54 protein-coding genes (2 of these 54 only partly in view) are annotated in these 56,554 nt (G+C 71.1%); 28 read left to right on the top strand and 26 right to left on the bottom strand.

The annotated features are described in order from the left end of the window. Window positions 1–210, top strand: partial view of a MarR family winged helix-turn-helix transcriptional regulator gene (locus DEJ19_RS13440; protein ID WP_110865233.1) — the 3' end only. It extends 243 nt beyond the left edge of the window; only the last 210 of its 453 coding nucleotides appear in the window; the start codon falls outside the window, past its left edge; its stop codon occupies window positions 208–210. Here DEJ19_RS13440 and DEJ19_RS13445 read toward each other — a convergent pair. Then, window positions 198–767, bottom strand: a complete 570-nt coding sequence (locus tag DEJ19_RS13445) for a uridine kinase family protein (RefSeq protein ID WP_111234032.1) — start codon at window positions 765–767, stop codon at window positions 198–200. The genes DEJ19_RS13440 and DEJ19_RS13445 overlap by 13 nt on opposite strands. A gap of 53 nt (window positions 768–820) precedes the next feature. On the opposite strand from DEJ19_RS13445, the gene DEJ19_RS13450 reads away from it, so the two are divergent. Then, complete coding sequence (locus DEJ19_RS13450) at window positions 821–1,276, top strand: GNAT family N-acetyltransferase (protein ID WP_111234033.1); 456 nt, start codon at window positions 821–823, stop codon at window positions 1,274–1,276. Here the strand turns inward: DEJ19_RS13450 and DEJ19_RS13455 are convergent. Continuing rightward, window positions 1,230–1,805 carry a TetR family transcriptional regulator gene (locus DEJ19_RS13455; protein WP_110865236.1) on the bottom strand — a complete coding sequence of 192 codons (576 nt, stop codon included), beginning with the start codon at window positions 1,803–1,805 and terminating at the stop codon, window positions 1,230–1,232. The genes DEJ19_RS13450 and DEJ19_RS13455 overlap by 47 nt on opposite strands. Window positions 1,806–1,901: 96 nt before the next feature. On the opposite strand from DEJ19_RS13455, the gene DEJ19_RS13460 reads away from it, so the two are divergent. After that, window positions 1,902–2,954 carry a zinc-binding alcohol dehydrogenase family protein gene (locus DEJ19_RS13460; RefSeq protein ID WP_111234056.1) on the top strand — a complete coding sequence of 351 codons (1,053 nt, stop codon included), beginning with the start codon at window positions 1,902–1,904 and terminating at the stop codon, window positions 2,952–2,954. Window positions 2,955–2,972: 18 nt separating this feature from the next. Beyond that, entirely contained in the window at window positions 2,973–3,782 is an 810-nt protein-coding gene (locus DEJ19_RS13465) for a hypothetical protein (protein ID WP_146250717.1), read from the top strand. Here the strand turns inward: DEJ19_RS13465 and DEJ19_RS13470 are convergent. From DEJ19_RS13470 to DEJ19_RS13500, 7 genes are all read right to left on the bottom strand, one after another. Next, window positions 3,775–4,245: a GNAT family N-acetyltransferase gene (locus DEJ19_RS13470; protein WP_111234035.1), complete on the bottom strand. Its 471-nt coding sequence runs from the start codon at window positions 4,243–4,245 to the stop codon at window positions 3,775–3,777. The genes DEJ19_RS13465 and DEJ19_RS13470 overlap by 8 nt on opposite strands. A 27-nt stretch (window positions 4,246–4,272) precedes the next feature. Next, a complete protein-coding gene (gene sufU / locus DEJ19_RS13475) occupies window positions 4,273–4,722 on the bottom strand; it encodes a Fe-S cluster assembly sulfur transfer protein SufU (RefSeq protein ID WP_111234036.1) in 450 nt (149 codons plus the stop codon). Further along, on the bottom strand, window positions 4,719–6,011 hold the full coding sequence (locus DEJ19_RS13480) for an aminotransferase class V-fold PLP-dependent enzyme (protein ID WP_111234037.1): 1,293 nt from the start codon (window positions 6,009–6,011) through the stop codon (window positions 4,719–4,721). The genes sufU and DEJ19_RS13480 overlap by 4 nt, the downstream gene beginning before the upstream one ends. A gap of 135 nt (window positions 6,012–6,146) precedes the next feature. After that, window positions 6,147–6,359, bottom strand: coding sequence for an Rv0909 family putative TA system antitoxin (locus DEJ19_RS13485; RefSeq protein WP_071247674.1), 213 nt, complete (start codon window positions 6,357–6,359; stop codon window positions 6,147–6,149). 95 nt (window positions 6,360–6,454) lie between these two features. Further along, window positions 6,455–7,738 (bottom strand): chloride channel protein, encoded by a 1,284-nt coding sequence (locus DEJ19_RS13490; RefSeq protein ID WP_071405054.1) that lies wholly within the window; start codon window positions 7,736–7,738, stop codon window positions 6,455–6,457. 100 nt (window positions 7,739–7,838) lie between these two features. Continuing rightward, a complete protein-coding gene (locus DEJ19_RS13495) occupies window positions 7,839–9,950 on the bottom strand; it encodes an alpha-galactosidase (protein ID WP_111234038.1) in 2,112 nt (703 codons plus the stop codon). 125 nt (window positions 9,951–10,075) lie between these two features. Continuing rightward, the gene (locus DEJ19_RS13500; protein ID WP_111234039.1) at window positions 10,076–11,059 is read right to left on the bottom strand and encodes a magnesium and cobalt transport protein CorA; all 984 of its coding nucleotides are present in this window, start codon (window positions 11,057–11,059) and stop codon (window positions 10,076–10,078) included. 153 nt (window positions 11,060–11,212) lie between these two features. Here DEJ19_RS13500 and DEJ19_RS13505 point away from each other — a divergent pair, with 153 nt between their 5' ends. After that, on the top strand, window positions 11,213–12,022 hold the full coding sequence (locus DEJ19_RS13505) for a TspO-related membrane protein (RefSeq protein ID WP_027466234.1): 810 nt from the start codon (window positions 11,213–11,215) through the stop codon (window positions 12,020–12,022). A 166-nt stretch (window positions 12,023–12,188) separates the two neighbouring features. On the opposite strand, the gene ald is transcribed toward DEJ19_RS13505, so the two are convergent. The 3 genes from ald to DEJ19_RS13520 all read right to left on the bottom strand — a co-directional run bounded on the left by ald (window position 12,189) and on the right by DEJ19_RS13520 (window position 15,401). Further along, window positions 12,189–13,289 (bottom strand): alanine dehydrogenase, encoded by a 1,101-nt coding sequence (gene ald / locus DEJ19_RS13510; protein ID WP_111104948.1) that lies wholly within the window; start codon window positions 13,287–13,289, stop codon window positions 12,189–12,191. A gap of 141 nt (window positions 13,290–13,430) precedes the next feature. Further along, a complete protein-coding gene (locus DEJ19_RS13515; protein WP_111234040.1) occupies window positions 13,431–14,390 on the bottom strand; it encodes an AraC family transcriptional regulator in 960 nt (319 codons plus the stop codon). 48 nt (window positions 14,391–14,438) lie between these two features. After that, window positions 14,439–15,401 (bottom strand): sugar-binding transcriptional regulator, encoded by a 963-nt coding sequence (locus tag DEJ19_RS13520; RefSeq protein WP_027466231.1) that lies wholly within the window; start codon window positions 15,399–15,401, stop codon window positions 14,439–14,441. A gap of 192 nt (window positions 15,402–15,593) precedes the next feature. Between DEJ19_RS13520 and DEJ19_RS13525 the strand changes: the two genes are divergently transcribed. Then, window positions 15,594–17,327, top strand: coding sequence for a glycerol-3-phosphate dehydrogenase/oxidase (locus DEJ19_RS13525; RefSeq protein WP_111234041.1), 1,734 nt, complete (start codon window positions 15,594–15,596; stop codon window positions 17,325–17,327). Between the two features lie 112 nt (window positions 17,328–17,439). Here DEJ19_RS13525 and DEJ19_RS13530 read toward each other — a convergent pair whose 3' ends face one another. Both DEJ19_RS13530 and ykgO read right to left on the bottom strand, forming a co-directional pair. Beyond that, window positions 17,440–18,096, bottom strand: coding sequence for a histidine phosphatase family protein (locus tag DEJ19_RS13530; RefSeq protein WP_042538188.1), 657 nt, complete (start codon window positions 18,094–18,096; stop codon window positions 17,440–17,442). Between the two features lie 28 nt (window positions 18,097–18,124). Beyond that, complete coding sequence (gene ykgO, locus DEJ19_RS13535; RefSeq protein WP_017888460.1) at window positions 18,125–18,247, bottom strand: type B 50S ribosomal protein L36; 123 nt, start codon at window positions 18,245–18,247, stop codon at window positions 18,125–18,127. A gap of 45 nt (window positions 18,248–18,292) precedes the next feature. On the opposite strand from ykgO, the gene DEJ19_RS13540 reads away from it, so the two are divergent. Beyond that, complete coding sequence (locus DEJ19_RS13540) at window positions 18,293–19,321, top strand: GTP-binding protein (RefSeq protein WP_111234042.1); 1,029 nt, start codon at window positions 18,293–18,295, stop codon at window positions 19,319–19,321. Window positions 19,322–19,551: 230 nt separating this feature from the next. Here the strand turns inward: DEJ19_RS13540 and DEJ19_RS13545 are convergent, their stop codons facing one another. Further along, on the bottom strand, window positions 19,552–21,084 hold the full coding sequence (locus DEJ19_RS13545; protein ID WP_111234043.1) for an MFS transporter: 1,533 nt from the start codon (window positions 21,082–21,084) through the stop codon (window positions 19,552–19,554). A gap of 191 nt (window positions 21,085–21,275) precedes the next feature. Here DEJ19_RS13545 and DEJ19_RS13550 point away from each other — a divergent pair, with 191 nt between their 5' ends. Then, window positions 21,276–21,800 carry a DinB family protein gene (locus tag DEJ19_RS13550; protein ID WP_111234044.1) on the top strand — a complete coding sequence of 175 codons (525 nt, stop codon included), beginning with the start codon at window positions 21,276–21,278 and terminating at the stop codon, window positions 21,798–21,800. A 208-nt stretch (window positions 21,801–22,008) separates the two neighbouring features. Here DEJ19_RS13550 and DEJ19_RS13555 read toward each other — a convergent pair whose 3' ends face one another. After that, entirely contained in the window at window positions 22,009–22,971 is a 963-nt protein-coding gene (locus tag DEJ19_RS13555) for a sugar-binding transcriptional regulator (protein ID WP_071405045.1), read from the bottom strand. Between the two features lie 115 nt (window positions 22,972–23,086). Between DEJ19_RS13555 and DEJ19_RS13560 the strand changes: the two genes are divergently transcribed. The 4 genes from DEJ19_RS13560 to DEJ19_RS13575 all read left to right on the top strand — a co-directional run bounded on the left by DEJ19_RS13560 (window position 23,087) and on the right by DEJ19_RS13575 (window position 26,589). Beyond that, entirely contained in the window at window positions 23,087–23,569 is a 483-nt protein-coding gene (locus DEJ19_RS13560; protein ID WP_111057823.1) for a ribose-5-phosphate isomerase, read from the top strand. An 80-nt stretch (window positions 23,570–23,649) separates the two neighbouring features. Beyond that, on the top strand, window positions 23,650–24,726 hold the full coding sequence (locus DEJ19_RS13565; protein ID WP_146250718.1) for a LolA family protein: 1,077 nt from the start codon (window positions 23,650–23,652) through the stop codon (window positions 24,724–24,726). Between the two features lie 38 nt (window positions 24,727–24,764). After that, complete coding sequence (locus DEJ19_RS13570; RefSeq protein ID WP_111101409.1) at window positions 24,765–25,742, top strand: ABC transporter ATP-binding protein; 978 nt, start codon at window positions 24,765–24,767, stop codon at window positions 25,740–25,742. After that, window positions 25,729–26,589, top strand: a complete 861-nt coding sequence (locus DEJ19_RS13575) for an ABC transporter permease (protein ID WP_027466217.1) — start codon at window positions 25,729–25,731, stop codon at window positions 26,587–26,589. Before DEJ19_RS13570 ends, DEJ19_RS13575 begins: the two co-directional genes overlap by 14 nt. Before the next feature lie 61 nt (window positions 26,590–26,650). Here the strand turns inward: DEJ19_RS13575 and DEJ19_RS13580 are convergent, their stop codons facing one another. From DEJ19_RS13580 to DEJ19_RS13595, 4 genes are all read right to left on the bottom strand, one after another. Next, complete coding sequence (locus DEJ19_RS13580; RefSeq protein WP_111234046.1) at window positions 26,651–27,712, bottom strand: NADP-dependent oxidoreductase; 1,062 nt, start codon at window positions 27,710–27,712, stop codon at window positions 26,651–26,653. A gap of 176 nt (window positions 27,713–27,888) precedes the next feature. Then, window positions 27,889–28,821, bottom strand: coding sequence for a metallophosphoesterase (locus DEJ19_RS13585; RefSeq protein WP_111234047.1), 933 nt, complete (start codon window positions 28,819–28,821; stop codon window positions 27,889–27,891). Between the two features lie 25 nt (window positions 28,822–28,846). Further along, a complete protein-coding gene (locus DEJ19_RS13590; RefSeq protein ID WP_071405041.1) occupies window positions 28,847–29,188 on the bottom strand; it encodes an L-rhamnose mutarotase in 342 nt (113 codons plus the stop codon). Next, window positions 29,185–30,540, bottom strand: a complete 1,356-nt coding sequence (locus DEJ19_RS13595) for an MFS transporter (protein ID WP_220035342.1) — start codon at window positions 30,538–30,540, stop codon at window positions 29,185–29,187. The genes DEJ19_RS13590 and DEJ19_RS13595 overlap by 4 nt, the downstream gene beginning before the upstream one ends. A gap of 433 nt (window positions 30,541–30,973) precedes the next feature. Here DEJ19_RS13595 and DEJ19_RS13600 point away from each other — a divergent pair, with 433 nt between their 5' ends. The 11 genes from DEJ19_RS13600 (at window position 30,974) to DEJ19_RS13650 (ending at window position 47,041) form a co-directional block, all read left to right on the top strand. Continuing rightward, the gene (locus DEJ19_RS13600) at window positions 30,974–31,984 is read left to right on the top strand and encodes a LacI family DNA-binding transcriptional regulator (RefSeq protein ID WP_111029965.1); all 1,011 of its coding nucleotides are present in this window, start codon (window positions 30,974–30,976) and stop codon (window positions 31,982–31,984) included. Between the two features lie 43 nt (window positions 31,985–32,027). Beyond that, complete coding sequence (locus DEJ19_RS13605) at window positions 32,028–33,131, top strand: LacI family DNA-binding transcriptional regulator (protein WP_111234048.1); 1,104 nt, start codon at window positions 32,028–32,030, stop codon at window positions 33,129–33,131. Window positions 33,132–33,701: 570 nt separating this feature from the next. Next, window positions 33,702–35,021, top strand: a complete 1,320-nt coding sequence (locus DEJ19_RS13610; protein ID WP_111234049.1) for an ABC transporter substrate-binding protein — start codon at window positions 33,702–33,704, stop codon at window positions 35,019–35,021. Window positions 35,022–35,026: 5 nt separating this feature from the next. Beyond that, window positions 35,027–35,959 carry a carbohydrate ABC transporter permease gene (locus DEJ19_RS13615; protein ID WP_258370860.1) on the top strand — a complete coding sequence of 311 codons (933 nt, stop codon included), beginning with the start codon at window positions 35,027–35,029 and terminating at the stop codon, window positions 35,957–35,959. Between the two features lie 101 nt (window positions 35,960–36,060). Continuing rightward, a complete protein-coding gene (locus DEJ19_RS13620) occupies window positions 36,061–36,867 on the top strand; it encodes a carbohydrate ABC transporter permease (protein ID WP_071405118.1) in 807 nt (268 codons plus the stop codon). Between the two features lie 119 nt (window positions 36,868–36,986). Beyond that, window positions 36,987–39,305, top strand: a complete 2,319-nt coding sequence (locus DEJ19_RS13625; RefSeq protein WP_111234051.1) for a family 78 glycoside hydrolase catalytic domain — start codon at window positions 36,987–36,989, stop codon at window positions 39,303–39,305. Window positions 39,306–39,700: 395 nt separating this feature from the next. Next, window positions 39,701–40,873 carry an L-rhamnose isomerase gene (gene rhaI / locus DEJ19_RS13630; protein WP_111234052.1) on the top strand — a complete coding sequence of 391 codons (1,173 nt, stop codon included), beginning with the start codon at window positions 39,701–39,703 and terminating at the stop codon, window positions 40,871–40,873. 4 nt (window positions 40,874–40,877) lie between these two features. Then, window positions 40,878–42,962 (top strand): bifunctional aldolase/short-chain dehydrogenase, encoded by a 2,085-nt coding sequence (locus DEJ19_RS13635; RefSeq protein ID WP_111234053.1) that lies wholly within the window; start codon window positions 40,878–40,880, stop codon window positions 42,960–42,962. Window positions 42,963–42,995: 33 nt separating this feature from the next. After that, complete coding sequence (locus tag DEJ19_RS13640) at window positions 42,996–44,483, top strand: rhamnulokinase (protein ID WP_111234054.1); 1,488 nt, start codon at window positions 42,996–42,998, stop codon at window positions 44,481–44,483. Beyond that, a complete protein-coding gene (locus DEJ19_RS13645; protein WP_181441617.1) occupies window positions 44,480–45,805 on the top strand; it encodes an alpha-hydroxy acid oxidase in 1,326 nt (441 codons plus the stop codon). The genes DEJ19_RS13640 and DEJ19_RS13645 overlap by 4 nt, the downstream gene beginning before the upstream one ends. Window positions 45,806–46,096: 291 nt before the next feature. Continuing rightward, entirely contained in the window at window positions 46,097–47,041 is a 945-nt protein-coding gene (locus DEJ19_RS13650) for a family 16 glycosylhydrolase (RefSeq protein WP_258377493.1), read from the top strand. Between the two features lie 99 nt (window positions 47,042–47,140). Here the strand turns inward: DEJ19_RS13650 and DEJ19_RS13655 are convergent, their stop codons facing one another. The 3 genes from DEJ19_RS13655 to DEJ19_RS13665 form a co-directional block, all read right to left on the bottom strand. Beyond that, complete coding sequence (locus DEJ19_RS13655) at window positions 47,141–47,947, bottom strand: isocitrate lyase/PEP mutase family protein (RefSeq protein ID WP_111234224.1); 807 nt, start codon at window positions 47,945–47,947, stop codon at window positions 47,141–47,143. 64 nt (window positions 47,948–48,011) lie between these two features. Beyond that, entirely contained in the window at window positions 48,012–48,821 is an 810-nt protein-coding gene (locus DEJ19_RS13660; protein WP_111234223.1) for a hypothetical protein, read from the bottom strand. A gap of 11 nt (window positions 48,822–48,832) precedes the next feature. Beyond that, window positions 48,833–49,195: a hypothetical protein gene (locus tag DEJ19_RS13665; protein ID WP_111022117.1), complete on the bottom strand. Its 363-nt coding sequence runs from the start codon at window positions 49,193–49,195 to the stop codon at window positions 48,833–48,835. Between the two features lie 195 nt (window positions 49,196–49,390). Here DEJ19_RS13665 and DEJ19_RS13670 point away from each other — a divergent pair, with 195 nt between their 5' ends. Further along, a complete protein-coding gene (locus DEJ19_RS13670) occupies window positions 49,391–50,932 on the top strand; it encodes an MFS transporter (protein WP_349775272.1) in 1,542 nt (513 codons plus the stop codon). After that, the gene (locus DEJ19_RS13675; protein ID WP_111234222.1) at window positions 50,925–51,905 is read left to right on the top strand and encodes an alpha/beta hydrolase; all 981 of its coding nucleotides are present in this window, start codon (window positions 50,925–50,927) and stop codon (window positions 51,903–51,905) included. Before DEJ19_RS13670 ends, DEJ19_RS13675 begins: the two co-directional genes overlap by 8 nt. Before the next feature lie 59 nt (window positions 51,906–51,964). Here DEJ19_RS13675 and DEJ19_RS13680 read toward each other — a convergent pair whose 3' ends face one another. Together DEJ19_RS13680 and DEJ19_RS13685 are read right to left on the bottom strand one after the other, a co-directional pair. Beyond that, window positions 51,965–52,456, bottom strand: a complete 492-nt coding sequence (locus DEJ19_RS13680; RefSeq protein ID WP_146250731.1) for a hypothetical protein — start codon at window positions 52,454–52,456, stop codon at window positions 51,965–51,967. Between the two features lie 306 nt (window positions 52,457–52,762). Further along, a complete protein-coding gene (locus DEJ19_RS13685) occupies window positions 52,763–53,281 on the bottom strand; it encodes a hypothetical protein (RefSeq protein WP_111234220.1) in 519 nt (172 codons plus the stop codon). A gap of 170 nt (window positions 53,282–53,451) precedes the next feature. Between DEJ19_RS13685 and DEJ19_RS13690 the strand changes: the two genes are divergently transcribed. From DEJ19_RS13690 to DEJ19_RS13700, 3 genes are read left to right on the top strand one after another with little or no spacing between them, the layout of a single operon-like run. Further along, window positions 53,452–54,057, top strand: coding sequence for a TetR/AcrR family transcriptional regulator (locus DEJ19_RS13690; protein WP_110865268.1), 606 nt, complete (start codon window positions 53,452–53,454; stop codon window positions 54,055–54,057). A gap of 38 nt (window positions 54,058–54,095) precedes the next feature. After that, window positions 54,096–55,661 (top strand): FAD-dependent monooxygenase, encoded by a 1,566-nt coding sequence (locus DEJ19_RS13695; RefSeq protein ID WP_111234219.1) that lies wholly within the window; start codon window positions 54,096–54,098, stop codon window positions 55,659–55,661. Window positions 55,662–55,664: 3 nt separating this feature from the next. After that, window positions 55,665–56,021 carry a hypothetical protein gene (locus DEJ19_RS13700; protein ID WP_111234218.1) on the top strand — a complete coding sequence of 119 codons (357 nt, stop codon included), beginning with the start codon at window positions 55,665–55,667 and terminating at the stop codon, window positions 56,019–56,021. 134 nt (window positions 56,022–56,155) lie between these two features. Here DEJ19_RS13700 and DEJ19_RS13705 read toward each other — a convergent pair whose 3' ends face one another. Continuing rightward, window positions 56,156–56,554, bottom strand: partial view of a TetR/AcrR family transcriptional regulator gene (locus tag DEJ19_RS13705; RefSeq protein WP_111234217.1) — the 3' portion only. It continues 195 nt past the right edge of the window; the window shows 399 of its 594 coding nt (coding positions 196–594); its start codon lies off the right edge, out of view — the gene reads right to left on this strand; its stop codon occupies window positions 56,156–56,158.

Consider the following 56,554-nt stretch of genomic DNA (forward strand, 5'->3'; position numbering starts at 1 on the left):
GGCTTCGTCACCCGTGCCACCGAACCGTCGGTCGGCAAGGCACTCCCCACGCAGCTGACCGACAGCGGGCGGCGGAGTCTGGCGCAGGCGAGTGCGGCGATCCGTGGGGTCGAGCAGCGGATGCTCGCCGATCTGACCGCAGACCAGCAGACCGAGGCCCGTCAGATCCTGCGGAGCATGGTGACGTCGCTACGGCGTCAGGGCGCGTAGCGCACCGAGGCGGCGTCCTTCGGTGCATACCGTTCCTCGAAGTCACGCTCGTTGGGGACCCACACGTCCCGCCAGAGCGCATCGTGCCTGCGCCCGAGCGCGCGATCACGAGCCGTGCCCCGACACACCGCCGTGTCGAGGTCGACGTCACACCAGATGCTGACGTCGAGGTGCGGGAGCGCGTCGGGGTGGAAGAGTCCGATCAGGTCGACGACCAGGACGTCCGTCCGCGGCAGCGGCTCGGCCGGGCCGAGGGCTCGCACCGACCAGTCGAACCGCTGGAACGTGCTCGCACGACCGGCTCGGTGCGGTTCGAGCACCGACGACACCAGACGGGGACGATCGACGCCGTCCCAGTCGGCCGACCGCTGATGGGACCGAACGGGGTCGAGGAAGTCGTCGCCGCGGATGCGGACCGCGCCGGGGAGCCCCTCGACGAGGGTGCGCGTCAGCGTCGACTTGCCGGATCCGCAGTAGCCGGAGACACCGACGACGATCGGTGCACGGGCCGAGGCGCGGCGGGACGAGACAAGGTCGATGACGCCGTCGCGGTCCATCGGGCAAGCGTACGAGGTCGATGACGGTGCACCGGAGTTCGTAGGCTGAGCGGATGGACGTCGCACTGCGGGACAGCACCACCAAGGACCTCGAGTGGCTCGTCGAGCTCCGGGCCGTGGTGCTGCGCGACGACCTGACACGCCTCGGGGTGTTCGACGAGACGCGCGTCCGACAGCGCCTCCGCGACGCGTTCCAGCCGGAGCTGACCCGCATCGTCGTGGTCGACGACCGCGACGTCGGGTCGATCACCGTGCGGGTCGAGGACGACGTCCGCTGGGTCGAGCACTTCTACCTCGCGCCCGACGTCCAGGGGCGTGGAGTCGGTTCGACCGTGCTGCGCGCCGTCCTCGACGAGCCCCACGACGGCCCGACGCGGCTCAACGTGCTGGTGGGCAGCCCGGCTCGTCGACTCTACGAACGACACGGCTTCGTGCTCGACACCAACGACGGCGTCGACGTGTTCATGACGCTGCGGGCCGCCGATCGAGCACCCCACGGAGTGCGCTGAGCTGCTCGTCGACCACGTCGGCCATCCGGCGCTCGGCCGGTCCGGTGAGCCAGGCCTCGAGGGCCAGGTGGAACAGCATCACGGTCGTCTCGGCGATCACCGCCGCCTCGGACGGATCGAGCCCGCGGTGGACGAAGGCCTCGCGCACCGCGTCTGTCAGGTCGGCGCGCTTCCGGGCGTCGCGCTCCCGGAGCGACGACTCGGACAGCACCAGCCGCCGCACCGAGCCGACCTCGCCGTGCCGCCCCTCGAACCGCTCGTCGGCGACGGTGCGGAGGCCGTGCACGACAATGTCGAGCGGGTCGATCCCGGCCGGTGCACCCTCGATGGCGGCCCGGGCGAGGTCGGGGATCTCGTCACCGGCGAAGATCACCTCGCGCTTGTCGGCGAAGTACCGGAAGAAGGTGCGGGTCGTCAGGCTGGCCCGTGCGGTGATCTGCGGCACGGTCGTCGCCTGGTAGCCCTGCTCGGCGAAGAGCTCGAACGCCGCACGCTCGAGTCGCCCTCGGGCATCCGGAGACCAACGCATGTGTCCACAGTAGTGGTGATGACACAGCGTGTCATGGTTGACTGGGCGATGACACGTCGTGTCATGATTCACTTCGAGCAAGAGATTCGGGACACCATGTCGCCATCCGGCAACGCAGCACTCTGGACCACGTCGACCGGGCGGTTCGCCGTCGGGCCCGCACCGGTCCCGCAGCCCGGCCCCGGCGAACTCGTCGTCCGCGCCGAGGCGGTCGCCGTCAACCCGGTCGACGCCGTCGGCGGGCTCTTCCGGCACCTGGTGTTCCCGAAGCTGCGGTTCCCCGCGGTCCTCGGGTCGGACGTCGCCGGCACGGTCGTCGCGATCGGCCCGGACGTCGAGCGCTTCCGCGTGGGCGACCGGGTCGTCGGGCACGCCGCGGGGCAGGAACAGCACCGGAACAGTGCTGCCGAAGGGGCCTTCCAGCACCTGGTCCTGCTGCTCGACCGTGTGACGACCCCGGTTCCGGATACCCTGCCCGCCGAGCAGGCGGCGGTCCTGCCACTCGCCGTCTCGACCGCCGCGGCAGGTCTCTTCGAGCCGGATCAGCTCGCGCTGTCGCTCCCGACGGCCGACACGTCCGAGCGCCCCGGGGTCGTTCTGGTGTGGGGCGCGTCCACGAGCGTCGGCGCCAACGCCGTCCGGCTCGCCCGGGCCGCCGGCTACGCCGTGATCGGCACCGCATCGCCGAAGAACCACGGGTTCGTGCAGGACCTCGGGGCCGAGGCCGTGTTCGACTACCGCGACGACGGTGCCGAACGCCGCATCCTCGAGGCACTCGCCGACCGGGAGCTCGCCGGCACCCTCGCCTTCGGCCAGGGCTCGCTGACCCGCACGCTCCCGATCGTCCGGGCAGCCACCGGCTCCGGTCGACTCGCGTCGGCGTACCCGACACCGGTGACGACGATCCGGGCGCGGCTCGAGCGCCGACACGGGGTCCACGTCACCGCGATCTGGGGCGGCCGCCCGACGGAGTCCGAGGTCGGCCCCGCGATCTACCGCGATTTCCTGCCCGAGGCGCTCCGCACCGGGCGGTACCGTGCCACCCCGACCGCGTCCGTCGTCGGATCGGGACTCGCCGCGATCCCGGATGCCCTCGCCGAGCTCCGCGCCGGTGTCTCCGCCCGGAAGCTCGTCGTCACGCTTCCCTGAGCAGGTAGCGTCAGCGACGTGACCGATGCCCACGAGCAAGACGAGACGTTCGAGATCATGATGTCGGGCGGTGGCACACCACGGGGACACCTGCAGGACCCGAGCGCCGTCACGCTGCACCTGGACCCGCGGCTCCTCGGCGACACCGCCAGGGGCAAGGAGATGTTCGCCCGGGCCATCGAGCAGCAGCACACCGCACTCTCCGACTACGCCACCGCCATCGCGGCCGCCGACGGTGACGTGACCGCTCCGGCGGTGCAGGACGCCGCGACCGCACTGCACCAGGCGCTCCAGTTCCTGCCGATCGCCCACACCGTGTACACGGGCGTCGGCTTCCCCACCGCCCGCGTCGGGGACGACCCCCGCCCGCCCGCGCTGCGACCGGAACGCGGCGAGCGCGGCCTCGGCGTCCACCCGGACATGCTCACCGCGATCCACGGGGACACCTCGCAGCGGTGGGAACTCGCGGGCGAAGAGGACCTCCCCCTCGCCGTCGAGATCACACTGGCGACCGATCGGGACGAGAACGTGCGGTCCGCCTTCCTCATGATGACGAGGTCACGAACCGTCGTCCTGCTCATGGAACAACGCGAGACCGACCCGGGCGTCCTCGACCAGCTCGCCCAGCAGAGCTACGCGAGCCCCGAACGAAAGCTCCCGCTGCGGTTCATGCACCTCGCACCGCGTGAGCTCGACGGGCTCTACGAGCTCCTGGGTCTCGACGACCAGGCCATCGCGCGCGCGGAGGCCCGCTGGGAACAGGCGCAGGATCGGAACGAGCGCATCAGCGTCGGTGACGCGCTGCGCGAAGTCGGCGTCATCAGCTGATCCGCTTGGCGTACCAGCGGTCCGAGTACGGATCGTCGTTGAACGGCGCCACCCGGACGAAGCCGAGCCGCTCGTAGAGCGCACAGGCCTCGGCGAGCTCAGCGCGGGTGTCCAGCCGCAGCGATGTGATCCCGCGTCCCCTGCAGACGTCCTCGACGTGGCGCAGGAGCGCCGAACCGACGCCTCGGCCGCGGTGCTCCGGCAGCGTGAACACCTTCGTCAGCTCGCCGACGGCACCGACGAAGCGCACGCCGGCGCAGGCGACAGCGGCTTCCCCGTCACTCGCGACGACGAACACCCCGGAGTCCCCCTGCAGGTCGTCGTACGGCTCCTCGTCGAGCGCCCGGTCGACCTCGGCCGTCGTCGCCGCCCGCCCGTACCACCGCGACGCGACCTCCGTCAGGTAGGCCCGCACGATCGCGTCGGCCCGGCCCGCGCCGGGTCGCTCCGTCTCGATGATCATCGCGCCCCTTGCGTGGCCGCAGCCGGCTCAGCGGGAAGCGGTCGCCTCGCGCGCGGCTGCTTCCGCCGCGACCCAGGCGAGCATGCCGCACTTGACGCGCATGACGAACTTGGAGACGCCGTGGAAGGCGACGAGGTCCTCGAGGACGTCCTCGTCGGGCTCACCCACACCGCGCGAGCGCATCATGTTGCGGAACTCCTCGGTCAGTGCGAGGAACTCGGGCACCGTGCGGCCGACGGCCATGTCGGTGAGGACCGATGCCGAGGCCATCGAGATCGAGCAGCCGTCACCCTGCCAGGCGAGCCCGGCGATGCGGTCGGTGCCGGGTTCGAGCCGCAGGCTGACCGTGATCTCGTCGCCGCACGTGGGGTTCCGCTCGAAGTGCGAGGCATCCGCGTCGGGCATCGCACCGTCGCCGTGCCGCGCCTTCGCGTGGTCGAGGATGACCTGCTGGTACAGGCTGTCGAGGGCGTTCACGCGGTGGCTCCGAAGTAGTCGCGGACCTCGGCGACGGCTGCGAGGAACCGGTCGACGTCGTGCTCGGTCGTGTACACGTACGTGCTGGCACGGCTCGTCGCGACGAGTCCGAGGCGGCGGTGCAGGGGCTGGGCGCAGTGGTGGCCGGAACGCACGGCGATGCCCTGCGCATCGAGGTACTGCGAGACGTCGTGGGCATGCACGCCGTCGACGTCGAAGGACACCAGGCCGGAGCGCGGGACGCCGGGGGGCGGACCGACCAGGCGGATGCCGGGGACTGCTGCCAGACCGTCGAGCATCCGGCGGGCGAGGTGCTCCTCGTGAGCACGGACGCGTTCCATGCCGATGCCCTGCAGGTAGCGGACGGCCTCGGCGAGGGCGACCGCCTGGGACACGGGCTGCGTGCCGGCCTCGAACCGCTCGGGTGCCGGCATGAACTCGGAGCCCTCCATCGTCACGGTGGTGATCATCGAGCCACCGGTGCGGAACGGCGGCAGGGCGTCGAGCAGCTCCGCACGGCCCCAGAGCACGCCGATGCCGTTCGGGCCGAGCATCTTGTGCCCGGAGAACGCGGCGAAGTCGACCCCGAGCTGCTGCACGTCGAGGGGACGGTGCGGCGCGGACTGGCAGGCGTCGAGCACCACGAGGGCACCGCGGGCATGGGCGAGGCCGACGACCTGCTCGACGGGGGCGATCATCCCGGTGACGTTCGAGACGTGCGAGAACGCGACGACCTTCGTGCGGTCGGTGATCAGCGCCGCGGCGTCGTCGGCGGTCCAGGTGCCGTCGTCGGCGACCGGGATCCAGCGCAGGGTGGCACCGGTCAGCGCGGCGAGCTCCTGCCACGGCACGAGGTTGGCGTGGTGTTCGGCCTCGGTCACGAGGATCTCGTCACCGGCGCCCAGGCGGAAGCGCTCTGCGTCGACACCACCGCGGCCACGGCTGGCGTTGGCCATGCCGTAGGCGACGAGGTTGAGGGCGTCGGTGGCGTTCGCGGTCCAGACGACCTCGGTCGGGGCGGCGGCACCGATGAAGCCGGCGACGGTGGCGCGGGCGTCCTCGTAGGCGTCGGTGCTGAGCGCCGCGAGCGTGTGGGCCCCGCGGTGGACGGCGGCGTTGTCGTGTTCGAGGAACCGGCGCTCGGCGTCGAGGACCTGGCGCGGGCGCTCAGCCGTCGCCCCGGAGTCCAGGTACGCCAACGGCTGCCCGTTCACGTCCTGCGCGAGGATCGGGAAGTCCCGCTTGATCGCCTCGACCTCGGTCTCGGTGAGCGGCTGGTTCGGCGCCACGACTGTCACGTCTCGTCCTCCTGGTGCTGCTGTCCGGAGCAACCCGTCCATGGTGTCCGTTGTTCCCGACCACGTCCAGTCGGCACGGCGACGGCCCAGGACCACGCCGGGTCCTGGGCCGTCGCACGTGGTTCGCTACTCGTTGCCGATCTTCTTGTCCGCTGCGTCGCGGGCACCGTCGATCTTGTCGTCGTACTTGCCGCCCGTGGCCTTCTTGACCGCGTCGGCCACACCGCCGAGCACCTTGTCGCTGACGCCCTCGGCCTTCTCGCTCTGCAGGGCGTCCTGGACCTTGCCGTCCTTCAGGAACTCCTGGGCCTTCTTCGTGATGTCGTCGAACCCCGCCATCGGTTGCTCCTCGTCTCGGTGCGGAGCCCGTCGCTCCGTCCTGGCGCCGACAGTAGGCCGCCGGGTAGTCGTCCGTACCGGAACGCTCGGGGTCTTCACACCATCTGGGCGCTGCGACGGCGCGCGAGCACGTACCCGACGGCGACCGCGCCGGACACCGCGAGCAACGAGGGCACGAGGATGTCGGTGCCCTGCTGGGTGAACTCGACGACGAGCACCAGGGCGGTGAACGGCGCCCGCATGGTGGTGGCGAGGAAGGCCGCTGCACCGACGAAGGCGAAGGCCGCCAGGCTCGGGCCGTCGGCCGGCCACAGCAACAGCCACGCACCGCCCAGCCCGCCACCGATCGCGGAACCGATCGCGATCGAGGGGGTCAGCGTGCCACCGACCGCACCCGCTCCGATGGTCGCAGAGGTGGTCACGGTCCGCAGGACCCCGAGCAACAGCAGCAGGACGATCGGTGAGAGGCCGGCGAACGAGGCGTCGTCGAGCGTGGTGTTCATCGCGACGAGGCCGAGCGCCCGCCCGTTGCCGAGGATCTCCGGGAACGGGATCGCGATGAGCCCCACCATCGCGAAGACCACCGGCAGCACGACGAGCAGGTGCCAGCCCTTCGGCGCGATGCCCTGCAGCCGGTTGGTCAGCTTGACGAACCCGACCCCGGCGAGTCCCAGCACGGGTCCCACGACGATCGCCCAGACGAGCAGCGACGGCGACAGGTGCATCGCGGGCACGTGGTAGAGCACCTCGTCCGGGATCACGAGCCGGGCGGTGATGGCGGCGACCGCACTCGTGGCGAAGGCGGGCAGGGCGGTCGCGAAGCTGATCTCCCCGAGCAGGACCTCGACCGCGAACAGCGCACCACCGAGGGGTACGTCGTACACGGCGGCGAGGCCGGCCGCAGCACCGCAGGCGACGAGGATCTTCGTCTCGCGCGCGGTCAGCCCCGCACGACGGGTGACGAGTTGGGCGAGCCAGGCCCCGACCTCGCGCGGAGCGACCTCTTTGCCGATGGACGCGCCGAGCCCCACGGCCAGGATCTGGATGCCGGCGTTCGCGAGCGTCGCCAGGGCCGGCATCCGCTTGCCGTCGACGGCCGCGGTGACCGAGACGATCGAGCGCCCCCACCGACGGAGCGCCCACCAGGCGAACCCGGTCAGGACGCCGGCCGCGGTGAGCGCGAGGAACCGGTTCAGGCCCGACGATGCGTCGGCGGCCTCGAGGTGCCCGCCGAACCCGTACCCGAAGGCGACGAACTGGATGAGCTGGAGCGCGAGCCAGACCGCGATGCCGGCGATGCCGCCGGAGACGCCCACCAGGGCGGTGACGACGGCGAGCTTGAGGGCCCAGACCGGGGTCGCGTGTCCGGAGTGCGGCATGACCGGAAGCCTAACGGGCTGGACGCACCCGATGACGGACCGCGACGGGCCGGCCGGACGCGGGACGGGCCTCCAGGCCGGGCACCCCGACCACCCGTCGTCAGACGGCCGTCACCCGGAACGGCACCACGCAGTCGGCCGGCATGAGCGGTGGCTGCAGGCCGACGGTGCCGAGCACCCGGCCGCTGAACACGCGCGGGCCGGACCACCAGTCCGGTCGCACCAGGTCGTGGCCGTCGCCGATGACCACCGGGTCGACGCGGTACGCCGTGTCGGGGTCGAGGTCGCGGAAGGTGACGCGGCCGGTGCCGGAGACCTCGGAGCGGCCGATGCCGGCGAGGAAGAAGACGGCCTGCTGCCGATCCGGCGCGACCGTGCCGTACACGAGCCGTGCGTCGTCGACCTCGTCCGAGCGCACCAGGTCGCCGCCGTGCAGGAGCGGGCGGAGCTCCCGGTACAGCGCGATCCACTCGGTCAGTGCAGCGGACTCGTCGGCGGTCGCGCCGGCCAGGTCCCACTCGATGCCGAGGTGGCCGACCAGGGCGGTGCCCGCACGGAAGGCGAGGTCGTGGACGCGACCGGTCGTGTGGTTCCGGCCGCTCGCGATGTGCGACCCGAGCAGCTCCGGCGGCAGGAGCTGCTGCGTCCACCGGTGCATCTGCTGGCGCTCGAGCGGGTCGATGTCGTCGGACACCCACACCCGCGCGGTGTGCTCGATGACGCCGAGGTCGACCCGACCGCCACCCGACGAGCACGACTCGATCTCCAGCGACGGGAAGCGCTCGCCGAGCGTCGCCATCAACCGGTACGCGGCGAGGGTCTGCTCGTGGACCGCTGCGCCACCGCCCGGGAACCCCGCCTCGACGAGGTCGCGGTTGTGGTCCCACTTCACGGCGTCGACCGCGTACTCGCCGATGATCGCCGTCATCCGTTCGAGCACGTGGTCGAAGGCCTCGGGGATCGCCAGGTTCAGCACCTGCTGGTCGCGGGAACGCGCGGGCAGCCGACCGTCGGCCTGCAGGATCCACTCCGGGTGGGCGCGGGCGAGGTCGCTGTCCTCGTTCACCATCTCGGGTTCGAACCACAGGCCGAACTCCATGCCGAGCGCACGGACGCGGTCGACCAGGGGGCCGAGTCCGTCCGGCCAGACGCCCTCGTCGACGTACCAGTCACCGAGGCCGGCGTGGTCGTCGCGGCGGCCACGGAACCAGCCGTCGTCGAGCACGTAGCGTTCAACGCCGAGGGCCGCGGCACGCTCGGCGAGGTCGACGAGACGGGCCAGGTCGTGGTCGAAGTACACGGCCTCCCACACGTTGATCGTCATCGGGCGGGGCGTCGTCGGGTGCTGCGGGCGGCTGCGGAGCCAGCGGTGGAACCGTCGGGCCTGGTCGTCGAGGCCGTCCCCGTGGGCGAAGTACACCCACGGCCCCTCGTACGTGGCGCCGGTGCCGAGCCGGACCTCGCCGGGCAGCAGGAGTTCGCCGCCGCCGATGACCTGGCGGCCCGTGGCGAGCCGTTCGGCGTGGTGCCGGTGGTTGCCGCTCCAGGCGGTGTGGACGCCCCAGACCTGACCGTGGGCGAAGCCGAACCCCGGCTCCCCCACCGTCAGCACGGTCGCTGCGTCGGTGCCGGTGCGGCCCTTCCGGCCCTCGCGCTGGTGGGTCCCCACGACGAGTTCGCGGCGCTGCGGGGTCCGCTCCTTGCCCCAGCGGCCGGCGAAGTCCAGGATCTCGCGGGCCCCCGACGGGATCGGCATCGCGAGCGTCAGGTCGTCGACGGTGTAGACGCCGTCGGCGGTGTTCGTCACGCCCGCGCGGGCCCGCACGAGCCCGGAGCCGAGCATCTCGATGGCGACCCGGACGGTGAGCCCGGCGACGGTGTCCTCGGCGTCGGCGGTGACCGCGGAGTCGGTGACCGCGAGCGACGTCACCGTGAACGCCGGCGACCAGTCGGCGCCGTCACGGTGCCCGGCGAGCCCCGGACGACCGCTCCAGCCCCGGTGTGGCTCGGGCAGCACCGACAGGCGCACCGGATCGTCCATCTCGTTCGGTGCGACGGGCGCGACGTCGGCGTCGGCGAGGGCCGTCAGCGCGTCGGTATCGAGCGGCCCGAGTGCCGCTCCCCAGTGCACGACGGCGGGGAGCGCGTCGTCGCGGCAGTCCAGGACGAGCGAGACGCCACCGGCGGTCAGGTGGACGAGTTCGTGCGGCATGCGGGCTCCAGTCGGCGTCGTTGCACGTCAGAGCTTTCCGGTCCGGGGCCGTCCGCTGCAAATCCTGCTGCGGCGCGGCTCCGGTTGCGGCTCAGCCCAGGCTGCGGCGCGGCTCCGGTTGCGGCTCAGAACCAGCGCTTGACCTTGAACACCACGTACAGGATCGCGGCGAACAGGACCATCGCGACGATCGACAGCGGGTACCCCCACGTCCAGCCGAGTTCGGGCATGTGCGTGAAGTTCATCCCGTAGATCGCGGCGATGAGCGTCGGTGCGAACAGGATCGCCGCCCAGCCGGAGATCTTCTTCGTGTCGTCGTTCTGCTTCTGTGCCGCCAGGGTCGAGTCGACGGTCAGGGCGTTCTGCAGCAGCTGCCGGAACGTGTCGAGGCGCTCCACCACCCGGATCGCGTGGTCGAGGACGTCGCGAAACCGCCGCTGCATCTCGATCGGCAGGTGGTACTTCTCGGCGCCGCGGTGCAGGTTCTCGATCATGTAGACGAGGGGACGCGCCGCTCGCTGGAAGTCGACGACCTCGCCGAACAGCTCGTACACGCGGCGGGACACCCCGGCCTCGCCCGAGAACAGCTGGTCCTCGATCTGGTTGATGTCCTCTTCGAGTCCGTCGATCACCGGCACGTAGCCGTCGACGATGGAGTCCATCAGCGCCCAGAGCTGCGCCTGCGGGCCGACGGTCACCAGCCCCGGCTTGCCGCTCAACCGCTGCAGCGCCCGGGGAACGGTCTGCCTGCCGCGGGGGTCGGCCTTCACGACGGCGAGGAAGAAGGTCTCACCGACGAAGGCGTACACCTCGCCGAACGCCACCTCTTCCTGCTGGTCGTTGTACAGCGCCGGCTTGAGCACCACGAACAACGTCGAGCCGTAGCGCTCGAGCTTCGGTCGCTGGTGCCCCTCGGCGGAGTCCTCGACGGCGAGTTCGTGCAGACCGAGGGCGACCGCGACGTCGCCGAGTTCCTCGGCGTCAGGCTGGTGCAGGACGATGCACGCGCTGGCGCCCTGCTCGTCGAGCATCCGGAAGCTGTCGTCGAGGGATGGACTCGCGATCGGTGCGATCCGGTCGATGTAGACGGTGTTCAGTTCGACGCTCACGCGCCCACCGTACGCAGGGTGGCCGGTCTCCGGCCTGGAGGCCCGTGGCGGCCCCGCCACACGCCCCGCGTCCTGCCTGAACGTGCGCTGCACGACCGCCGCCACCGGCCGCCTACGGTGCAGGTCATCAGCATGCTGACGAAAGGGACTGTCATGAAGAGGATCTGGAAGCGCATCGCGGTGGCCGTGAGCGCGGTCGTCGCCGTCATCGGCGCGTACGTCGGGTCGGGCGCTGCCGGCGGCACGCCCATCCAGGACGCCGCCGGTGGCGCCCTGTCGGCGTCCTCGACCGCGATCGCACCGGACGGCCCGGCCTTCTCGATCTGGAGTGTCGTCTACGCCGGGCTCATCGGCTACGCGGTGCTGCAGCTCTTCCGCACCGCGAACGACGAACGGCACGAGCGACTGGTGGTTCCGGCGGTGCTCTCCCTGCTGCTCAACGCCGCGTGGATCCTGTCCGTGCAGTTCGGGTTCCTGTGGGCGAGCGAGCCGATCATCGTCGCCTTGCTCGTCGTGCTGATCTGGACGTTCACGATCCTGCGCCGGACCCCGTCCCGCGGCGTCGTCGAGGCGATCCTGACCGACGGCACGTTCGGGCTGTACCTGGGGTGGGTCTGCGTCGCGACGGCCGCGAACACCGCTGCGGTGCTGACGGCGGCGGGCTTCCGGGGCTTCGGACTCGGGCAGGACCCGTGGGGCGTGGTCGTCGCCGCGGTGGCCGGGCTCGTCGGGGTCCTCATCGCGCTGTGGGGCCGGGGACGCCTGGCACCCATGGCCTCGGTCGCGTGGGGTCTGGCGTGGGTCGCCGTGGCCCGGTTCGAGGGACCGCTCGTCTCCGTGCCGACGGCGGTCGCGGCCGTGGTGGCTGCGGCGGCCGTGGTCGTCGTGACCGTGGTGGTGCGTGCCCGCGCCGGCTGGGTCGGCGGGCGTGCCGGTCGGGCGGCGGCTCCGGTCGCGGCCTGACGCGGATCTGCCTGCACGTCAGGCCCGCGAAAGCGACAGTTCCCGCGGCCTCGCACCCGTCCGGGCCGCGAAAGCGACAGTTCCCCGCCGATGTTCGGCGGGGAACTGTCGCTTTCGCGAAGTGGGCGGCCGGACAGCCCGACGCCCCCGGCCTCAGCGCGAGAGATCAGCGCGCGGACGCCACCAGGCCGTGGGCGGCGGCGACCGCGGCGTTCGTGACGCGGCCGTCGTGCACGTTCAGGCCGCCGGCGAGTGCGGGGTCGGCCTCGAGCGCGGCCTCCCAGCCACGGTCGGCGATCGCGACGGCGTACGGCAGCGTGGCGTTCGTCAGCGAGATCGTGCTCGTGCGCGGAACGGCACCGGGCATGTTCGCCACGCAGTAGTACACGGTGTCGTGCACCGCGAACGTGGGGTCGTCGTGGGTGGTCGGGTGGGAGCCCTCGAAGCAGCCGCCCTGGTCGATCGCGATGTCGACCAGCACCGAGCCCGGCCGCATGTCGGCGACCATCGCGTCGGTGACGAGCTTCGGCGCGGACGCCCCGGGGATGAGCACGGAGCCGATCACCAGGTCGGCGTCGCGCAGGGCCTCGGCGATGGCGTGCGCCGACGAGCGCAGGGTCGTGACGCGGCCGTCGAACCGGGCGTCCAGTGCCCGGAGCCGCGGCAGGCTGATGTCGAACACGGTGACGTCGGCGCCCATGCCGAGCGCCATCGTCGCGGCGTGCTCCCCCGCGACACCACCGCCGATGACGACCACGCGGCCCTTCGGCGTGCCGGGGACCCCGCCGAGCAGCAGCCCGCGCCCGCCGTTCGTGCGCATCAGGTGGAACGCGCCGACCTGGGCGGACAGTCGCCCGGCGACCTCGGACATCGGCGACAGCAGGGGCAGCGAGCGGTCCGGCAGCTGCACGGTCTCGTAGGCGATCGCCGTCGCGCCCGAGTCGATGAGGGCATCGGTCAGCGGTCGGTCGGCGGCGAGGTGCAGGTAGGTGAAGAGCACCTGGCCCGGCCGGATCATCGGGTACTCCGACGCGACCGGCTCCTTCACCTTGAGGATCAGCTCGGCGCGCTCCCACACCTCGGCCGCGGTGTCGACGATCGTGGCGCCGGCGGTGCGGTACTCGTCGTCGGTGAAGGCCGAACCGGACCCGGCCCCGGCCTGCACCAGCACCTGGTGGCCGTGCGACCCGAGCTCGGCGACACCGGCGGGCGTGGCCGCGACGCGGTACTCGTTGTTCTTGATCTCGGTGGGGACGCCGATGCGCATGCTGACTCCTTCGTGGGCGGTGCGTTCGTCCCGTCCATTGAGCACCGGATTCGCCAACAGCAGCGCTGAGCCGAACATCCGGACAGCGGCAGCGCGATCCGTGTCACGAGATTCGGCGGAACCGTTCGCAGCAGCAGTGTGTCAGCGCCCGCGCAGCGACTCGCTCGGCAGTTCCCCGAAACGGCTGCGGTAGGTCGCCGAGAAGCGTCCGAGGTGCCCGAAGCCCCAGGTCCGCGCGATCTCGGCCACGGTCGTCTCGTCCAGGCCACTGCCGACCAGGTCGGTCCGGGCGCCGTCGAGTCGCACGCCGCGCAGGAGTTCCCCCGGCGTCTGGTCGAGGTGCCGGCGGAGGGACTGCTGCAGCCCGCGCGGGCTGAGCCCCGCCGCCGCGGCGATGTCCGGGGTACCGATCGCTTCGCGCGCGTGCTCGTGCACGAACTCGAGCGCCCGGCGCAGGCGGTCGTGCTCCGGGCCGCTGCCGGACACCGTCGCGCGCCACTTGTTGCGCTGCGGGAACGCCCGGATCGCCGCGGTCGCGAAGGCCGCGGCGATGTCGTGCTGCAGCATCGGGCTCATCGACCGGTCGACGTCGAGCCACGTGGCCGAGTACTTCCGCACCACCGACCGCCACAGCGCGATGCCGTCGGCCGTCGGGCGGCGCATCGGCTCGAAGGCGAAGTCGTCGTCGCCGGCCACGGCTCGGACGAAGTCGCGGTCCAGGTGGACCAGGTTCAGGGCGATGTCGCGGTGGTGCAGCGCGTACGGCTCGGCGAAGGGCAGCACGACCGGCACCCCGGCCTCGAGCTCGTACGTCTCGCCGCCCGTGGTGATCCGGCTCGAGCCGCTCCGCATCCAGGCGACCAGGAACTCGTCGTCGACCTGGCTCTCGCTCCGCAGGTCGACCATGAACCGTGACGAGCGCAGGGACATCCGCTCGTCACCGACGCCGGCGAAGTCCCAGTGGGCGTTCTCGTGGGTGCGACGGACCAGTGGCGCACGGAAGTCGTAGTCGCCCGTGAAGAACGCGAGCGCCTGGTCGACGTCGCTGCCGACCATCCGCCGGAAGTACCGCTGACCGGGCTGTTCGAGAGAAAGCACCATGGTCGAGAACCTAGGACCGACCACCGACAAAGTGCGTCAGGTCCTGACTCAGGGCTGCAGGATCGCCTGCCCCACGCTCTCGTCCAGGATCAGGTCCGTGATGAGCCCGGCAGCCAGTGCACCGCGCAGCGACGCCGCCTTCGACCGCCCGGCGACGACGCAGACCCGCCGCGGCGCGCGCTTGATCGTGTCGAGGTCCGGAGCGCCGGCGCGGGCGTTCACCCCGATGTCCTTCCACGAGCCGTCGGCCCGGTAGAACACCGTCGAGACGTCCCCGACGACCCCCGCCTGCGTGAGCTCGTCGCGGTCCTCGGGGTCGAGGTACCCGCCGGAGTACACGTGCGAGGGCACCGGGGCCTGCGGGGCACCGACACCGAACACGACGAGGTCCATCCGCTCGTGCAGGTCGAGCACACGGCGGATCGAGCGCTCCCGGAACAGCGCTTCCTTCGTCGCGGGGTCGTCGAAGAACGCCGGCACCGGGAACTGCTGCACGAACGCGCCGTAGGCCTCGCCGAACCGGCGCAGGATCTCGGACGCGTAGACGATGCCGGTGGTGCGGGTGTTCGCGGCGCCGTTGATCTGCACGATCGTCGAGCCGTGGGTGGTCTTCGGCACCAGGTAGCGGCTGACCGCACTCACGGTCGAACCCCACGAGATCCCGATCACCATGTTCGACTCGACGTACTGCGTCAGGATCCGGGCGGCGGACAGGGCCACCCGCTCGAGCCGGTCGACGTCGCTCGTGTGGTCCGGCACCGGGACGACGTGCGCGTGCACCCCGAAGCGGGAGCGGATGCTCCGGCTCAGCGCGGCGGCCTGGTCCAGGGGCGAACGGATCTGGATGTCGACGAGCCCGGTGTCCCTGGCGTACTTCAGCAGCCGCGACACCGACGAGCGCGAGGTGCCGAGTTCGTCGGCGATCGCGTCCATCGTCAGGTCCTGCAGGTAGTACAGGTGGGCGGCGCGCAGCGCCTGCTGCGTGCGCATGGGCTGAGCCGCATCGCTCATGGTGCTCCGATCTGTCGAACGCAACCATGCACGGACGTGCAGGGCCTCTGCAACCCCTGCCGCGCCTCCTGACCGCCGTGTCGGGCCTGGACGACACGTGTGCTGCACGTTCGTGCACGCGAGTTGCCCGCCCTGTCGAACGAGCGCACGATCGATCCTGACCCCACGAACAGACGAAGGAAGCGACGAACCATGTCGAAGAAGACACAGCCCCGGAACACGGTGACCGCCCTCACCGAGCGCCCGAACGCGCAGGTCCTCGTCGTCGGCGGCGGCATCAACGGCATCGCGACGTTCCGCGACCTGGCGCTCCAGGGCGTCGACGTCGCCCTGGTCGAGCGTGGCGACTACGCCTCCGGCGCCTCCGCGGCCTCGAGCCACATGATCCACGGCGGCATCCGCTACCTGGAGAACGGCGAGTTCCGCCTGGTGCGCGAGAGCGTGCAGGAGCGCAACGGCCTGATCCGCATCGCCCCGCACTACGTCAAGCCGCTGCAGACGACCATGCCGATCTTCTCGACGTTCTCCGGCATCATGAACGCCCCGCTGCGCATGCTGACGCACAAGCAGCGCTCCACCAAGGAGCGCGGCGCGATGCTCATCAAGATCGGCATGACGATCTACGACTCCTTCTCGCGTGACGGCGGCTCCGTCCCGAAGCACGTCTTCCGCACCAAGAAGGCCGCGCTCGAGGACATGCCCGCCCTCAACAAGGACCTGAAGTACACGGGCACCTACTACGACGCGAGCGTGCACGAGCCCGAGCGCCTGGCCCTCGACGTCCTAAAGGACGGCCTGGCGGCGGGAACCGACAAGGCACGCGCGGTCAACTACGTCGAGGCAGCCGGCACCCGCGACGGCGGCGTCCTGCTGCGCGACCGCGAGACCGGCGACGAGTTCGTCTTCACGGCCGACGTCGTGATCAACGCCTCCGGCCCCTGGACCGACCTGACGAACGAGGCGTTCGGCGGCGAGACGAAGTTCATGGGCGGCACGAAGGGCTCGCACATCGTCGTCCACAACGACGAGCTGCTCGAGGCCACCAAGGGCCGCGAGCTGTTCTTCGAGAACGACGACGGCCGCATCGTCCTCATCTACCCGCTCAAGGGCCGGGTCCTCATCGGCACGACCGACATCGACGCCGACCCCGCGAAGCCGGTCACGACGACCGACGAGGAGATCGACTACTTCTTCGGGCTCGTCAAGCACGTGTTCCCGCAGATCGACGTCACCCGCGACCACATCGTCTACAGCTACTCCGGCATCCGTCCGCTCCCCCGCCACGAGGACACCGCCCCCGGCTTCGTGTCCCGTGACTACCGGATCGTGGACACCCAGATCGCCGGCCTGCCGAAGTCGACCGTGCTGTCGCTCGTCGGTGGCAAGTGGACGACCTTCCGTGCCCTCGCTGCACACCTGTCCACCGAGGCGACGACCAAGCTCGGCATGAGCCGCAAGGTCGACACCACGGGCATGCCGATCGGCGGTGGCAAGGAGTTCCCGACCACGGACGCCCAGCGCGCCCTGTGGATCAAGTCGCACCGCGACGGCCTGGACGAGTCCCTGGTCGAGGGGCTGCTCGAGCGCTACGGCACCCGTGCCGCCGAGGTCGTGGACGTCCTGACCGACGGCCCGGTCGAGCCACTCGAGTCCGACCCGTCGCTCACCCGCGCCGAGGTCGCGTACTTCGCCCGCCACGAGCAGGCCGTCCACCTGGTGGACGTCGTCCTGCGCCGCACGAACCTGGCGTTCGTCGGCGGGGTCACGATCGACCTGCTCGACGAGCTGGCCGACGTGCTCGCCGAGGCGCTCGACTGGACGACCGAGGAGCGCGCGGACGAGGTCCAGCGCACGCTCGACGTGCTGCGTGAGTCGCACGGCGTGATCGTGCCGCTGACGTCCGCGTCGGCGTCCCAGCTCGCGTAGTCGACGCAAGGACACGACGGACGGGAGGCCCGGTACCAGCTGGTACCAGGCCTCCCGTCCGTTCGTGGTCGCGTTCGCGAGCCGCTGGTCGCGTCGGCGACCGCTGGTCGCGTCAGAAACGCTCGCCGGTGGGGTCGAGCGCCGTGCGGTCGATGAGCTGGTCGCCGCCGACCGGCTCGCCTTCCCAGTCGACCAGGCGCCAGCCGTCGGCGAACGACCCCTCGAGCTCGACGATGCCGGTGTTCTCCAGGTGACGCTTCGTGCCGAAGTGGTCCGGGGTGTTCTGCGCAGCTGCGCTCGCCCACGTGCGGATCGCGGCACCGTGGCTGACGGCGGCGGCGACGGCGACCCCGGTGGCCTCGATCTGCCGGACGGCGTCGTCGTAGCGCTCGAAGAACTCGACGCCGCTCTCGGCACCGGGCATCCGGGTCGTGCGGTCACCGCCGGACCAGCCGTGCACGGTGGAGATGTAGGTCTGCACGGACACCTTGTCGCTCTTGCCCTGGGTGTCGCCCGCCTCGATCTCACGCAGGCCCGGCAGCACCACGGGCTCGAGGCCGAGCGAGGTCGCCAGGGGCGCCGCGGTGATCTGCGTGCGGACCATCGACGACACGAACAGTCGCTCGATCCCGCGGTCGGCGAGCGCTGCGGGCAGGGCGTCGGCCTGCTGCTGCCCGAGCTCGGTCAGCCCCGGTCCGGGCACCACGGCATCGAGGATGCCGTGCACGTTCGCGGGGGTCTGGCCGTGGCGGATGAGCAGCAGTCGCATGCCGCCACCCTACGGACCGCCGCTGACGTCAGCCCTGCCGGGTGTTCCAGCGGGGGTTCTTCTTGTTGATGACGTAGACGCGACCCCGGCGTCGGACCACCTGCGAGCCGGGGATCTTCTTCAGGGCCTTGAGGGAGTTGCGGACCTTCACGACGAGCCTCCTTGTTGATAACGGTTTTCAGTTACAGTAGCGGACATGCGTGCTGCTGCCATCACCCTCGTCACCGCCCTGCACCAGGTCGACGCCGACCGCGTCGCCGCCCGGATCACGGACGGACACCGGATGCACGTCGCCGGGAGTGCCTTCGCCACCGCCCGCGCCGTGGCCGACCGGGCCGACCAGCTCGACCGGGTCTGCGGGCCCGACGCGGGCCACGGGCTCGTCGTCACCCTGCACCCGGGAGCCGATGCCCGAGCGGTCGGTATGCTGCTCGCCAACGCGGCACGGTCCGAGACCGGCGACGACCGGGTGCTGCGGCACGTCGTCGGGGTGCTGCGGGCCGACGACGTCGCGCACCTGCTGTGGTCGGACGTCGACGACGCGTTCGTGGCCGCGGACCGGATGGCCGCACTCGTCGAGTACGCGACGGTGATCGCCCTCGACCGCATCGAGCCGCTGTCCGGCCGTCGGCGACGGGCGCTCGTGTCACTGCTGCACCGGATGGCACCCCAGGCCGTGATCGTCGCCCTGCCCGCGATCCGGAGCGCCGCCGACCTGCCGGCGTCGAACGGTGGAGCCGCGCGGGTGCTCGCCACCGGTGCCGGCTGGATGCGGGCGCTGTCGAGCGGCGCGGACACCGGGCGCGAAGCCCGCGATGCCCTGGTCTCGATGCGCTACCGGGAGCCGCTGCCGTTCCACCCCGGACGACTGTCGTCCGTCATCGCCGAGGACCTGTCCGCCGGCGTGAACGGCCGCGTGCTGCGGTCGCGGGGGTTCTTCCGCCTGGCGTCCCGGCCGGACCACGTCGGCTCGTGGTCGAGTTTCGGGTCGATGCTCGCGCTCGACCCCACCGCGAACCCGTCGTGGGACGCCGACGCCCCGATCGGGCAGGCGCTGTGGTTCGTCGGCGAGCAGCTCGACGTCCGGGCGATCCAGCGGGCGCTCGACGGGGCGCTGCTCACGCCGTCGGAGCTGCTCGCCGGGCCGGACGTGTGGCGCGGCTGGCCGGACCCGTTCCCGGTGTGGCCCGCGGTGGACCCGGCGTCGGAGCACCGGCACGAGTGAGGGGGCGTGGGCGTGGGCGGGTGCGCACTCGTCTTGCGACAGAGCACGAGTCGATCGACGCGTGCATCGTCGCCTCATGCGCACACATCCGCTCCGTGCGCATGTTGCGACAGAACGCGAGTCGAACGACGCGTGGATCGTCGCGGTATGCGCGCGCACGGACGGGAGGCGCGGTGCGGGTCCGACCCGCACCGCGCCTCCCGTCCGTGGTCACGTCGAGAGCCGCAGCGTCACCGCACCGGCGACGCCTCGCGCGCTGCAGCCTCACGCGCAGCGGCAGCCGCCGCGTCCTGCGCCGCGAACGGCAGGTCACCGAGGTCCAGGTGCGGGTTCGTGTCCTGCGTGAGCACGAGCTCCTTCGCCTCGTCCTCGGTCTCCACCGCCGGCATCGAGCCGGGCAGCGGGCGCTGCGAGGACTCCTTCATGCAGAAGACACCGATCGCTCCGACGACGCTCATCGCCATCAAGAAGTACGCCGGCGCGAGCTCGTCACCCGTCGCGGTGAGCAGCGCCTGCACGATCAGGGGCGTGGTCCCACCGAACACCGCGATCGCGATGTTGTAGGCGAAGCCCATGCCGCCGTACCGCGTCGAGGTCGGGAACAGCGCCGGCAGCGACGCGGCCTGGTTCGACACCCACAGCGCGGTCATGAGCGCGAGCAGCCCGAGGCCGGCGAGCGTCGACCACTGCGCCCCGTGCCCGATGAGCATGAACGCCGGCACGACGAGCACGACGGTGGTGGCGGCACCGATCCACATCACGACGCGGCGGCCGAGGCGGTCGGAGAGCTTGCCGGTCAGTGGGAGCATCACCGCGAGCAGCAGGAGCACCGGGATCGTCAGCAGCGTGCCGTCGATGGCGGAGTACCCGAGCGAGTCGGTCAGGTACGTCGGCATGTAGGAGGTCAGGGCGTAGCCCACGGTGTTCGACGCGGCGACGAGCATGATCGCGATGACGATCGGACGCCAGTGCTGACGGACCATCGCGACGACGTTGGCCGGACGCTCACCGTCGAAGGACGCACGGGACTCGGTCGCGGCCTCCTGCGCGGCCTGGGTCGCCTGGAACACCGGCGACTCCTCGATGCGCAGCCGGAAGTAGATGGCCACGACGCCGATCACACCGGCAGCGAGGAACGGGAACCGCCAGCCGTAGGCGGTCATCGCCTCGTCGCCGAGGGTGAGCTGCAGCACCGACACCACCGTGGCACCGAGCGCGAAGCCCAGGTAGCTGCCGAAGTCCAGGATGCTCGCGAAGAACCCACGACGGCGGTCCGGGGCGTACTCCGTGACGAACGTCGTCGCCCCGGCGTACTCACCACCGGTCGAGAAGCCCTGCGCGAGCTTCAGCACGACGAGCAGGATCGGGCCGAACACGCCGATCGTCGCGTACGCGGGGAGCGCCCCGATCAGGAACGTCGACGCCGCCATCATGATCAGCGTCGTCGCGAGCACCTTCTGCCGGCCGATCTTGTCGCCGAGGCGTCCGAACACGATGCCACCCAGGGGCCGTGCGATGTAGGTCGCCGCGAACACCCCGAGGCTGAACAGGATCTGCACCGAGGGTTCGGCCGTCGGCAGGAAGACCTTCCCCATCGTGACGGCCAGGTAGCCGTACACACCGACGTCGTACCACTCCATGGTGTTGCCGACGACCATGCCGCTGACGGCTCGTCGCATCATGCTCTTGTCGACCACGGTGACGTCGCTCTCGCGCAGCCGTCGGTGTGGTCGGGGGTGGGTACTGCTGGGGTCGGAACCCATGCCTTGCTCCTCGAGAAGATCGGTGGGCCGTCGGGAACCGGCCCAGAACAGCGAGCGACGTTACCGAGCAACCGAAATGTCATTGGCCGGTGATTCTCAGGGAACGGCGTGTCACCCGAACGGGGGCCGCCGCCGATCCGCACCAGTCCGGCGAACCCGGAAGCTGAGTAACGAGGCCGTAACATCGGCCCATGGCGATCGAACCCGAGACGAAGAACTGGACGTGGGTCATCGAGTCCGCGTGTCCCGAGTGCGGCTACGACGGCAGCGCGGTGACCGTCCGCGACGTGCCGGGCATCATCGACGAGAACACGGCCGGGTGGCCCGGAGTCCTCACGCGCGACGACGTCCGCGACCGCCCGGACGACCACACGTGGTCCCCGCTCGAGTACAGCGCCCACGTGCGGGACGTGCACCGGAAGATGGCGGAGCGCCTCGAGCTGATGCTCACCGAGGACGCCCCGACGTTCCCGAACTGGGACCAGGACGCCACCGCCGTCGAGGACCGTTACGGCGAGCAGGACCCCGCGGTCGTCGCTCGGGAACTGCGGGAGTCCGCAGACCGCGCGGCCCGGGCCTTCGCGGCGGTGCCCGACGAGGTGCTCGAGCGCACCGGGCTCCGGTCCGACGGCAGCGCGTTCACCGTCGCGACGCTCGCCACCTACTACGCGCACGACCCGGTGCACCACCTGTGGGACGTGCGGCGCACGCGCTAGACGTGGGGACCACCGGCCTGGAGGCGCGGTGCGGCCCCGCCCCGCGCCTCCAGGCCGCCTGCGGTCACCCCGCACCCGGCCGTACCTGCCAAATCCGGGCGTACCTACCGAAATCGGGCGTACCTGCCACGAAGAAACGACCAGGTATGCCCGAAAGCACCATCCATCGCACGCGTGATGGGAAGGATCGGGCACCGAGCCGGAGCGCTCAGGCGAGTGCGTCGAGCACGGCACGCGCCGTCGCGGCGTCCGTCACCAGCTCGTTGACGAGCCCGCCCCGCACCGCGGCCACGATGCTCGTGACCTTGGCGCTGCCCACGGCGACCCCGACCGCGTGCGGCACGGTCGACAGGATCTCGCGCGAGGTCCGCACCATCCGGTCGCTGCCGGGGAACTCGATCGGCGAGCCGTCCGCGGCGTAGAAGTTCAGGCAGACATCGCCCGCGGCACGGTCGAACGCGACGTCCTCGACCGGGATGCCCCGGGCCAGCGCGTCCCGCGTGTGGGTCGGCGCCCCGATGCCGAGGATGGCGCCCTTCGCCCGGCTCCACAGCCCGACGACGTGCTGGAACGCCGGGTCCTCGTCGAGGGTGGACCGCATCACCGGGGACGGCAGCGCCTGGGCGAACAGGAACGCCGGGATCGCGCCGGAGTGCTCCGCGGCAGTCCGGGTGATCTCGTTCGTCTGGAACCACGGCATCGGGTCGGCCTGCCCGCCCACCGTCGGCACGAGCTGCACCCCGGGCATGGTCGGCATGCCGGAGCGTGCGACGTCGTACACGGTGCGGCCGGACGACATCAGGACGGCGTCGCCGGGGACGAGTCCCATGCCCTCGACCGCGGCGGCCAGTGGTGCGGCCAGGTCGGCGCCGAGCGTGGCGGCGTGGGTGACCGCGGCGAGGTGGACCGCGCGGAGCCCGAGCACGACCTGCAGCCGTTCGGCGAGCGCCACGGTCTCGTCCTGGAACGGGTCGACGACCTCGATGCGGACGAGTCCCGCCTTGCGGGCCTCGGCGACGAGCCGCGAGACGGTCGGCCGTGAGACACCGAGGCGCGAGGCGATCTCGACCTGCGTGGCGTCCTCGAGGTAGTACATCCGCGCCGCCTGGTAGACGGTGTCCAGCGGGAACCGGGTGCGGGCTCCGTCCGGGGTGGGGGTCTCGGCCGACATGGTGCGATGCTACCGCCACGCACAACGCAGAAATTGTGTGCTGGACAGATGTCCACGGCCGTCGCAGACTGGTTCGGGAGCGCCCGGAACCTCGGGGCGCGGGAGGAGCACAGACATGACGTACCGTCTCGTGATCGGGTCCGACGACGCCGGGTTCGACTACAAGGAGATCATCAAGGCCGACCTGCTCGCCGACGAGCGGGTGTCCGACGTGCGGGACGTCGGCGTCGACGCGGACGGCCACACCGCGTACCCGCACGTCGCCGTCGACGCCGCACGACTGGTGGCGAACGGCGAGGCCGACCGGGCGATCCTGATCTGCGGCACCGGACTGGGCGTGGCGATCAGCGCCAACAAGGTGCCGGGCATCCGCGCCGTCACCGCGCACGACTCCTACAGCGTGGAGCGCTCGGTCCTGTCGAACGACGCCCAGGTCCTCTGCATGGGGCAGCGGGTCGTCGGCATCGAGCTCGCGCGTCGTCTGGCGAAGGAGTGGCTCGGCTACGAGTTCGACCGTTCAAGTGCCAGCGCCGAGAAGGTCAACGCCATCTGCGAGTACGACGGCAGTGCGCCCGCCGGCGTCGACGCCCAGGCGTAGTCCCCCGCGCAACGCCCAGCTGCCTGTCGGGGGCCGGACGTACCGTACCGACGACTCCAATGCTCCACGAGGGGAACCCGATGAAGAAGTCAGCCTGGCTGCCAGCCGTCATCGCACCGGTCGTCGTCGCCGGCGCCGTTGCCGCGCCGATGATCGCGAACGCCGCGAACGACCCGATCGCGGGGACGAACCCCAGCGCGGCGGCCGTCATCGCCAGCATCGCGAAGTCGTCGGACGCCCAGTACTCGGGGAAGCTCTCGCAGACGAGCGCACTCGGGCTCCCCGAACTGCCCACCGGGTCCGGCGGCTCCTCGCTCGAGGGCGACGCCTCCGACGTGCTCGGGCTGCTCACCGCATCGCACACCGCCCGGGTCTACGTCGACGGCCCCGACAAGCAGCGCGTCCAGCTGACGCAGCAGCTCGCCGAGCAGGACGTCGTCCGCAACGGCTCGGACGTCTGGACCTGGGACTCGACGGAACGCACGGCCACGCACGTGACCTTGCCGAGCGACACCGCGAAGGACCCGCAGGGCGGCACGACCACCCCGGCCGACATCGCGAAGCAGGCCATCGACGCGATCACCCCGACCACCACTGTGTCGAAGCCGACCGAGGTCAGCGTCGCCGGACACGACGCCTGGCAGATCACCCTCACGCCGAAGTCGTCCGACACCCTCGTCGCAGCCGTCCGGTTGGCCGTCGACCAGCAGACCGGTCTCCCGCTCCGTGCGAGCGTCCAGGCCGCCGGCGCGGACGACCCCGCGGTGCAGGTCGGGTTCACGAGCCTCGACTACGGCGCCCCGGCAGCCCGGCTCTTCGACTTCACCCCGCCGTCGAACGCGAAGGTGACCGAGAAGGACCTGTCCGAGGCCGGATCACACGCGAGGGGCGAGCACGGCGACCACCGTGGCACCCCGAACGGTGACGAGCCGACCTTCACTGGCACGGGCTGGAGCACCATCGCCGAGCTCCCCGCCGGCACCGTCGACCGGTCCGGGCTCGAGGGCGAGGCTTCCGGCCTGCTCGACCAGCTGACGAAGCCTGTCGACGGCGGCCGTGCCGTGCAGACGTCGCTCGTCTCGGTCTACCTGACCGACGACGGCCGCGTGCTCGCGGGTGCCGTGCCGGTCGCCTCCCTGGTCGACGCCGCGAAGTGAGCGCGGACGACCACGAGGTGAGCACCGCCGGCCACGCGGTGAGCTCAGCCGACCACCAGGCGAGCACGGCCGGACCGGGACCCGACCTGGCGATCCGCACCACGGGCCTCCAGAAGGTGTTCCGCAAGCAGCGCGCGGTCGACGGGATCGACCTGGCGGTGCCGCGCGGCGCGGTGTTCGGGTTCCTCGGGCCGAACGGTTCCGGCAAGACCACCACGATCCGGATGCTGCTCGGGCTCTCGAGCGCGAGCGGCGGCACCATCGAGCTGCTCGGCGAACCGATGCCGAAGGCGCTGCACGAGGTGCTGCCCCGCGTCGGCGCGCTCGTCGAGGGGCCGGCCTTCTACCCGTACCTGTCCGGCCGGGCGAACCTGCAGCGCTTCGACGCCGCCGACCCCACGTCGGACCCGCGCACCCGCAAGGCCCGCGTGGCCGGTGCCCTCGACCGCGTCGGGCTGACCCACGCGGCGGACAAGAAGGCGCACGCGTACTCCCTCGGCATGAAGCAGCGACTCGGTCTCGCGAACGCCCTGCTGTCCCCGCGTGACCTGCTGGTGCTCGACGAGCCGACGAACGGCCTCGACCCCCAGGGCACGCGCGAGGTCCGCAACCTCATCCGCTCCCTGGCCGACGACGGCACCACGGTGTTCGTGTCGAGCCACCTGCTGGCCGAGATCGAACAGGTCTGCACGCACGCAGCCGTCATGCGGACGGGCAAGATCGTCGCGCAGGGCCCCCTCGACGAGCTGCGCGCAGCAGGGGCCCGGACCGTGACCGTGCGGACGCCCGACGTCGGGCAGGCCGGTACTGTCCTCACCCGACTCGGGCTCACCCCGCGGCACGACGGCGGGGCCGACGTGCTGGTGGCCGACCTGCCGAACGAGCTGCTGCCCGAGACGATCACCGCGGAACTCGTGCGCGCCGACGTCCGGGTCCGCGGCCTGACGGTGGGCGGCGGCACCCTCGAGGACCTGTTCGTCGCACTCACCGGAGAGGGATTCGATGTCGCAGCCTGATGCGGCCGTACGCGACCTGCCCGTCCGCCGCCGGCAGCGCCCGTTCGCACTGCTCGGTTCCGAACTCGCGCTGGTGTTCCGGCGTCGCCGCACCTGGGCGATGCTCGGGGCGCTCGCGCTCGTGCCGATCCTGATCGCGGTCGCCGTGAAGCTCACGACCGACGGCGACGACGGCGGGCCGGCGTTCCTCGGCGACATCACCAACAACGGCCTGTTCGTCGCGTTCACCGCACTGACCGTGTCGATCCCGCTGTTCCTGCCGCTGACCGTCGGCGTGGTCGCCGGGGACACCGTCGCGGGCGAGGCCAGCCACGGCACGATCCGCTACCTGCTCGTCGCACCGACGGGCCGCGTGCGGTTCATCCTGGTGAAGTTCGCCGGTGCCGTCGCGTTCTGCCTGGCCGCCACGCTGCTGGTGGTGCTGGTCGGCGCGGCGATCGGCGCCGTGCTGTTCCCGATCGGCCCCGTCACGCTGCTGTCCGGCACCCAGGTCGGTGGGTGGTCGTACGCCGGCCGTGCCCTGCTGCTCGCGCTGTACGTCGCGATGTCGATGCTCGGGCTCGTGGCGATCGGCATGTTCACGTCGACGCTGACGAACGTGCCGGTCGGCGCGATGGCCGCGACGGTCGTGCTCGCCGGGGCGTCGCAGGTGCTCGACCAGCTCCCCCAGCTCGACTGGCTGCACCCGTTCCTGTTCTCGCACCAGTGGCTCGGGTTCGGCGACCTGCTGCGCGACCCGATCTCGTTCGACTCGTTCGGGTCGAACGCGGTGCTGCAGCTCGGGTACGTCGTGGTGTTCGGGGCGCTGGCGTACAGCCGGTTCGCCTCGAAGGACATCCTGAGCTGACGCGGCAGGGGCCCGACACGAAGGTGTCGGGCCCCTGCAACGCTCAGCTCGTTCCGCTCGCTCAGCTCGCGGGCGACGCCGATCCGCCGGCCATCGTCTCCGTGTCGGTCCCCCGCGCGTCGGCGTACCGGTCGCGCAGGTCACGGGCCTTCTCGGAGCGGTACCAGTCGAGCCGCGCCCCGGTCTCCACCGTCTGCATCCCGATCACGACCTTGCCGCGGGACTTCATCTCGGCCAGGTCCTCGTACGCCTCGACGATGTACACGAACGGGTAGAAGCCCGAGATCAGGACCTGCACGCGGCGGTCCTGCACGGCCTTCGCCAGCAGGGTGAGCAGCTCGCGCGTCTCCTCGTCCTCGGCGGGTGCGCGGAGGAACCGGACCTCGATGTCCCGGCGCTCCTCCGACGACACGAACCGCTCCTGGCCGACGCCGAGCCGTTCGGCCAGCAGCTCGGCGTTGCTCTCGCCGTGGTTGTCGATGAACGCGGTGATCGGCCGGCCGTCGGCGATGTCGCGGATGCGGTCTTCCTCGCCTTCGCCGTAGGCGACGGGCAGCGTGCCGATCTGCCGCAGGTAATCGTGGTTGCGAGGGCTGCCGAGGGCGATCACGGTCGCGCCGGCGTCGTGCGCCAGCTGGCACTCGATGTGTCCGACGCCACCGGCTGCGGCCGAGATCACGACGGTGTCCTGCGGTCCGAGCCGGAGCGACCGGACGACCGACACCGCGGTGCAGCCCGCCAGGTACAGGCCGCCGGCGACCTCCCACCCGACGTGCTCCGGCTTCTTGATGACGGCGCCGCGCGGCACCGCGATCCACGTGGCGTGGGCGCCGCCGGTCGGCGCGTGCCCCATCACCTCGTCGCCGATGCGGAGGTCCTTCACGCCGTCGCCCCGCGCGCGCACGATGCCGGCGAAGTCGACGCCCTGGTGTGCGGGGAACTCGAGGTCGACGTGGTCGCGGAGCTTCCCTTCGCGCAGGAACCGCTCGATGTGGTTCAGGCCCGCGGCCACGATCTCGACGACGATCTCGCCCGGTCCGGCCTCGGGCTTCTGCTGGGGGACGAGCTCGACGACGTCGAAGTCGCCGTACCGGTCGTACTGCACTGCACTGCCGACTCGCATGGGTGCTCCTTCGCTCCAGGTGTGCGTCCGTGCTACTCGGTGTTCCCGCACGCAACCCGAAGACGTGGGGTACCGCGGCTGTGGACGTGACCAGACGACGGACTGGAGGCCGTGGCGGCGCCGCCACGGGCCTCCAGGCCGCCGTCACGCACGTCCACCGCGCGTGGGGACCGGGCTCAGTGCTTGCCGGCCGCCGCGATGACGGCGCGGACCGTCTCGGGGTCCAGGCGGAACGCCCGCGGGTCGGCGTCGCCCCGGGGCACGCGGACCGGTGTCGACCAGACCGAGCCGTCCGCGGCGACGTCGACGACGAGTGCGCCGCTGTCGACGACGGCCGATTCCTCGTCATACGGGCCGACGACGTCGGTGTCGTTCGCGACACCGGGGGCGACGAGGACCGGGACGCCGGCGAGCGACCCGGCGAAGTGGTGGTGGTAGTGGCCGGCGAGGACGACCCGCACGTCGGAACCGCGGATGACGTCGGCGAGCGCCTCGGGGTTCTGCAGGCGGAGGGCCTCGTGCAGATCGGTCGGAGCGGGCAGCGGCGGGTGGTGCAGGACGACGACGGTGCCGTGCGGGGCGTCGTCCGGGCCGCTGTGGGCGTCTTCGGCCAGGGCCGTGCGCAGGTGCTCGAGCGCCGTGTCGCTGAGCTCGCCGTACCCGGCACCCGGGACGCTCGTGTCGACGGTCACGATCCGGCGACCCGCGACGACCGACCGCCCGGAGACCGGCACCGTCGGCGGCAGGTACTCCATCGTGTGCATCAGCGCGGTGCCGCCCTGGCCCAGGACGTGCCCGTTCGCCAGGACCTGCCGGAAGCCCTCGCGCAGGTCGTGGTTGCCGGGGACCGCGACGACGGCCGCACCGTGCCGTTCCGCCCAGCCGCCGACGCGGTCCCGCACGATCGCGTAGGACTCCGGGCTGCCGTCCTCGGAGACGTCGCCCGAGACCACCACCAGCCCGATGCCGGGCACCTCGTCGACGTGGGCGAGCAGCCGTTCGAGGGCGGCCGTGGTGTCGACCGCGCCCTGGTGCAGGGCTCCGTCGCCGGTCAGGTGGGTGTCGGAGAGGTGGAGGATGCGGAGGGTCCCGGCTGCTGGCGGCTGCATGCGTCCACGGTAGCCACGGCCCCCGTCAGTCCGGCGCGGCCGCAAGCTGGTCCTCCAGGTTGAACACCTCGGGCAGCACCCGCGCCGTCTGGTCGGCGCGCCCGGTGGCCCCGGCGAAGAGGTCCTGCATGTGCGCCTCCCACGCCGCGGCCACCTCGGAGGCCGCGAGTGCGGCGTCCGCATCGGCCACCGAGTCGGTCTCGTAGTACCCGATGAGCAACCCGTCGTCGTCGAGGAACAGCGAGTAGTTCCGCCGCCCCGCCGCCGCGATCGCCCGGAGCATCGCCGGCCACACCGCGGCGTGCCGCTCGCGGTAGGCGTCGAGCAGCTCGACCTGCACCTGCAACCGGAAGCAGACGCGGGTCACCGTCCGGCCTGTTCGCGGCGCCGCTGCTCGGCGTCGTGGACGCTGCGCTCGTCGGCGGTGCGGACCGTCCCGGTGACCGTGGTGACGGTGCCGTAGCGCTCGGCTTCGATCGCCTCGAGGGTCTTGCCCTGGGTGCGCGGTGCCCAGATCGTGCCGACGAGGAACGACAGCGCGAGGAGCCCGAGGATCAGGCCGCCGAGGGCCCGCAGCCCGATGTCCGACAGCAGCAGCGGGAACCAGATGCTCAGCAGGCCGACCATGACGCGGGCGGCCAGGAACAGCACGCCCTGGGCGCTGGCGCGGTACCGGGTGGCGAAGAGCTCGCTCGTCCAGAGGCCGTAGAACGCCTGCGCGCCGATGCCCGACGAGATGCCCCACGCCACGGCGAAGAACAGCAGGGTGCCGAGGTTGGCGGGCGCAAAGATGAGGACGGCCCACGCGATGATCGCCAGCACGGCACCGGCGGCGTAGAGCGCGCGGCGGCTGACCCGGTCGGCGTACCGCATGAAGCCGAAGTACGTCGCGGCGACGGTGCAGCCCCACACCAGGATCTGCAGTCCGTACTGCTCGGTGACGCTCGTGACCCCGGTCGCCGCGTACACCCGGGGCTGGAAGATGCCGGCCTGCCCGGCGACGGTGTTCCAGAGCGCGTAGACGCCGAACAGGAACAGCATCGCGGTCAGGTTCTTCCGGCGGCTGAACAGCTGCGTGATCCCGTGGAAGAAGTTCGCCGTGCCGGTGGCCGCGCGCTCGTCCTTCCAGATCGCCGACTCGGGCAGCCCGCGGCGGAGCCACCACACGATCGCGGCGACGACGAACAGGTGGGCGAAGATGAGGCGGCTGCCGAGCAGGCCGAGCGGGGCCGCGGCGATCGCCAGGGCGAACCCGACCATCGGCCCGATCGACCACGCGAGCTGTGCCGTGCCGACGTGGGCCGCGCGCTTGTCCGCAGGGGCCTGCTCGGCGATGTAGGTCCAGCTCGCCGGCACACCCGCACCGACGGCGATGCCGGTCAGGATGAAGCCGACCAGGAGCATGCCGTAGCTGCCGGCGAACACCGCGAGCAGGATGCCGAGCATGTAGAGGAGCAGGTCGTACGTGTAGATGAACTTCCGGCCGTACCGGTCGCACAGCGGTCCGCCGACGATCGCGCCGAGGGCGGCACCGAAGGCGTTCGCGGACAGGCTCGCGAGCAGGCCGACCTCGAGGTCGCCGATCCGGAACTCGGCCTGCCAGAGGCTGAGGCTCGTGGCGATCGCGATGATCGACCCCGACTCGATGTAGTTCGACATGGCCACCGAGACGGTGGCCTTCCAGCCCGTGGTGTTCCGGGCTCCGATGCGGACCGCCATTGGTCCTCCGTTCGCGTGTTCGTCGGTGAATCGTTTCAACGGGACGACGAGGACGATAGCGCTCCGGTGTGCGCGCTGGCAAGAGCGGGTTCGCCGGGCACCAGCCGCGTACCTCGCACCGTGCGCGGGGTCGCCCGACCCGTGCGAGATTGCGCCCGCACCGTGCGAGGGGGCGTTCGCCCCGTGCGAGGTTGCGCACTCGGTGCGAGCCTTTCCACCCCGCACCGAGTGCGGAACCTCGCACCAGCCGCACGGCTCGCACCGGCCGCGCGCCTCGCACCAGCCTCACGCCTCGCACCGTGCGCGGGCAGTCGACGCGACACCCCACGGACGGGAGGCCCGGTACCGGCTCGCCCCGTGCCTCCCGTCCGCGTTTTCCACAGATCACGGCGCGGGCCGACCGCGCGGACCGCGCCGATGCCAGGATGGCCACATGGCGGTCAGTGTGCGAGAGGTGGCAGCGCTCGCGGGCGTGTCCCTCGGCACGGTGTCGAACGTGCTGAACCGCCCCGACAAGGTCGCTCCCGGCACCGTGGAACGCGTGCAGTCGGCGATCGCGACGCTCGGGTTCGTCCGCAACGACTCGGCGCGCCAGCTCCGGGCCGGGCGCAGCTCCACCGTCGGCCTCATCGTGCTCGACGGCGGCAACCCGTTCTTCACCGACGTCGCCCGGGGTGCCGAGGACGCCGCGATGGACAACGGCCTCGCGGTGCTGATCGGCAACTCCGACGAGTCGACCGACCGTGAACGCACCTACGTCGACCTGTTCGAGGAACGCCGTGTCGCCGGACTCCTGATCTCCCCAGCCGGCGACGACCTGTCCCGCCTCGCGCGGCTGCGTGATCAGGGCACCGCCGTGGTGCTGGTGGACCGCCGCGCCGACGACGAGCACTTCGCCTCGGTCTCCGTCGACGACGTCGCCGGCGGCCGCATCGCGGTCGAGCACCTCGCGGCGATCGGCCGCACCCACATCGCCTTCGTCGGCGGGCCGTTCGGCATCCGCCAGGTCGCCGACCGGCACGCCGGGGCACTCGCCGCCGCCCAGGCCGCGGGCATCCGGCTCGAAGCCCTGCCGACCACCTCGCTGTCCGTGCTCGAAGGGCGCCGCATCGGCGAAGCGATCCAGGCCCGCCCGGCCGCCGAACGCCCGGATGCCGTCTTCGCCGCCAACGACCTGCTCGCAGTCGGGCTCGAACAGGCCTTCATCATGCGCGGCACCATCGCGGTGCCCGAGCAGATCGCCATCGTCGGCTACGACGACATCGCGTTCGCCGAGTCCGCCGTGGTCCCGCTGACGTCGGTACGGCAGCCGGCGCAGGACCTCGGCCGCCGCGCGATCGAACTCCTGACGAAGCAGGTCGAGCAGGGGCAGGACATCGACCTCGAGCACGTGGAGTTCACACCGGAGCTCGTGGTGCGGCAGTCCTCCGTCGCCGACGCCTAGGGCCCGGTCCGGACACGGCTCCCCCGCCGCCTACGATCGGAGCATGGTGCATGTCCCCCGGCGCGACGGTCCGCCGAGCGTGCACCACGTCGCAGCCCGGGCCGGGGTCTCGCTCGCCACGGTCTCGAACGTCCTGAACCACCCCGAGCGGGTCGCCGACGCCACCGCAGCACGGGTGCGCGACGCGATCGACGAACTCGGGTACACACCGAACCGCAACGCCCGGGCGCTGGTGTCCGGCAGCACCCGAGCGATCGGTCTGGTCGTGATGTCGCTGCGGAACTCCCTGTTCAGCGACATGGTCAACGGTGCACAGCTCGCCGCACGGGAACGCGGCTTCACCCTGCTGATCGCGAGCAGCGAGGACGACCTGCAGGCACAGGGTGAACACCTGGCCTACCTCGAGAGCGCCCGGGTGTCGGGGATCCTGCTCGCCTCGATGACGGAGTCCCGCGACCAGGTCGAGGTCGCGCGGCGCCACGACCGACCCGTCGTGTACGTCAACTACGAGCCGACCGAACTCGACGCGTGCGCGGTGGTCGTGGACAACGAGCAGGCCGGGTTCCTGGCGACCGAGCACCTGATCGAGCGTGGCTGCCGACGCATCGGGTTCGTGAGCGCCCGTCCGGACCTGCAGCCCGTCGACCGCCGACGGGCCGGCGTGCTGCGGGCCGTCGCGGCGCACCCCGGGGTCGTACTCGTCGACGTCGACGCCGGGGACATCGACCCGCCCGGAGGCACCGACGCCGGGCTCCGCATCGCCCGGATGCCCGAGGACGAACGCCCCGACGGGGTACTGGGTGTGACCGACCTGCTCGCGATGGCCGTCGTCTCCGAACTCCGGGCCGCCGGGATCCGCGTCCCCGAGGACATCCCCGTGTCGGGCTGCGACCACAACTCCGTGGCGTGGGGTGGTGCGGTGCCGCTGACCTCGGTGACGATGCACGGCTCGGAGATGGGTGCGGCGGCGGTGGAACTGCTGCTCGAGGAGCTCACCGACCCGATGCACGTACACCGGACCGTCGTGCTCGGCAGTGAGCTGGTGCCGCGAGAGAGCACGCTCGGTCGCGAGGGCGCGGCCGCAGCAGCCGCCGCCGCAGCCGTCGCGGGCACCACGCCGAGCGACCCGAGGCGCACCGAGGCCTGACCGGCGGCGGACCAACCCGCGAAAGCGACACATCCGCGGGTCGTCGCTGCGTCCGGTCCGCCAGAGCGACAGATCGGCGCGAACGTTCGGCGGCACACTGTCGCTTTCGCGGACAGTGGGCCGCGGGCCGCGGCAGCGGGCTGCGGGCAGCGGGCAGCAGGCAGTGGACTGCGGGCCGGGCCGGCGCGCACGAGGCGACCCGGGCCCGCGAACGCGACCGGGCGCCGGACGGGAGGCGCGGGGCGGGGCCGGTACGGGCCTCCCGGCCGGCGGGCGGCGCGACCACCGCACGGTGCAGCACCGCGCGTCGGCTCGGTGCGAGATTCCGCACTCCGTGCGAGCCCGCGCGCCCGTCACCGAGTGTTGAACCTCGCACCGAACGACGAACGAGCGAGCGAGCCTGCGGCATCGCGTAACGAAATCGGCACAGCGATTGACACGCTTCAATCCTCGTGGTTCCATCCTGATTGAAACGTTCTAAAACGCAGTAACCGGACCCCGCGACGGCGCGGGATCCGGGTCCGTTTCACCCGGGGTACCCCAGCCCCGGGCCTTACGAGGAGGTAAGGAATGTCAGTTCGTTCCGTGACCAAGCGCGCGATCGCCATCGGCGGCGCGACGGTCCTGATCGGCGGGCTCGCAGCGTGCTCGTCCGGCGGCTCCGCCGACGAAGGCGGCGGCAAGGTCGAGATCACCTACCAGGCCGACAACGCCCCGGCCACCGCGGCCACCGCGAAGCCGCTCATCGAAGCCTTCGAGAAGGCCAACCCCGACATCACCGTCAAGTTCGACACCCGGCCCCAGGGCACCGACGGCGACAACCTGATCAAGACCCGCCTGTCGACCGGCGAGGCCGCCGACGTCTTCAACTACAACTCCGGCTCGCTCATGCAGGCACTCAACCCGGACAACACCCTGGTGGACCTGTCCGACGAGAAGTGGGCGAGCGACGTCGACCCACAGTTCACCAAGGTCGTCAGCACCGACAAGGGCATGTACGGCGCCCCGTTCGGCACGAGCTTCGGCGGTGCGGTGCTCTACAACACGAAGGTCTACGACGACCTCGGCCTGAAGGTCCCGACCACCTGGGACGAGTTCATCAGCAACAGCGAGAAGATCAAGGACGCCGGCGACGTCGCCCCGATCATCCAGACCTACGGCGACACCTGGACCAGCCAGCTCTTCGTCCTCGGCGACTTCGCGAACATCACCGCGCAGGACGACAAGTGGGCGGACGACTACACCGCCAACAAGGAGTCCTACGCCGACGAACCCGCTCTCGCCGGGTTCGAGCACCTCGCCGAGGGCAAGGACAAGGACCTCTACAACGAGGACTACGCCTCGGCCACGCAGGCGAACGGCCTGAAGATGCTGGCCGACGGCACCGGCGCGCAGTACCCGATGCTCACGAACGCGATCTCGGCGATCCAGCAGGACTCCCCCGACGCCGTCGACGACATCGGCGCGTTCGCCCTGCCGGCCGAGGACCCCGCGGACACGAACCTGACGATCTGGGAGCCGAACGGCCTGTACATCCCGAAGACGACCACCGGTGACAAGCTGGCGGCCGCGAAGAAGTTCGTCGCCTTCGCGAACTCCACCGAGGGCTGCCAGGTGCAGAACGACACCGGCACCCCCGCCGGCCCGTACGTCATCTCGACCTGCTCGCTGCCGGACGACGTGCCCCCGATGATCGACGACCTGCAGCAGTACCTGGACGACGGCAAGGCGAGCCCCGCGCTCGAGTTCCTGTCCCCGATCAAGGGCCCGAACCTCGAGAAGATCTGCGTGCAGGTCGGCTCGGGCATCACCACCGCGAGCAAGGGCGCCGACCAGTACGACGACGACGTCGTCCAGCAGGCACAGCAGCTCGGCATCAAGGGCTGGTGATCGGCGTGACCGCGACCCTCACGACGGCGGTGGCCCCGCCGCAGACACGCAAGGCCGGCCGCCCCGGACCAGCGCGCAAGCGGATGCGCTCGTTCTACCCCGCGTGGTTCTTCATCCCCGCGATCGCGCTGTACGTCGTGTTCTTCGCGGTCCCGACCTTCGCCGGGTTCTACTTCTCGCTCACCCGCTGGACGCTGTTCGACCAGACCTTCATCGGCTTCGACAACTTCGTCCGGTTCTTCCAGGACCCGCAGCTCGTCTCCGGGTTCGTGCACACCTTCCAGTACGGCTTCGTGACGAGCGCGGCGAAGGTGGTCCTCGGACTCGCCCTCGCCCTGCTCCTCACGTCGCCCGTGCTGGGGCGCGGCTACCTGCGGGCGGTCGTGTTCTTCCCGGTGCTCGTGTCGACCATCGGCATCGGCATCACGTTCAAGGCGTTGATGGACCCGTTCCACGGGATCATCAACGGCGCGCTGGGTTCGGTCGGCCTGCCCACCCCCGGGTGGCTGACCGACCCGGCGCTCGCCCTGTGGAGCGTCGCCGCGGTGGACGTCTGGAAGGGCGTCGGCATCGCGACGCTCATCTTCATCGCCGGCATCGTGGCGATCCCGCAGGAGTACTTCGAGGCGGCGCGGGTCGACGGCGCGAGCGCGTGGTCGATCTTCCGGAACATCACCTTGCCGCTGTCCCGCCCCGCGATGGGCACGGTCATCATCCTGTCGCTCATCGGCGGCCTGCGGTCGTTCGACCTGATCTGGGCGATGACCGGCGGCGGGCCGGGGTTCACGAGCGACGTGATCGCGAGCGTGATCTACAAGCAGTACCAGGCCGGGTTCTACGGTCTGTCCACCGCCGGCAACGTGGTCCTGTTCGTCGTCGTCACGGCGATCATGGTGCCGATCTCGTGGCTCCTCAACCGCAAGGAGGCGGACCTGTGACCGCCGTCACCACCCCCGGGACCGGCCACGCGCCGGCGTCCGGCAGCCGCCGCCCGACGCCGGCGAGCCGGAACCGCCACCCCGGTCGTGCCCGCCGGTGGATCATCGGCTCGATCGCCATCGTCGTCAGCTTCGTCGTCTTCCTGGTGCCGTTCGTCTTCGTCCTGCTCCAGGCGGCGAAGAACCCGGCCGAGGCGAACCAGCTCGGCTTCAGCCTGCCGACCGACTGGCAGCTGTGGCAGAACCTGCAGGCGGTGTTCCAGAGCGGTGACGGCGGGATCCTCCGCGCGTTCTGGAACAGCGCCCTGCTCACCGTCGGCAGCGTCACCGTCATGGTCGTGTTCTCCGCGATGGTCGGGTACGTCCTGCAGCGGCGGCCGAGCCGGTGGAACGCCCTGATCAACTTCTTCGTGCTGGCGGGGCTCATCGTGCCGCCGGCGATCGTGCCGACCATCTGGGTGCTGCAGGGGCTCAACCTGTTCAAGACCATGGGCGGGATGATCCTCATCGAGGCGACCTTCGGCCTGTCGTTCTGCATCCTGCTGTTCCGGGCGTTCGTGGCGACGATCCCGAAGGAGCTCGACGAGGCCGCCGTGCTCGACGGCGCCGGCCCGATCCGCCTGTTCTTCGGGGTGGTGCTGCCGCTGCTCAAGCCCGTGATCATCACGGTCGTGCTCGTGCAGTCGGTGACGGTCTTCAACGACTTCACCAACCCGCTGTACTTCCTGCCGGGGTCCGAGAACGCGACGGTGCAGCAGACGCTCTACGCGTTCCAGAGCCAGTCGGTCAGCCAGCTGAACCTGCTGTTCACCGACGTGCTGCTCATCACGATCCCGCCGCTGATCCTCTACGTCTTCTTCAACCGTCAGATCGTCGCCGGCATGACCAGCGGCGCCGTCAAGGGCTGACCGCCCACCCCGGCCTGGAGGCGCGACCCGCCTCCGCCACACCGCCCACCCGGGCGGACGGCCGGGCCCACGACCCCCGCACCGGTCGACGACGACCGGTCGCGTGAAAGGACCACCACATGACCACCTGGACCGCACCGTTCATCGCGGCCGACACCGACCTCGGCAGCGCCCCGATCCTGCGTCGGGAGTTCCCCCTCGACGACGGCCACGGCGCCGTCACCGCCGCCACCCTCGACGTCAGCGCCCTCGGCGTCGTCGAGGCCTGGCTCGGCGGGCAGCGCGTCTCCGACCACCTGCTCGAACCGGGGTGGACGAGCTACGAGTGGCGCATCCGCGTCGTTTCGCACGACGTCACCGAGCACCTGACCGACACGCTCCCCGGCCAGCCGGCCGTGCTCGCGCTCGTCGTCGGCAACGGCTGGGCCGCCGGACGCCTGGCCTGGGGCGGCGGTGGTGGCTGGTACACCGACGAGCGCGCCGGGTTCGCCGAACTCCGGATCACCTTCGCCGACGGGCACGAGCAGCACGTCACGACCGACACCGACTGGCAGGCCCTGTCGAGCGCGATCACCGCCGACCAGCTCTACGACGGGCAGGACATCGACGCCCGACTCCGCGACGGCTCGTTCCTGACGCCCGGCGAGGTCACCGTGCCGAGCGTCGACGGGCACCAGGGACGGACGAGCACGGTGCACACGGTCGACATCGGCGAGCGCGAACTCGTCGCCGACACGGTGCCGCCGGTGCGCCCGCTGGCCGAGATCGCCCCGGTGGCGATCTGGACGAGCCCGTCGGGAGCGACCCTGCTCGACTTCGGCGTGAACCTGGTCGGGTGGCTCCGGGTCACCGCGACCGGCCCGGCCGGCACCGTGCTGACCCTGCAGCACGCCGAGGTGCTCGAGCACGACGAGCTCGGCACCCGCCCCCTGCGTACCGCGAAGGCGACGGACCACTTCACCCTGCGCGGTGACGACGAGCCCGAGACGTTCGAGCCCCGGTTCACGTTCCACGGGTTCCGGTACGCGCAGGTCGACGGCTGGCCGGGCACGCACGACGAGCTCCGCGCTGCGGTCACCGCCGTGCAGGTCGGGTCGGACCTCACCCGCACCGGCACGTTCGCGTCGAGCCACGAGCTGCTGAACACCTTCCACGACAACGTCGTCCGGGGCATGCAGGGCAACTTCCTGAGCGTGCCGACGGACTGCCCGCAGCGCGACGAGCGACTCGGCTGGACGGGCGACATCGCCGCGTTCGCCCCGACGGCCTCGTACCTGTTCGACACCCGGACGTTCCTGGCCGACTGGCTGCGCGACGTCTGGCTCGAGCAGCAGCACGCCGACGGGGTCATCCCCTTCGTGGTGCCGGACGTGCTGAAGTACTCCCCCGCCGAGGACTTCGGCACGCCCGACGCGACCGCCGTCTGGTCGGACGCCGGCGTCTGGGTGCCGTGGACCCTGTACCAGGCGTACGGCGACACCGCGGTGCTCGAGGAGCAGTTCGACTCGATGGCCGCACACCTGCGCCGGGTCCGTGACCACCTGTCCCCGGAGGACCTGTGGGACACCGTGTTCCAGTTCGGCGACTGGCTCGACCCGGACGCCCCGCCCGAGGCCCCGGCCGACGCGAAGGCCGACAAGGGCGTCGTCGCGACGATCTGCGCCTACCGGTCCGCGACGATCGTGGCGGACGCGGCGGAGTTGTTGGGCGGTCACGAGGCGGAAGCAGCGGAGTTCCGGGAACTCGCCACGCGCCTCCAGGCCGGGTTCCGCACCCACTACCTGCAGGACGACGGGCGGATCCTGTCGGACGCGACCACGGTGTACACGCTGGCGATCGTGTTCGGGATCCTGTCCGAGCAGGAGCAGGCCGTGGCCGGCGACCGTCTCGCCGAGCTGGTCGAGGCGTCCGGGTACCGGATCTCGACGGGCTTCGCCGGGACCCCGTTCATCACCGACGCGCTGACGCAGACGGGCCACCTGGAGGACGCCTACCGGCTGCTGCTGCAGACGGAGTGCCCGTCGTGGCTGTACCCGGTGACGATGGGCGCGACGACGGTGTGGGAGCGGTGGGACTCGATGCTGCCGGACGGCACGATCAACCCGGGTGAGATGACCTCGTTCAACCACTACGCACTCGGTGCCGTGGCGGACTGGATGCACCGGGTGGTGGGTGGCCTGTCGCCGCTGTCGCCGGGGTACGAGTCGGTGCTCATCGCCCCGCAGCCGGGCGGTGGGCTGACGTGGGCGGAGACCTCGCTCGACACCGTGCACGGGCACGTCGCGGTGCGGTGGGAGCTCGTCGACGGGGAGTTGCGCGTCCGGGCGACCGTGCCCGAGGGCGTGATCGCGGTGGTGCGCCTGCCGGGTGCTGCGGAGCAGCGGCTCGGCGGCGGCACGCACGACCTGCGCTCGCCCGCCGCCGTCCCCGCCGCGTAGGGGTCTGACGGGCGGAAGGTGGGCCGGTCACGGTGGGTGCGCGGGACGCCTGGCGGCGTTCGCCCGGCATCGCGCCCCCGGGCGGGCTTCGCGCCCCGACTCTTCGGGGCGCGAAGACCGCAACTGGGCGCACAGCCCGCCAGCGCAGCCGCCCCCTCGCTCCGCGAGCAATCCGCCCGTCCCACGCCCGTCCCACGCTCGTCCCACGCCCGTCCCACGCCCATCCCACGCCCGTCCCGTATCGCGCCCCCGTACGCGCATCGCGCCCCGACTCTCCGGGGCGCGATGACCGCAACGGGGTGCGCCGACGCAGCACCACCCACCACACGGTTGCGGCAGCCCGCCGCGCGCCGTACTGTATGAAACGATTCAATCGCACACGAGGAAGTGACACGATGACATCGACCCCGAGCTTCGCCGGCATCGCCGACCAGCTGGCACGACAGCAGATCGAGCTCCCCAGCTGGGCCTTCGGCAACTCCGGCACCCGCTTCAAGGTGTTCAGCACGCCGGGCACCCCGCGCGACCCCTACGAGAAGATCGCCGACGCCGCCCAGGTGCAGGAGTACACCGGCCTGGCGCCCACCGTCGCACTGCACATCCCGTGGGACCTGGTGGACGACTTCGCCGACCTCAAGCGCCACGCCGAGGAGCACGGGGTCTCGCTCGGCACCGTCAACTCGAACACGTTCCAGGACGACGACTTCAAGTTCGGCGCCCTGACCCACGTCGACGAGACGATCCGGCAGAAGGCGATCGACCACCACCTACGCTGCATCGACGTGATGGACGCCACCGGCAGCCGCGACCTGAAGATCTGGCTCGCCGAGGGCTCGAACTACCCCGGTCAAGAGGACATGCGCTCCCGCCAGGACCGTCTGCACGAGTCGCTCAGCACGATCTACGACCGCCTCGGAACCGACCAGCGACTCGTGCTCGAGTACAAGTTCTTCGAGCCGTCGTTCTACCACACGGACGTTCCCGACTGGGGCACGAGCTACGTGCAGACGGCGGCACTCGGGCCGAAGGCGATGGTCTGCCTCGACACCGGCCACCACGCCCCCGGCACGAACATCGAGTTCATCGTGATGCAGCTCCTGCGCCTCGGCAAGCTCGGTTCCTTCGACTTCAACTCGCGCTTCTACGCCGACGACGACCTGATCGTGGGCGCCGCGGACCCGTTCCAGCTGTTCCGGATCCTGGTCGAGGTCATCCGCGGCGGCGGCTACGACAACCCCGACGTGGCGTTCATGCTCGACCAGTGCCACAACATCGAGGACAAGATCCCCGGCCAGATCCGCTCGGTGCTCAACGTGCAGGAGATGACGGCCCGCGCGCTGCTCCTGGACCGCGTCGCACTGACCGCCGCACAAGAGGCGCACGACGTCCTCGGTGCCAACGAGGTCTTCATGGACGCGTACCAGACCGACGTCCGGAAGGACCTCGCCGAGTGGCGCGAGTCCCGCGGCCTGCCGGCGAACCCGATGCGCGCGTACCTGGAGTCGGGCTACCAGCAGTCCATCGCCGAGGACCGCGTCGGCGGCGTCCAGGCCGGCTGGGGCGCGTAGGAACATGACGAACACAGTGGAGGCACGGGTGGACCCCGCAACGCACGGCACCGACGCAGACACCACGATCAAGGCGCTCATCGCGCGCTCGAACGCGCTCGGCTCGGATCCGCGGATCACGAACTACGCGGGCGGCAACACCTCCGCCAAGGGCACCGACACCGACCCCGTCACGGGCGAACCGGTCGAGCTGCTCTGGGTGAAGGGCTCCGGGGGCGACCTCGGCACGCTCACCCCGGCGGGCCTCGCGGTCCTGCGCGTCGACCGCGTCCGTGCCCTCCAGGACGTCTACCCCGGGGTGGAGCGCGAGGACGAGATGGTCGCCGCGTTCGACTACACGCTGCACGGCAAGGGTGGTGCCGCGCCGTCGATCGACACCGCCATGCACGCCCTCGTCGACGCCGCCCACGTCGACCACCTGCACCCCGACGCCGGCATCGCGATCGCCACGGCGGCGGACGGTCCGGCCCTGACCGAGCGGATCTTCGGCGACCGGGTCGTCTGGGTGCCGTGGCGCCGGCCCGGGTTCCAGCTCGGGCTCGACATCGCAGGCGTCAAGCGTGACCACCCGCAGGCGATCGGCACGATCCTGGGCGGCCACGGGATCACCGCGTGGGGGGACACGAGCGACGAGGCCGAAGCGAACTCCCGCTGGATCATCGACACCGCCGAGCAGTACCTCGCGGAACACGGCACGGCGGAGCCGTTCGGCGGCCTCCGAGCGGGGTTCGAAGCACTGCCGACCGACGAACGTCGCGCACGCGCCGCAGCCCTCGCCCCGACGATCCGCGGCATCGCCGGGCACGACAAGCCGGTCGTCGGGCACTTCACCGACAGCGACGTCGTGCTCGAGTTCCTGGCGAGTGAGCGCGCCGAAGCACTCGCGGCACTCGGCACCAGCTGCCCGGACCACTTCCTGCGCACCAAGGTCAAGCCGCTCATCCTCGACCTGCCCGCAACGGCCTCCGTCGACGAGCAGACCGCCCGCCTGCACGACCTGCACGAGCAGTACCGCGCGGACTACCAGGCGTACTACGACCGGCACGCGACGCCGGACTCCCCCGCGATCCGCGGCGCCGACCCGCTCATCGTGCTGGTGCCCGGCGTCGGGATGTTCTCGTACGGCAAGGACGCCCAGACCGCCCGCGTCGCCGGCGAGTTCACCGTCAACGCCATCAACGTGATGCGCGGTGCCGAGTCCGTCAGCACCTACGCCCCCATCGACGAGGCCGAGAAGTTCCGGATCGAGTACTGGGCCCTCGAAGAGGCGAAGCTGCAGCGGATGCCCGCACCGAAGAAGCTCGCGACGCGCATCGCCCTGGTCACCGGAGCCGCATCGGGCATCGGCAAGGCGATCGCGAAGCGCCTGGCGGCCGAGGGTGCCGCCGTCGTCATCGCCGACCTCGACCTGGCGAAGGCGCAGGAGACCGCCGCCGAGATCGGCAACGGCGACCGCGCGATCGGCGTCGCCGCGAACGTGACGGACGCCGCCGCGATCGACCAGGCGATCCAGCAGACGCTGCTGCACTTCGGCGGCCTCGACCTCGTCGTGAACAACGCGGGGCTGTCGCTGTCCAAGAGCCTGCTCGAGACCACCGAGCAGGACTGGGACCTGCAGCACGACGTGATGGCGAAGGGTTCGTTCCTGGTGTCGAAGGCCGCGGCGAAGGTGCTCATCGAGCAGGGCCTGGGCGGCGACATCGTCTACATCTCGTCGAAGAACTCGGTGTTCGCCGGGCCGAACAACATCGCGTACTCCGCCACGAAGGCCGACCAGGCCCACCAGGTGCGGTTGCTCGCGGCCGAGCTCGGTGAGCACGGCGTCCGCGTCAACGGCATCAACCCCGACGGCGTCGTGCGCGGCTCCGGCATCTTCGCGAGCGGCTGGGGTGCCAACCGCGCCAAGACGTACGGCATCGAGGAGCAGGACCTCGGCAAGTTCTACGCGCAGCGCACGATCCTGAAGCGCGAGGTCGTGCCCGAGAACGTCGCGAACGCCGTCTACGCCATCTGCACCGACGACTTCTCGCACACCACCGGCCTGCACGTGCCCGTCGACGCCGGTGTCGCCGCGGCCTTCCTGCGGTAGCGACGACCGACGAACACCGAGCAGGAGCAGAGCATGCACACCAGCGGCAGCGTCGCCGCGGTCGACCTCGGGGCCACCAGCGGCCGGGTGATCGTCGGCCACGTCGACCCCGACGGGGTCCGGATGGACCACGTCGCCCGGTTCCCGAACGGCCCGGTCACCGTGCACGAGGGCGACGCCGACACCGGCCGCGACGCCCTGCACTGGGACGTCGTCGAGCTGTACCGACAGGTGACCGAGGGGCTGCGGCGCGCGTTCGCCGAGCACCCCGCGATCGCCAGCATCGGCATCGACTCGTGGGCGGTCGACTACGGCCTGCTCCGCGACGGCCGACTGCTCGGGCTCCCGTCGCACTACCGCGACGACCGGCACCAGGGCGGTGTCGTCCCCGTGCACGACCGGATGGCCGCCACCGAGCTGTACGCCCGGAACGGCTTGCAGCACCTGCCGTTCAACACCCTGTTCCAGTGGGCTGCCGACCCGTCGCTGCAGCTCGCGCAGCGTGCGCTGCTGGTCCCCGACCTGCTCGGGTACTGGCTGACGGGGGTCGAGGCGGCCGAGCGCACGAACGCGTCGACGACCGGGGCCCTGAACGCGACCACCCGTGGGTGGGACCCGGCGGTGCGGGCTGCTGCGGGCCTCCCGGCCGGGCTGCTGCCCACGCTGCGCGACCCGGGCGACCGACTCGGCCCGCTGCTGCCGTCCGTCGCCGAGCTCGTCGGCGGGCAGGCCGACGTGACCCTGGTCGGCTCGCACGACACGGCGAGCGCCGTCGTCGCGGTCCCCGCGACGGAGCCGGACTTCGCCTACATCTCGTCGGGCACGTGGTCGCTCGTCGGCGTCGAGCTCGACGCGCCCGTCCTGTCGGACGCGGCACGACGCGCGAACTGCACGAACGAGGGCGGTGTCGACGGCCGCGTCCGGTTCCTGAAGAACGTGTCCGGACTGTGGCTGCTGTCGGAGAGCGTCCGCACCTGGGAGCGCGGTGGCGACCACGTCGACCTGGAGGCCCTGCTCGCCTCCGCCGCGGCCGTCACCGCCCCGGTCCCCGTCTTCGACCCCGCGGACGAGTCGTTCACGGCACCCGGCGACATGCCGGCGCGGATCGCCGCGTGGTGCGCGGCGCACGGGCTGAGCGCCCCCGCCTCGCGGGCGGAGTTCGTCCGGAGCATCCTCGAGTCACTCGCGACGGCGTACGCCGAGACCCTGCGCACCATCGCCGACGTGACCGGCAAGGCCATCCGGGTCGTGCACGTCGTGGGCGGCGGCTCGCAGAACCGGCTGCTCTGCCAGCTGACCGCGGACCGCACCGGCCTGCCGGTCGTCGCCGGACCGGTCGAGGCGACCGCACTCGGCAACGTGCTGGTGCAGGCGCGCGCCGCTGGACTCGCGGGCCTCGGAGGGGCTTCACTGGAGGCACTCCGCAGCATCGTCGCACGGAGCGTCGAGCCCGTGCGGTACACCCCGTCGGCGTCGTCGCGCGCCGATCCCGATCGATCCCCCGTCAGGAGCCTCGCATGACCACGACCGACGACCAGCACCGGATCGACCCCGCGACCGGGGCACCGGCGCCCGCGACCGGCTCCGCGTCCGCCGCTCGCACCCGGGTCAAGCGGCAGCTGCCGACGGTGCGGGACCTCGCCCCGCTCATGCAGTTCAAGAAGCCTTCGCTGCCGGGTCGGCGTCAGCGCCTCGAACAGGCCTTGACGATCTGGGACCTGCGGGACATCGCCGCCCGCCGCACCCCGAAGGCCGCGTTCGACTACACCGAGGGTGCGGCCGAGGCGGAGATCTCACTGGCCCGCGCCCGGCAGGCGTTCGAGGACATCGAGTTCACCCCGGCGATCCTGCGGGACGTGTCGCGGGTGGACACCTCGCGTCAGGTGCTCGGGGCGCCGGTGTCGTACCCGTTCGGCATCGCGCCAACGGGTTTCACGCGGATGATGCAGACCGAGGGCGAGCGGGCCGGCGCCCGGGCCGCCGGACGTGCCGGCATCCCGTTCTCGCTCTCCACGATGGGCACCACCGCGATCGAGGACGTCCGCGACGCCAACCCGCACGGGCGCAACTGGTTCCAGCTGTACATGTGGAAGGACCGCGAGAAGTCGATGGCGCTGGTCTCCCGCGCCCAGCAGGCCGGGTTCGACACCCTGCTCGTCACCGTTGACGTGCCCGTCGCGGGTGCGCGGCTGCGGGACAAGCGGAACGGGTTCTCGATCCCGCCGCAGCTGAGTGCCCGGACCGTGGTGAACGCGATCCCGCGGCCGTGGTGGTGGTTCGACTTCCTGACCACCGAACCGCTGGCGTTCGCGTCGCTCGACCGCTGGTCCGGCACCGTCGGCGAGCTGCTCGACCACATGTTCGACCCGACCGTCACCTACGAGGACCTCGCCTGGATCCGTGACCAGTGGCAGGGCAAGATCGTCGTGAAGGGCGTGCAGTCCCTGGCGGACGCCAAGCGTCTGGCCGACCTGGGCGTCGACGGCATCACGCTGTCGAACCACGGTGGCCGGCAGCTGGACCGCGCCCCGGTTCCCTTCCACCTGCTGCCCTCCGTGGTCAAGGAGGTCGGGAAGGACACCGAGGTGCACCTCGACACGGGCATCATGTCCGGCGCCGACATCGTCGCCGCGGTGGCCCTCGGCGCGAGGTTCACGATGGTCGGCCGTGCCTACCTGTACGGGTTGATGGCCGGCGGCGAGGCCGGGGTGGACCGGATGATCCAGATCCTGTCCGAGCAGATCGAGCGGACCATGCGGCTGCTCGGGGTGGCCTCGCTCGACGAGCTCGAGCCGGGGCACGTGACGCAGCTGCAGCGGTTGCAGCCGATCCCCCGGGCCTGAGCGGTCGGCTCCCCGTTCGTTGCATCGTGCACGTTCGGGCGTCGGACACCGGGCGTTCGTCGGTCGATTTCCGTGACGCCCCCCGAACGGGTCACAAATGATGCAAGATGTCCGTGGACGTGTCAACGAAACCCTCGGCATCCGGCCGGCTGGTGCGTCCGTCCCTCCCCGCATCCTGCGCCCGAGCATCCACGAGGAGCCCGACATCTCGACCCGAAGCACGTGCACGCCCTCGCGCGGCACGACCCCACGGACCACCCCCACACCCCCGACCACCCGAGGGGGTACCCGATGATCCGCCACCGCGCGATCCTGGCGGTCGCGACCGCCGGCGCCCTGGTCCTCGGTGTCCCCACCGCCGCCTCCGCCCGCACCTGGTGGGGCTGGGACGGCGAACGCCGCTGGCACAACGCCCCGGTGAACCCCACCCCGACGCCGGCCCCGGACGAGACGGAGACCCCGGCCCCCACCGACGAGTGGACCCCGGACACGGAGCCCGAGCAGGACTCCGCGCCGATCGAGGACTCGGCCCCTGTCGCCGAGCCCGCGCCCGACGCAGAGGCCGAGCCCGAGGCCGCGCCCGAGGCGGAGGCCTCCCCCGCGGACCTGTCCGCGATCGCACCGGACGCCTCGTTCGTCGAGGACTTCACCACGAACGCCGTCACCGGCCTCGTCCAGTCGCTGTACCCGCAGTCGTGGCAGCCCTACCCCGACGGCACCTCGGGCATCTACGCGCCGAGCAAGACGGTGTCGGTGCACGACGGCGTGATGGACGTCGCCCTCGGCACCGGCGCCGGAGCGGCCGGCACCTTCGGCTCCTCCGACGGCGCCTGGGACCACGTCGGTGGCTCGTTCTCGGTCCGCGCGAAGGCGACCGGCGGCGACGGCAACGGCGCGGCCTTCATGCTGTGGCCGACGTCGAACGTGTGGGCCGACGGCGAGATCGACTTCCCCGAGGGCAACTTCGAGGACAGCCCCTCGGTGTTCCACCACTCGATGACCCCGGGCAAGGAAGCCGAGCGCGTCCAGCTCGGCACCGGCGTCTCGTGGCGCGACTGGCACACCTACAAGGTCGACTGGGTCCCCGGTGAGTCCGTCACGTACAGCGTCGACGGCAAGGTCCTCGGCACCGTCACGCACGACGTGCCGACGACCCCGCACCGCTTCATGTTCCAGGTCGGCAACTGGGGCGAGCAGGGCAACCTGCTCATCGACTGGGTCTCGACGACCGAGTAGCGTCCGCAGCTCCACCCGAGACGGACGGGAGGCCCGGTGCCAGCTGGCACCGGGCCTCCCGTCCGTCTGCGTGGTCGCGTTCAGGGCGTCGCGCGCCTTTCAGAAGAGCGCGTTGAGGTCCGCGTAGTCCACCCCGGCCGCCAGCGAGTCGTAGGTGCCGGTGGTCCGCAGCTCGGCCGTGGCCTGCCGGACGACGGCGTACGCGGCCTGCGCGACGGCGGAACCGAGACTGATGCGGGCCACCCCGAGCCGGGCGAGTTCCGCCACGGTCGGCGACCCCGGACCGGCCATCACGTTCACCGGGCCGTCGATCGACTCCACCAGCGCACGGATGGTCTCGACGTCTCGGACTCCGGGGACGAACACGCCGTCCGCGCCGGCTCCGCGGTAGCGACGAGCACGCTCGAGCGTCTCGGCCAGGAGTCGTTCGGGATCGACGAGACCGGCGAGGTGGACGTCGGTCCGTGCGTTGACGAACAGGCGCACCCCGGCTCGTTCCGCCGCGCGCCGGGCCGCCCCGATCCGGTCGGCGAGCGCATCCGGATGCAACCTGCCGTCCTCGATGTTGATCCCGACGGCGCCCGCTTCGAGCACCGCGTCCACCGTGCGCGCCACGCCCTCCGCGTCGTCGGCGTACCCGGACTCGATGTCGACGGTGACCGGCACCGACACCGAAGCCGCGATCCGCGCGACCGCGTCCATCGCTTCCGCGCGGGTCAGGGTGTTCCCGTCCGGTCGCCCGAGGGACCAGGCGACGCCCGCACTGGTCGTGGCGATCGCGGTCGCGCCGGCGTCCTCGACGATTCGGGCGCTCGCGGCGTCCCAGACGTTGACGAGGACGAGTGGCCGGGATCGGTGGTCGTGGAGTCCGTGGAAGGTCGCGGCTCTGGTCGAAGTCGTGTTCACCCCTCGATCCCATCGGTCCGAGCGCGGACGAGCTGGCGGATTCCGGACGACGCGGTGGGGCCGCTCAGCCCTCGGTCCGGGACGACCTGGGTGGGTTCAGCAGGTCTCCGTCCCACGACAGGTCGTCACCCTCGCGGACCTCGAACGCCTCGAACCGGTCGTCGTCGAGCACGCCGTCGACGAGCGCGCGCGATCCGGCGACGATCGTCGAGTCCCAGTCCTCCTCGGCGGCGACGACCCACGCGTGGTCCTCCGGCCAGACGAACGTCGTGTGCGGCGCCACCTGGTCGTGCCGCCCGAAGCTCTCCCAACCCGGGACCGCCCGCTGTGCCCACGACGGATCGGCGAGCTCGTCCAGGGTCGCGCTGAAGAGCCAGGTGTCCCGCTCGGGCCAGGCCATCAGCGCCCGCGCACGTCGGATCCGGTGCCGGCGTTCGGCTGACGGCGGCCCGCCCGTTCCCTCCCACGCTCCGACGACCAGGTCTCCGGGGGTCGACGTCGCGCTCCGCAGGTGCGTGGTGAGGACGGCGAGGTCCTGCGGGTCGAACCACCCGTCGTCCGACTGGTCCACGCGCCAGCCGTCGGCCCACGACGTCGTCTGCTCGTCGTCGGTCAGGCGTTGCCACTGCACCAGGGGGTGCATCACGCGGTCGTTGCGGCGCGCGACCTCCGACCACCGCCAGCGGGTGTGTTCGACGTCCGGGTGATCGCCCCACTCGTCCGTGGTGTCGAGGTCCGGCCGGTGCGCGCCGACCGGGTGCAACAGTCGTGCGTACGCCTCGAACCCGGTGCCCGCGACGCCACCGACACTCGCCCAGCGTCCGGCACGCGCGACGAGCCAGTCGCCCCGCGATGCCTCGCTCAGCAGGCGCATCGTGCTGCTGCTCAGAGCTTCTCGTCGACGAGCGCGATGAAGCGGCTGCCGATGCCCTCGACCTCACGCCGCGTCAGGCCGGCGGTGGGCTCGGGCGCCTGGTACGGGGCGTGGTAGTCGCACATCAGGTAGTCCCACTCGGGCCACCACTTCTTCGGGCGCGCCTCTTCGTCGAAGCCGCAGACCACGCACTCCAGGCGCGTCCAGACCTTCTTCGTGCCGGTGCGGTTGGCGCGGGACTGCACGAGCCAGGCGGGCGGGTCCTGCTCGATCGCGTCGAGCTCCGCTTCGCTCAGGCGCGACGGGATGCCGTGGCGGGTCGCCATCTCGAGGGGGATGTCGAGCCGGACGGCGGCTTCGCGGCGGGAGAGCATCCGTCCAGGGTAGGTCCTGCCACTTCCCACCTCGAACTGCGACGGCAGCAACCGGGACGTCCGCCGCGGAATTTCCTCGAGTGGGCAGTCCGTGTATGGTCTCGATCACTGAGGTAAAAGGCGCCGCGATCTGCGACGCACCCGCACGCGGCATCGAACGAGTCGCCACTTCTTCCCTCGAAGGAGTGCGCCATCGTGTCCCCCAGTCCCGCTCGCACCACCGGGCACGTGCCCGCCGGTGGTTCTTCTCCTCGTCTGCGCGACGCCTGGATCGCCCTCGCCGGGCTGTCCGCGGTGTTCCTGTTCGAGATGCTCGACAACTCCGTGCTCAACGTCGCCCTGCCGACGATCGGCCGCGATCTGGGCTCGTCGACGACGGGCCTGCAGTGGGTCTCAGGTGCCTACTCGGTCGCCTTCGGAGGGCTGATGCTCCTCTTCGGCGCCGTCGCCGACCGCACCGGACGCCGCCGGGTCATGCTCGCCGGGCTCGTCCTGCTGGCCCTCGCGAGCCTCGCCACGGCGGTGGTCACGTCGACCGAGCAACTGATCGCCGTGCGCGTCGCGATGGGCGTCGCCGCGGCGATGACGACACCCGGGTCGATGGCGCTGGCGTTCCGCCTCTTCGACGACGAAGGCCTCCGGGTGCGGGCGCTCACCGTCATCTCGACGGCCGGGCTCGTGGGGCTGGCCATCGGTCCGACCGTCGGCGGGTTCGTGCTCGCCGTCGCCCCGTGGCAGGTGCTGCTGCTGGCCGATGTGCCCATCGCGGTCCTCGCACTCGTCGGCATCCGGTTGGGTGTCGCCTGTGACGAGGCGGCGGGGCTCCGTCGCGATCCGGTCGACGTGGTCGGAGCGCTGCTCGGCAGCGGGACCACGGCTGGAGCGCTCGTGGCGCCGACGATCCTGGTCGAGTCCGGAGTCCACAGCTGGTGGGGGTGGGCCGTCCTCGCCCTCGCCGCCACCTGCGCCGTGGGGTTCGTCGCCCGCGAGCGGACCGCGCGGCACCCGCTGATCGACCTGCACCTGCTCGCCCGACCACTCGTCTCGAGCGGCCTCGCGTTCAAGGCCGCGTCGGGTCTGGCCGTCGCGGGACTGTCGTACCTCGTGACCCTGCAGCTGCAGTTCGCCTGGGGCTGGCCGCCGGCGCTGGCCGCCGTCGGGACGTTGCCGCAGGTGGTGGTGCTGCTCGTCGGCGGCCGCTTCGTCGGGCCGTTCGTGCAGCGGGTCGGCCTGGGCCGCGCCGCCTGGATGAGCGCCGTCTCGGTCGTCTCCGGTCTCGCGGTCTTCGGCGCCCTGAGCCGGTACGGGTACCCGTGGGTGCTCGTCGCGCTCGTGCTCGTCGCCGCCGGCATGCGGGTCGTCGGCGTCGTCGCCGGCGCGTCCGTCCTCACGGGACTGCCCGCGGACCGCACCTCGGTCGGAGCGGCGCTCGTCGACACCTCGAGCGAGCTCGCGGGTGGTGCCGCCGTCGCCGCGGCGGGGACCATCGTCGCCGCCTTCGTCGCCGGGAGCATCACCACGACCGCCTGGACCACCGCCCGGCTCGAGGGCTTCCGGGACGCCCTCACCGTCGCCGGCCTCGGCCTCGCCGTGGTCGCAGCACTGCTCGTCGTGGTCGGCATGCTCCGAGCCCGGCCCGCCGTCGAACCAGAGGACGCGGCCTCGTCCCAACCTGCCGACCACACCCCTGCACACACCGACCCGACCACCATCACCGAGGAGACCTCCCGTGTCTGACACCATCGCCCTCCCCCGCCCGCCGTTCGATCCCGAGTTCGTGCCCTTCCTCACCGCCATGGACGCGCGAGGCCGCTTCCACCTCACGGCGCAGATGCTGCCGCAGATGCGACAACTGGACATGACCGAGGCGCAGCTCGACGAAGGACTGCGTGCTCGCGGCCTCGAGCGGAGCAGCATCACGATCCCGGGGCACCGCGGTGACCCGATCGACCTCGCCGTGATCCAACGCACCGGCCGCACCGGCACGGCTGCCCTGGCCTACGCGATCCACGGCGGCGGCATGATGTTCGGCCACCACCTCGGCAACCTCGACTCCTACGACGAGTGGCTGCTGGTGCACGACGTCGTCCTGGTCAGCCCCGACTACCGCCTGGCGCCGGAACACCCGGACCCGTACCCGGTCGAGGACTGCTACGCCGGTCTCGTCTGGGCATCTGAGCACGCCGACGAACTCGGCATCGACCCGGAGCGCATCGTCCTCGTCGGGCAGAGCGCCGGTGCCGGTCTCGCCGCCGGCACCGCCCTCCTCGCCCGCGACCGACAGGGGCCCTCCGTCATCGGCCAGGTGCTCGTGAGTCCCATGCTCGACGACCGCGACGCGACGCTGTCGGCTCGGCAGTTCGACGGTGTCGGGGTCGCCGACCGGCAGATGACACGGTTCGGCTGGGACGCCTACCTCGGCGACCGGCGGGGTGGCGAGGACGTGTCGATCTACGCTGCACCCGGCCGCGCGACGGACCTCACCGGGCTCCCGCCTGCGTACATCGACTGCGGCAGCACCGAGGTGTTCCGCGACGAGACCGTCGCCTACGCCAGCTCGCTGTGGGCGGCAGGAGTCCAGTCGGAACTCCACGTGTGGCCGGGAGCGTTCCACGGATCGACGAGCATGATGCCCGACGCGACGCTGTCGCAGCGGGCGGTGCAGGCTCTGTGCGAGTTCACCGGGCGCCTCCTCAGCCCGGCCGTCTGACGGCAGTCCCGGCACGGGCGGATCGTGGCGCTCGTGCCCGGACCGAGTCGCAGCACCAGCTAGATCCGGTCCAGGGACACCACCGTGACGACGATCGGCCACGCCTCACCGTCGAGCTGCACGGACCGCAGCCCGCGCGGCAGAGCTTCGCCCTCATCGGACGCGACGACGACTCCCTGCAGCCCGATGAGGTGCCCAGAACCCCGGCTGTAGTGGACACGATCACCGACGACGGGCATGACGATGGTGTCCGCCGCCAGCTCCTCTGCAGCGAGTTCGACGACGAGAGGCCGGGACTCCGTGAGCACGTCGGCGAGCTGTGCCTCGAACCCGCCGCGTTCGTCGAGCTCCGCGTCGCGCACCTCGGGATCCGCGATCCTCGCGACTGGCAGGACCTGCGGGCCGATCGTGCGCGCGACTCCGCATCCGATCGCGACACCCAGGCCGGCGAGGGACAGCCCCGTGCTCGCCAACTCGAACCGCAACGGGACTGGCGCAGCAACGACCTGACGGAGTCCGCCGTTCGAGCCGCCGGCGGTGTGCGCTCGCACGGCAGTCGCCTTCACCGCGCCGTGGAGTCGTGGCGCGACCGGAGCTGCTCTTGTCCGCCGGAGATCACCGCCGAACTGCTCGCCGAGATGCTTCGTGAACGCGAGGGCGCCAGGCCGTCGCTCGTCGCAGTTGTCCATCGGGTCGCCTTCGGGTTGGCTTCTCGCAGCCTCGGGTCAGGCTGTTCCCGGACCGTACTGCCGGACAACCGGCGCACACGACAGTTCCTCACCGATCTTGCGGTAACCAGCAACGCCGATTCGGAGTTCGCGCCGGCACAGCCCCCGTTTGCTCCGACCTCGGCCTCCTCAGCGGGCGGGCGCCGCTTCGTTGCGGCGGGCTCTTCGCCGCAGGGCCTGACGGAACCCCGTGAGCACGGCGCCGCACACGACCGTGACGAGGATGCCGATGGCTGTTCCGCCGGCCGATCCGCTTCCGTAGTTCGACCATGGCAGCCCGAGAGCCCACTGGAGCGCGGGGCCCAACACGAGGAGCACCCCGGCCGGAATGACGATGATCAGCAACGCGCGGCGGCCGCTCCAGGCAGGATGGCGCAGGATGACAGCGGCGGCCAGGGCGACGACCGCGAGAGCACCGTAGATCCACGATGCGCCGGACATCCGCCACCCGTCGTGCGCGAACCAGTCTTGGACTTCACGGACGGTGCGCGCCCACGCGTGCTGACCTCGGCCGTGTGTCGACGAGATGACGGGCAGCGGCCATCCGATGACGGCGAGAACTCCGGCGACCGCGCTCGCGACTCCGAGCACGACCACCCCGAACCGCGACCCGGCGCTGGGTGCAACGTCGAAGTCCGAGATGCCCACGCGCAGGAGGCTACCGAGCGAGCGCAACGGTCGTTCCACTCGGGCACGCCGCTCTCCCCCGGGTCGATGAGTGTCTGGTGAACGACCGTCTGTGATCCGTTGATCCCGAGGTCAGTAGTTGCCCATTGAGTAAACTTGCCCAATGGGCAAACTTGTTCTAGTTTGGTGGCATGACAGACGAGATCTCGTTCCGTGAGCAGAAGAAGGCAGCGATCCGTGACGCGTTGAGTGTGACGACAGTGTTGCTCGCCCGGGAGCGGGGGCTCGACAACATCCGTGTCGAGGACATCGTCGGTCGGGTCGGAGTGTCGAGGCGGACGTTCGGGAACTACTTCTCGAGCAAGGAAGACGCGATCGCGGACCGCCACGTGCAACGCGTGCGCACGGCGGCCGACGATCTGCTCCAGCGGCCGCGCGAGGAGCCGTTGTGGACTGCCATCACGGAGGCGCTGCTCGCGCCGTACGAGGCAGAAGAGACGACGACCCCGTCCCGGGAGGAGCAGAGCGGGCTGCTCGCAGTGCTGTCGACGCCAGGCATGCAGTCAGCCGTCGATCGAGGTGCCCGCGCAGCGAACGCAGTGTTCGCGGCCGCCGTCGCGGCGCGCTCAGACGCAGCACCGGAGGATCCCATTCCTGGTCTGGTGTCCGCCGCTGCGCTTTCGACCTTGTTGACAACGCTGGAGTCCTGGGCGGCGCGCGCGGAGCCACAACCCCTCCAGCCGATCCTCCGAGCTGCGTTCCAACTCCTCGGCGACGGTTTCGACCACCTCCGCTGACCACTGATCCCACACTCTTCGCCAGAAGGAAGACCATCATGTACGACGTCGTCATCGTCGGAGGCGGACCCGTGGGCATCTTCGTCGCCTGCGAGCTGAAGCTCGCGGGTGCGAACCCCCTCGTCCTCGAACGCCTCCCCGAGATCAACCAATGGGACAAGGCGCACGGCTTGACCGGGCAGGTCGTCCGACTACTGGACCACCGCGGCTTGTTCGAGCGGTGTGCTGGGCGGGCCGTCCCGGAGCCGGCTCCGGGCTTCTTCTTCGGAGCGCTGCCGTTGCCGCTCCACACGCTCGGCGACCGCAACCCGATGTACCTGCTCCACATCAACCAGCGCAACCTCGAGCGCGTACTCAACGACCGCGCAGCGGAACTCGGCGTTGCGATCCGTCGCGGCGTCGAGATGCGCTCCTTCACCCAACACGACGACTCCGTCACCGTCGACCTCGTCGACGTCGCGACCGGAGCTGAGAGCACCGCGTCGGCGCAGTACCTCGTGGGGAGTGACGGCGCGCGAAGCACTGTTCGGAAGCTCTCCGGTATCGGCTTCCCCGGCAACACCGACCACCACATCGTGGACCGCACAGCCCTGATCGCACCAACTGAGCAGCTGACGCCCGCCGGCCCCGGGAAAGTGCACGTTGCGGGTCTGGGAGAGATCCCGGAGAGCTTCCACCGCACTGAAACCGGCGTCGTCACCATCGCCCTCCGTGACCCGGAGCACCCGCTGGTCTACACCGCGGAATGGGAGGACCAGCCTGACCGTAGCTTCCCCGGTGAGGGAGCAGCCATGACATTGACCGAGATGGAAGACAGCCTTGAGCGCGTCCTCGGCGTCCGCCTCGACCTCAACGCGCCGGCCGACGGTGAGCCGACGTTGCTGCGCCGTCTGACCGGTCGGAACACACGCGTCGCTGACCGCTACCGCGACCGGCGGATCTTCCTCCTCGGCGACGCCGCACACGTGCACTCTGCCGCAGGCGGACCCGGCCTGAACCTCGCGCTTCAGGACGCGGCGAACCTCGCCTGGAAACTCGCCGCCAGCCTCCGCGGCTGGGCCCCCGCGGGCTTGCTCGACACCTACGAGACAGAGCGGCGCCCGCTCGGACAACGCGTCTTCATGCAGACCCAAGCGCAGACCGCCCTCATGGCGCCCGGCTCGGATGTCACCGCCCTCCGCGACCTCTTCGCCGAGATGCTCGCCGACACGACCACCGTGCAGCGCATCGCAGATCTCCTCGCCGGCTCGGACGTCCGCTACGACACGAGCCCCGCGAACTCCGCGAACCCCGACGGCCCCACCGGATGGTTTGCACCGTCATCACAGGTCGAACTCGCCGACGGGACCATCCGCAGAATCCCGGAACTGCTCCGCACCGCCCACCCCATCCTGGTCGACGCGACCGGCACGTACCGCGACACCATCGCCCCATGGAACGACCGCGTCGACTACGTGCCGCTGGCCACAACGCACGAACAGACCTCGATGCTGATTCGGCCCGACGGATTCGTCGCCTGGTCCCACACCGACCCCGCCTCCCTCACAGAGGCACTCGCCGCCTGGTTCGGAACACCCGAACACGGCTCTACCGGAGCGGTGTAACGCGTGAACCTCGACGTGATCGGAGCCGCGATCATCTCGATCAGCGGTGCGCTCTTCGCGACCGCTTCGATCTGGTGTCTGATCGGCCTTCTCCTCAGAACACGAGCAATGCCTGAGCTCCCAGCAGCTTCCAGAGCCCACCTGTTCACGTCGGCATTGACGGTCTTCGCCGGGCTCGTGGTCCACATCATCGGCTTCTTCCCCGAAGCCTTCGTGCTCATCTACGGAGGCGCGACGTCGATGCTCGTCGCCGCCTTCTTCGCACGTACGACGGAACGGCCCGCTCCCGGCCGGGTCGCGGGACCGGCCCTGCTCACGGCGGGCGGGATCGTCGTGCTCACCATCGGGCTGCTCATCTGACCGCTGAACAGTCACAAGCGCGCGAGAGTACGTGAAGAAGAACACGTCTCCGGAGAAGCAGTCTCCGAAGACCATTCGCACCCGGGACGGGAGAACGCTGTTCCCCGCACGTTGCCTTGGACGCTCGAGGCTCGTCAGCGAACCGTTCCCTGGGCAAGGGCCGCGAAAGCGTCCTCGACCAGCTCACCGAGGCGCTCAGCTCCGCCGCTCTCGACCCATCCGTCGTACGCGACGATGACGCAACCCAAGGCGGCCATCACGAGTGTCTGCACCGCGATGCGTCGCAACTGGCTGCTGCCTTCACGCTCGACGAGCACCGCAGCGAGTCCTTCTCGCCAGGTTGCCTGCTTCTCGTGGAGCCGAGCCCACAACGCGGGCGTCGACCAGACCAAGTCGAGTCGCGCGAAGCCCGCCTCGGAATCGTCCTCGATGAGCGCCACGGCGGGCCTGACCGCGTGACGAAGCGCAGTCCAGGTGTCCTCCGACTCCGGACGCTCCCCGAGGGCCCGTGCCATCTGCTCACCGAGGGGATC

Origin of the sequence: Curtobacterium sp. MCSS17_016 (assembly GCF_003234255.2) — a bacterium.
Lineage (GTDB): Bacteria > Actinomycetota > Actinomycetes > Actinomycetales > Microbacteriaceae > Curtobacterium > Curtobacterium flaccumfaciens.

Excerpts from the sequence above, each read along its gene's own strand:
- DEJ19_RS13445 (WP_111234032.1), bottom strand. The coding sequence starts at position 767 with ATGGACCGCGACGGCGTCATCGACCTTGTCTCGTCCCGCCGCGCCTCG.
- DEJ19_RS13450 (WP_111234033.1), top strand. The coding sequence starts at position 821 with ATGGACGTCGCACTGCGGGACAGCACCACCAAGGACCTCGAGTGGCTC.
- DEJ19_RS13455 (WP_110865236.1), bottom strand. The coding sequence starts at position 1,805 with ATGCGTTGGTCTCCGGATGCCCGAGGGCGACTCGAGCGTGCGGCGTTC.
- DEJ19_RS13460 (WP_111234056.1), top strand. The coding sequence starts at position 1,902 with ATGTCGCCATCCGGCAACGCAGCACTCTGGACCACGTCGACCGGGCGG.
- DEJ19_RS13470 (WP_111234035.1), bottom strand. The coding sequence starts at position 4,245 with ATGATCATCGAGACGGAGCGACCCGGCGCGGGCCGGGCCGACGCGATC.
- DEJ19_RS13485 (WP_071247674.1), bottom strand. The coding sequence starts at position 6,359 with ATGGCGGGGTTCGACGACATCACGAAGAAGGCCCAGGAGTTCCTGAAG.
- DEJ19_RS13490 (WP_071405054.1), bottom strand. The coding sequence starts at position 7,738 with ATGCCGCACTCCGGACACGCGACCCCGGTCTGGGCCCTCAAGCTCGCC.
- DEJ19_RS13495 (WP_111234038.1), bottom strand. The coding sequence starts at position 9,950 with ATGCCGCACGAACTCGTCCACCTGACCGCCGGTGGCGTCTCGCTCGTC.
- DEJ19_RS13505 (WP_027466234.1), top strand. The coding sequence starts at position 11,213 with ATGAAGAGGATCTGGAAGCGCATCGCGGTGGCCGTGAGCGCGGTCGTC.
- ald (WP_111104948.1), bottom strand. The coding sequence starts at position 13,289 with ATGCGCATCGGCGTCCCCACCGAGATCAAGAACAACGAGTACCGCGTC.
- DEJ19_RS13515 (WP_111234040.1), bottom strand. The coding sequence starts at position 14,390 with ATGGTGCTTTCTCTCGAACAGCCCGGTCAGCGGTACTTCCGGCGGATG.
- DEJ19_RS13520 (WP_027466231.1), bottom strand. The coding sequence starts at position 15,401 with ATGAGCGATGCGGCTCAGCCCATGCGCACGCAGCAGGCGCTGCGCGCC.
- DEJ19_RS13525 (WP_111234041.1), top strand. The coding sequence starts at position 15,594 with ATGTCGAAGAAGACACAGCCCCGGAACACGGTGACCGCCCTCACCGAG.
- DEJ19_RS13530 (WP_042538188.1), bottom strand. The coding sequence starts at position 18,096 with ATGCGACTGCTGCTCATCCGCCACGGCCAGACCCCCGCGAACGTGCAC.
- DEJ19_RS13540 (WP_111234042.1), top strand. The coding sequence starts at position 18,293 with ATGCGTGCTGCTGCCATCACCCTCGTCACCGCCCTGCACCAGGTCGAC.
- DEJ19_RS13545 (WP_111234043.1), bottom strand. The coding sequence starts at position 21,084 with ATGGGTTCCGACCCCAGCAGTACCCACCCCCGACCACACCGACGGCTG.
- DEJ19_RS13550 (WP_111234044.1), top strand. The coding sequence starts at position 21,276 with ATGGCGATCGAACCCGAGACGAAGAACTGGACGTGGGTCATCGAGTCC.
- DEJ19_RS13555 (WP_071405045.1), bottom strand. The coding sequence starts at position 22,971 with ATGTCGGCCGAGACCCCCACCCCGGACGGAGCCCGCACCCGGTTCCCG.
- DEJ19_RS13560 (WP_111057823.1), top strand. The coding sequence starts at position 23,087 with ATGACGTACCGTCTCGTGATCGGGTCCGACGACGCCGGGTTCGACTAC.
- DEJ19_RS13565 (WP_146250718.1), top strand. The coding sequence starts at position 23,650 with ATGAAGAAGTCAGCCTGGCTGCCAGCCGTCATCGCACCGGTCGTCGTC.
- DEJ19_RS13575 (WP_027466217.1), top strand. The coding sequence starts at position 25,729 with ATGTCGCAGCCTGATGCGGCCGTACGCGACCTGCCCGTCCGCCGCCGG.
- DEJ19_RS13580 (WP_111234046.1), bottom strand. The coding sequence starts at position 27,712 with ATGCGAGTCGGCAGTGCAGTGCAGTACGACCGGTACGGCGACTTCGAC.
- DEJ19_RS13585 (WP_111234047.1), bottom strand. The coding sequence starts at position 28,821 with ATGCAGCCGCCAGCAGCCGGGACCCTCCGCATCCTCCACCTCTCCGAC.
- DEJ19_RS13595 (WP_220035342.1), bottom strand. The coding sequence starts at position 30,540 with ATGGCGGTCCGCATCGGAGCCCGGAACACCACGGGCTGGAAGGCCACC.
- DEJ19_RS13600 (WP_111029965.1), top strand. The coding sequence starts at position 30,974 with ATGGCGGTCAGTGTGCGAGAGGTGGCAGCGCTCGCGGGCGTGTCCCTC.
- DEJ19_RS13605 (WP_111234048.1), top strand. The coding sequence starts at position 32,028 with ATGGTGCATGTCCCCCGGCGCGACGGTCCGCCGAGCGTGCACCACGTC.
- DEJ19_RS13610 (WP_111234049.1), top strand. The coding sequence starts at position 33,702 with ATGTCAGTTCGTTCCGTGACCAAGCGCGCGATCGCCATCGGCGGCGCG.
- DEJ19_RS13625 (WP_111234051.1), top strand. The coding sequence starts at position 36,987 with ATGACCACCTGGACCGCACCGTTCATCGCGGCCGACACCGACCTCGGC.
- rhaI (WP_111234052.1), top strand. The coding sequence starts at position 39,701 with ATGACATCGACCCCGAGCTTCGCCGGCATCGCCGACCAGCTGGCACGA.
- DEJ19_RS13635 (WP_111234053.1), top strand. The coding sequence starts at position 40,878 with ATGACGAACACAGTGGAGGCACGGGTGGACCCCGCAACGCACGGCACC.
- DEJ19_RS13640 (WP_111234054.1), top strand. The coding sequence starts at position 42,996 with ATGCACACCAGCGGCAGCGTCGCCGCGGTCGACCTCGGGGCCACCAGC.
- DEJ19_RS13645 (WP_181441617.1), top strand. The coding sequence starts at position 44,480 with ATGACCACGACCGACGACCAGCACCGGATCGACCCCGCGACCGGGGCA.
- DEJ19_RS13650 (WP_258377493.1), top strand. The coding sequence starts at position 46,097 with ATGATCCGCCACCGCGCGATCCTGGCGGTCGCGACCGCCGGCGCCCTG.
- DEJ19_RS13660 (WP_111234223.1), bottom strand. The coding sequence starts at position 48,821 with ATGCGCCTGCTGAGCGAGGCATCGCGGGGCGACTGGCTCGTCGCGCGT.
- DEJ19_RS13665 (WP_111022117.1), bottom strand. The coding sequence starts at position 49,195 with ATGCTCTCCCGCCGCGAAGCCGCCGTCCGGCTCGACATCCCCCTCGAG.
- DEJ19_RS13690 (WP_110865268.1), top strand. The coding sequence starts at position 53,452 with ATGACAGACGAGATCTCGTTCCGTGAGCAGAAGAAGGCAGCGATCCGT.
- DEJ19_RS13695 (WP_111234219.1), top strand. The coding sequence starts at position 54,096 with ATGTACGACGTCGTCATCGTCGGAGGCGGACCCGTGGGCATCTTCGTC.